Annotated in this window: 50 protein-coding genes (2 of these 50 running past the window's edge); 20 read left to right on the top strand and 30 right to left on the bottom strand. The window is 62.7% G+C overall.

Annotated features, from left to right (window positions below):
• The 10 genes in view from OEG81_RS01325 to OEG81_RS01370 are tightly spaced (at most 35 nt apart) and all read right to left on the bottom strand, a layout consistent with a single transcriptional unit that may run on beyond the window.
• Positions 1-1,066: the 5' portion of a hypothetical protein gene (locus tag OEG81_RS01325; protein ID WP_264130897.1), read on the bottom strand. Its footprint begins 140 nt before the window's first position; the window shows 1,066 of its 1,206 coding nt (coding positions 1-1,066); the start codon lies at positions 1,064-1,066; the stop codon falls past the left edge of the window.
• Between the two features lie 8 nt (positions 1,067-1,074).
• Positions 1,075-2,430 (bottom strand): phenylacetate--CoA ligase family protein, encoded by a 1,356-nt coding sequence (locus tag OEG81_RS01330; protein ID WP_264130898.1) that lies wholly within the window; start codon positions 2,428-2,430, stop codon positions 1,075-1,077.
• A gap of 35 nt (positions 2,431-2,465) precedes the next feature.
• The gene (locus tag OEG81_RS01335; protein WP_264130899.1) at positions 2,466-3,614 is read right to left on the bottom strand and encodes a glycosyltransferase family 4 protein; all 1,149 of its coding nucleotides are present in this window, start codon (positions 3,612-3,614) and stop codon (positions 2,466-2,468) included.
• Positions 3,611-5,572: an asparagine synthase (glutamine-hydrolyzing) gene (asnB, locus tag OEG81_RS01340; RefSeq protein ID WP_264130900.1), complete on the bottom strand. Its 1,962-nt coding sequence runs from the start codon at positions 5,570-5,572 to the stop codon at positions 3,611-3,613. The genes OEG81_RS01335 and asnB overlap by 4 nt, the downstream gene beginning before the upstream one ends.
• Positions 5,573-5,591: 19 nt before the next feature.
• Positions 5,592-6,776 carry a glycosyltransferase gene (locus tag OEG81_RS01345; RefSeq protein ID WP_264130901.1) on the bottom strand — a complete coding sequence of 395 codons (1,185 nt, stop codon included), beginning with the start codon at positions 6,774-6,776 and terminating at the stop codon, positions 5,592-5,594.
• Positions 6,760-7,998: a polysaccharide pyruvyl transferase family protein gene (locus tag OEG81_RS01350; protein ID WP_264130902.1), complete on the bottom strand. Its 1,239-nt coding sequence runs from the start codon at positions 7,996-7,998 to the stop codon at positions 6,760-6,762. The genes OEG81_RS01345 and OEG81_RS01350 overlap by 17 nt, the downstream gene beginning before the upstream one ends.
• Positions 7,995-9,467 carry a lipopolysaccharide biosynthesis protein gene (locus tag OEG81_RS01355; RefSeq protein WP_264130903.1) on the bottom strand — a complete coding sequence of 491 codons (1,473 nt, stop codon included), beginning with the start codon at positions 9,465-9,467 and terminating at the stop codon, positions 7,995-7,997. Before OEG81_RS01355 ends, OEG81_RS01350 begins: the two co-directional genes overlap by 4 nt.
• A gap of 3 nt (positions 9,468-9,470) precedes the next feature.
• Positions 9,471-11,702 carry a polysaccharide biosynthesis tyrosine autokinase gene (locus OEG81_RS01360; protein ID WP_264130904.1) on the bottom strand — a complete coding sequence of 744 codons (2,232 nt, stop codon included), beginning with the start codon at positions 11,700-11,702 and terminating at the stop codon, positions 9,471-9,473.
• A 15-nt stretch (positions 11,703-11,717) separates the two neighbouring features.
• A complete protein-coding gene (locus OEG81_RS01365; RefSeq protein ID WP_264132667.1) occupies positions 11,718-12,161 on the bottom strand; it encodes a low molecular weight protein-tyrosine-phosphatase in 444 nt (147 codons plus the stop codon).
• 13 nt (positions 12,162-12,174) lie between these two features.
• Entirely contained in the window at positions 12,175-13,347 is a 1,173-nt protein-coding gene (locus tag OEG81_RS01370) for a polysaccharide biosynthesis/export family protein (RefSeq protein WP_264130905.1), read from the bottom strand.
• 841 nt (positions 13,348-14,188) lie between these two features.
• Here OEG81_RS01370 and OEG81_RS01375 point away from each other — a divergent pair.
• Entirely contained in the window at positions 14,189-14,461 is a 273-nt protein-coding gene (locus tag OEG81_RS01375) for a hypothetical protein (protein ID WP_264130906.1), read from the top strand.
• Here the strand turns inward: OEG81_RS01375 and OEG81_RS01380 are convergent.
• The 3 genes from OEG81_RS01380 to OEG81_RS01390 all read right to left on the bottom strand — a co-directional run bounded on the left by OEG81_RS01380 (position 14,458) and on the right by OEG81_RS01390 (position 17,148).
• Positions 14,458-15,243 (bottom strand): SDR family oxidoreductase, encoded by a 786-nt coding sequence (locus tag OEG81_RS01380; protein ID WP_264130907.1) that lies wholly within the window; start codon positions 15,241-15,243, stop codon positions 14,458-14,460. The two genes, OEG81_RS01375 and OEG81_RS01380, sit on opposite strands and share 4 nt — an antisense overlap.
• 30 nt (positions 15,244-15,273) lie before the next feature.
• A complete protein-coding gene (locus OEG81_RS01385) occupies positions 15,274-16,077 on the bottom strand; it encodes an aspartate dehydrogenase (protein WP_264130908.1) in 804 nt (267 codons plus the stop codon).
• Between the two features lie 111 nt (positions 16,078-16,188).
• Positions 16,189-17,148, bottom strand: a complete 960-nt coding sequence (locus OEG81_RS01390) for a LysR substrate-binding domain-containing protein (protein ID WP_264130909.1) — start codon at positions 17,146-17,148, stop codon at positions 16,189-16,191.
• 166 nt (positions 17,149-17,314) lie between these two features.
• Between OEG81_RS01390 and OEG81_RS01395 the strand changes: the two genes are divergently transcribed.
• The 3 genes from OEG81_RS01395 to OEG81_RS01405 all read left to right on the top strand — a co-directional run bounded on the left by OEG81_RS01395 (position 17,315) and on the right by OEG81_RS01405 (position 19,533).
• Positions 17,315-17,989: an RraA family protein gene (locus tag OEG81_RS01395; RefSeq protein ID WP_264130910.1), complete on the top strand. Its 675-nt coding sequence runs from the start codon at positions 17,315-17,317 to the stop codon at positions 17,987-17,989.
• Between the two features lie 91 nt (positions 17,990-18,080).
• Positions 18,081-19,073 (top strand): Bug family tripartite tricarboxylate transporter substrate binding protein, encoded by a 993-nt coding sequence (locus OEG81_RS01400; RefSeq protein ID WP_264130911.1) that lies wholly within the window; start codon positions 18,081-18,083, stop codon positions 19,071-19,073.
• A 163-nt stretch (positions 19,074-19,236) separates the two neighbouring features.
• Positions 19,237-19,533 (top strand): HigA family addiction module antitoxin, encoded by a 297-nt coding sequence (locus tag OEG81_RS01405; protein WP_264130912.1) that lies wholly within the window; start codon positions 19,237-19,239, stop codon positions 19,531-19,533.
• Positions 19,534-19,544: 11 nt separating this feature from the next.
• Here OEG81_RS01405 and OEG81_RS01410 read toward each other — a convergent pair whose 3' ends face one another.
• Positions 19,545-20,249 (bottom strand): GntR family transcriptional regulator, encoded by a 705-nt coding sequence (locus OEG81_RS01410; protein WP_264130913.1) that lies wholly within the window; start codon positions 20,247-20,249, stop codon positions 19,545-19,547.
• A 207-nt stretch (positions 20,250-20,456) separates the two neighbouring features.
• Between OEG81_RS01410 and OEG81_RS01415 the strand changes: the two genes are divergently transcribed.
• From OEG81_RS01415 to OEG81_RS01430, 4 genes are read left to right on the top strand one after another with little or no spacing between them, the layout of a single operon-like run.
• Complete coding sequence (locus OEG81_RS01415) at positions 20,457-21,863, top strand: NAD(P)H-dependent oxidoreductase (protein WP_264130914.1); 1,407 nt, start codon at positions 20,457-20,459, stop codon at positions 21,861-21,863.
• A 22-nt stretch (positions 21,864-21,885) separates the two neighbouring features.
• Entirely contained in the window at positions 21,886-22,884 is a 999-nt protein-coding gene (locus OEG81_RS01420) for a Bug family tripartite tricarboxylate transporter substrate binding protein (RefSeq protein WP_264130915.1), read from the top strand.
• A 51-nt stretch (positions 22,885-22,935) separates the two neighbouring features.
• Entirely contained in the window at positions 22,936-23,415 is a 480-nt protein-coding gene (locus OEG81_RS01425; protein ID WP_264130916.1) for a tripartite tricarboxylate transporter TctB family protein, read from the top strand.
• Positions 23,416-23,424: 9 nt separating this feature from the next.
• Positions 23,425-24,918, top strand: a complete 1,494-nt coding sequence (locus OEG81_RS01430; protein WP_264130917.1) for a tripartite tricarboxylate transporter permease — start codon at positions 23,425-23,427, stop codon at positions 24,916-24,918.
• A 94-nt stretch (positions 24,919-25,012) separates the two neighbouring features.
• On the opposite strand, the gene OEG81_RS01435 is transcribed toward OEG81_RS01430, so the two are convergent.
• The 4 genes from OEG81_RS01435 to OEG81_RS01450 form a co-directional block, all read right to left on the bottom strand.
• Positions 25,013-25,762 (bottom strand): SDR family oxidoreductase, encoded by a 750-nt coding sequence (locus OEG81_RS01435; protein WP_264130918.1) that lies wholly within the window; start codon positions 25,760-25,762, stop codon positions 25,013-25,015.
• 9 nt (positions 25,763-25,771) lie between these two features.
• Positions 25,772-27,502 carry an IlvD/Edd family dehydratase gene (locus OEG81_RS01440; protein ID WP_264130920.1) on the bottom strand — a complete coding sequence of 577 codons (1,731 nt, stop codon included), beginning with the start codon at positions 27,500-27,502 and terminating at the stop codon, positions 25,772-25,774.
• Positions 27,503-27,536: 34 nt separating this feature from the next.
• Positions 27,537-28,559, bottom strand: coding sequence for a 4-hydroxythreonine-4-phosphate dehydrogenase PdxA (locus tag OEG81_RS01445; RefSeq protein ID WP_264130922.1), 1,023 nt, complete (start codon positions 28,557-28,559; stop codon positions 27,537-27,539).
• 66 nt (positions 28,560-28,625) lie between these two features.
• The gene (locus OEG81_RS01450; protein ID WP_264130923.1) at positions 28,626-29,609 is read right to left on the bottom strand and encodes a Bug family tripartite tricarboxylate transporter substrate binding protein; all 984 of its coding nucleotides are present in this window, start codon (positions 29,607-29,609) and stop codon (positions 28,626-28,628) included.
• 134 nt (positions 29,610-29,743) lie between these two features.
• Here OEG81_RS01450 and OEG81_RS01455 point away from each other — a divergent pair, with 134 nt between their 5' ends.
• On the top strand, positions 29,744-30,685 hold the full coding sequence (locus OEG81_RS01455) for a LysR family transcriptional regulator (RefSeq protein WP_264130924.1): 942 nt from the start codon (positions 29,744-29,746) through the stop codon (positions 30,683-30,685).
• A gap of 512 nt (positions 30,686-31,197) precedes the next feature.
• Here OEG81_RS01455 and OEG81_RS01460 read toward each other — a convergent pair.
• Complete coding sequence (locus OEG81_RS01460; protein WP_264130925.1) at positions 31,198-32,634, bottom strand: aldehyde dehydrogenase family protein; 1,437 nt, start codon at positions 32,632-32,634, stop codon at positions 31,198-31,200.
• 38 nt (positions 32,635-32,672) lie between these two features.
• The gene (locus tag OEG81_RS01465) at positions 32,673-33,812 is read right to left on the bottom strand and encodes an iron-containing alcohol dehydrogenase (protein ID WP_264130926.1); all 1,140 of its coding nucleotides are present in this window, start codon (positions 33,810-33,812) and stop codon (positions 32,673-32,675) included.
• A 152-nt stretch (positions 33,813-33,964) separates the two neighbouring features.
• On the opposite strand from OEG81_RS01465, the gene OEG81_RS01470 reads away from it, so the two are divergent.
• The 5 genes from OEG81_RS01470 (at position 33,965) to OEG81_RS01490 (ending at position 39,106) form a co-directional block, all read left to right on the top strand.
• On the top strand, positions 33,965-34,906 hold the full coding sequence (locus OEG81_RS01470; RefSeq protein WP_264130927.1) for a LysR family transcriptional regulator: 942 nt from the start codon (positions 33,965-33,967) through the stop codon (positions 34,904-34,906).
• A gap of 217 nt (positions 34,907-35,123) precedes the next feature.
• Entirely contained in the window at positions 35,124-36,134 is a 1,011-nt protein-coding gene (locus tag OEG81_RS01475) for a glycosyltransferase family 2 protein (protein WP_264130928.1), read from the top strand.
• On the top strand, positions 36,124-36,834 hold the full coding sequence (locus tag OEG81_RS01480) for a class I SAM-dependent methyltransferase (protein ID WP_264130929.1): 711 nt from the start codon (positions 36,124-36,126) through the stop codon (positions 36,832-36,834). Before OEG81_RS01475 ends, OEG81_RS01480 begins: the two co-directional genes overlap by 11 nt.
• On the top strand, positions 36,831-37,172 hold the full coding sequence (locus OEG81_RS01485) for an EamA family transporter (RefSeq protein WP_264130930.1): 342 nt from the start codon (positions 36,831-36,833) through the stop codon (positions 37,170-37,172). The genes OEG81_RS01480 and OEG81_RS01485 overlap by 4 nt, the downstream gene beginning before the upstream one ends.
• Complete coding sequence (locus OEG81_RS01490) at positions 37,169-39,106, top strand: hypothetical protein (protein ID WP_264130931.1); 1,938 nt, start codon at positions 37,169-37,171, stop codon at positions 39,104-39,106. The genes OEG81_RS01485 and OEG81_RS01490 overlap by 4 nt, the downstream gene beginning before the upstream one ends.
• Here OEG81_RS01490 and OEG81_RS01495 read toward each other — a convergent pair.
• From OEG81_RS01495 to OEG81_RS01525, 7 genes are all read right to left on the bottom strand, one after another.
• A complete protein-coding gene (locus OEG81_RS01495; RefSeq protein WP_264130932.1) occupies positions 39,072-42,971 on the bottom strand; it encodes a glycosyltransferase in 3,900 nt (1,299 codons plus the stop codon). The two genes, OEG81_RS01490 and OEG81_RS01495, sit on opposite strands and share 35 nt — an antisense overlap.
• A complete protein-coding gene (locus OEG81_RS01500) occupies positions 42,968-44,350 on the bottom strand; it encodes an ABC transporter ATP-binding protein (protein ID WP_264130933.1) in 1,383 nt (460 codons plus the stop codon). The genes OEG81_RS01495 and OEG81_RS01500 overlap by 4 nt, the downstream gene beginning before the upstream one ends.
• Positions 44,340-45,158 (bottom strand): ABC transporter permease, encoded by an 819-nt coding sequence (locus OEG81_RS01505; protein ID WP_264130934.1) that lies wholly within the window; start codon positions 45,156-45,158, stop codon positions 44,340-44,342. The genes OEG81_RS01500 and OEG81_RS01505 overlap by 11 nt, the downstream gene beginning before the upstream one ends.
• Positions 45,155-45,703, bottom strand: a complete 549-nt coding sequence (gene rfbC / locus OEG81_RS01510) for a dTDP-4-dehydrorhamnose 3,5-epimerase (protein WP_264130935.1) — start codon at positions 45,701-45,703, stop codon at positions 45,155-45,157. Before rfbC ends, OEG81_RS01505 begins: the two co-directional genes overlap by 4 nt.
• Positions 45,703-46,584, bottom strand: coding sequence for a glucose-1-phosphate thymidylyltransferase RfbA (rfbA, locus tag OEG81_RS01515; RefSeq protein ID WP_264130936.1), 882 nt, complete (start codon positions 46,582-46,584; stop codon positions 45,703-45,705). Before rfbA ends, rfbC begins: the two co-directional genes overlap by 1 nt.
• On the bottom strand, positions 46,581-47,474 hold the full coding sequence (gene rfbD / locus OEG81_RS01520) for a dTDP-4-dehydrorhamnose reductase (RefSeq protein WP_264130938.1): 894 nt from the start codon (positions 47,472-47,474) through the stop codon (positions 46,581-46,583). Before rfbD ends, rfbA begins: the two co-directional genes overlap by 4 nt.
• Positions 47,475-47,661: 187 nt before the next feature.
• The gene (locus tag OEG81_RS01525; protein WP_264130939.1) at positions 47,662-48,633 is read right to left on the bottom strand and encodes a glycosyltransferase family 2 protein; all 972 of its coding nucleotides are present in this window, start codon (positions 48,631-48,633) and stop codon (positions 47,662-47,664) included.
• A gap of 260 nt (positions 48,634-48,893) precedes the next feature.
• Here OEG81_RS01525 and OEG81_RS01530 point away from each other — a divergent pair, with 260 nt between their 5' ends.
• Both OEG81_RS01530 and OEG81_RS01535 read left to right on the top strand, forming a co-directional pair.
• Complete coding sequence (locus tag OEG81_RS01530) at positions 48,894-50,012, top strand: MraY family glycosyltransferase (RefSeq protein ID WP_264132668.1); 1,119 nt, start codon at positions 48,894-48,896, stop codon at positions 50,010-50,012.
• A gap of 30 nt (positions 50,013-50,042) precedes the next feature.
• Entirely contained in the window at positions 50,043-50,825 is a 783-nt protein-coding gene (locus OEG81_RS01535; RefSeq protein ID WP_264130940.1) for a glycosyltransferase family 25 protein, read from the top strand.
• On the opposite strand, the gene OEG81_RS01540 is transcribed toward OEG81_RS01535, so the two are convergent.
• Positions 50,826-53,168, bottom strand: coding sequence for an autotransporter domain-containing protein (locus OEG81_RS01540; protein ID WP_264130941.1), 2,343 nt, complete (start codon positions 53,166-53,168; stop codon positions 50,826-50,828).
• A gap of 183 nt (positions 53,169-53,351) precedes the next feature.
• Positions 53,352-53,783 (bottom strand): acyl-CoA thioesterase, encoded by a 432-nt coding sequence (locus OEG81_RS01545; protein ID WP_264130942.1) that lies wholly within the window; start codon positions 53,781-53,783, stop codon positions 53,352-53,354.
• Between the two features lie 81 nt (positions 53,784-53,864).
• On the opposite strand from OEG81_RS01545, the gene OEG81_RS01550 reads away from it, so the two are divergent.
• Positions 53,865-54,386 carry a gamma carbonic anhydrase family protein gene (locus OEG81_RS01550; RefSeq protein WP_264130943.1) on the top strand — a complete coding sequence of 174 codons (522 nt, stop codon included), beginning with the start codon at positions 53,865-53,867 and terminating at the stop codon, positions 54,384-54,386.
• Positions 54,387-54,401: 15 nt separating this feature from the next.
• Here OEG81_RS01550 and OEG81_RS01555 read toward each other — a convergent pair whose 3' ends face one another.
• Positions 54,402-54,614, bottom strand: a complete 213-nt coding sequence (locus tag OEG81_RS01555) for a hypothetical protein (protein WP_264130944.1) — start codon at positions 54,612-54,614, stop codon at positions 54,402-54,404.
• A 77-nt stretch (positions 54,615-54,691) separates the two neighbouring features.
• Between OEG81_RS01555 and OEG81_RS01560 the strand changes: the two genes are divergently transcribed.
• From OEG81_RS01560 to OEG81_RS01570, 3 genes are all read left to right on the top strand, one after another.
• The gene (locus OEG81_RS01560; RefSeq protein ID WP_264132669.1) at positions 54,692-55,618 is read left to right on the top strand and encodes a DMT family transporter; all 927 of its coding nucleotides are present in this window, start codon (positions 54,692-54,694) and stop codon (positions 55,616-55,618) included.
• A 7-nt stretch (positions 55,619-55,625) separates the two neighbouring features.
• Positions 55,626-56,621 carry a lipopolysaccharide heptosyltransferase I gene (gene waaC / locus OEG81_RS01565; protein ID WP_264130945.1) on the top strand — a complete coding sequence of 332 codons (996 nt, stop codon included), beginning with the start codon at positions 55,626-55,628 and terminating at the stop codon, positions 56,619-56,621.
• Between the two features lie 79 nt (positions 56,622-56,700).
• Positions 56,701-56,929: the beginning of a 3-deoxy-D-manno-octulosonic acid transferase gene (locus OEG81_RS01570; protein WP_264130946.1), read on the top strand. The gene runs 1,094 nt beyond the window's last position; the window shows 229 of its 1,323 coding nt (coding positions 1-229); the start codon lies at positions 56,701-56,703; its stop codon lies beyond the right edge, outside the window.

The raw sequence follows: 56,929 nt of genomic DNA on the forward strand, positions 1-56,929 counted from the left end.
TTTGCCTGACGGCGATGCCCAGGTTGGCCGTGGTAATGGCCAGGATCAGCCAGGTCAGCAGGCAGTAAAGCCACATGAAGGCCCGGTTGCCCATCAGCTTGTGGCGACGGCGCTTGATGATCTGGCTGCAGCCGGCCACTGCCAGGAAGATCAGCACCACATTGTCCATCGAGGCCGCCAGGCCGAAGACGCTGCCCGCTTCGTAGGGCAGCGGCCGGAACAGATAGCTGAACAGCTGCAGGGGCAGGCTCATCGATGCGATGTCCACGCTGCTTCCGCCCTGGGTGTTGAGGGACTGGCGCTGCTCGACATAGCTCATGATGTCGTCGGCGCCGCTGGCGTCGCCCAGGCCGGCGTAGGTCAGGGCAAAGGGCACCATGGCGGCGGTGGCGGCCAGGGCCGCCGTGCCCAGGAAAATACGCTGGCCCAGCGGCAGGCGCCGCTGCAGCACCAGGGATCCGGCCAGGGCAATGACCATGATGCCGGCGATATGGGGCCGGACCAGCGCCATGATGAAGATGGACGCCGCCAGCAGGACGACCCGGCGGCCCATGTTCAGCGTGGCGTAAAGCGCCAGCGCGGCGGCCATGAAGGCCAGCGCGTCCTTGCCCAGGGCCGATGACCAGAAGCTGATGGAGGGCAGCAGCACGATCAGGGTGGCGAAGCGGCGCAGCAGCCTGGCCTTGTTTGCCGTAGCGGCCTGCAGGCAGGCGTCGAAGGCGATCAGGCCGATGGCGCCGAAGATGTTGAACAACAGGCAGGCGCCCAGAAACGAGAGATTCAGGCCCGTGACGAACAGCGTGGCGATGTTGACGACGGCACCGGTGCCGAAGGGGGCCATGAATTCGCCCTGCTGCGCCTTCAGGTAATAGACCAGGGCGTCGGCGCCGTTCTGAATGGCATAGATGGAATAAGCCAGGCAGAACAGAGAATGCCAGGCATACAGCAGCATGGCGCGGCCTCTGCCAACGCCGAGCATGCGGCCGGCCTTGAAGGCCAGCAGAAGGCCCAGCATGTTGACCAGTACGGCGCTGGCCAGTTGCAGGGGGGAGCCGATCAATTCCATGACGGGCCCTAGCCTTGGACGAGGGGACGCATGGCGTCGGGGGACAGGCGGTTCTTGACGATGCGGAACTTGCCGCTGGCCTCGCGCGGAATGTGGTCCACCACATTCAGCTCGATGCGCATGCCCTGGCCCAGCCTTAGGGATAATGCATGCAGGAAGTTCTGGCGCTGCTCCGGCGTGAAGCGCGGGTTCGCCATCACGGCCACGTTGACGGCGTCGGGCGCTTCCTGGACGATCTGGAAGCAGATGATGCCTTCGGCGTCCTTGGTGCTGTTGCTGATGTTGCCCAGGTTGACCTTGCCGTTTTGGGGCGACCAGATGAAATCGGCGGTACGCCCCTCGATGTGCTTGACCACCGGAAAGCAGGATCCGCAGGGGCAGCGGTAATCGTCCGGTGCCAGGCTGATGCGGTCGCCGATGCGGTAGCGGATCAGGGGCGTGCCGCGCGTGGTGAACGAGGTCACCAGGATCTCGCCTTCGCGCGCGGGTTGCATGGCCTCGTCCACCACTTCGAAGACGCCTGTCAACGGGTGGATGTGCAAAGACCCTTCAGGGCATTCCAGAATGAAGGGAGCGCCTTCCGAGGCGGCGTACTGGTCCACCACGCGGCAGCCCAGCACGGCCGGGATCAGTTCCCGATGCACGGGCAGGACGGTTTCGGCGGTGGGGAAAAAGGTGTCGACCTTGCCGTTGTAGCGCAGGCCGCGCTCCTCCGCCATGGCGCACAGGTCCAGCACGCTGGATGGAAAGCCCACGATGTAGTCCGGCTGGAAATCCTGCAGTGCCCGCCAATAGGCATCGAAATATTGCGAGCCGATATGGAAGGTCGAGAAAAAGCGGATCTTGTTGATGTGGTCGTCACGCCAGATGCGTCCGGATGCCAGGTCGGCGGGCCGCAGCAGGCTTTTGCCGCTGAACCACGCCACCCTGCAGCCCAGTTTGTAGCCGTAGCGTGAACGGAAGTGATCCTTCAGGGCGAAGCGCTCCTGCATGTCCTCCGGGTGATAGATCACTTTCATGGAGGCGCCTGTTGTGCCTCCGGTCAGGCTGACGATGCCTTCGTGTTCCTCGATCGTGCGGATCTGGTCCATATGGGCCAGCAATTGCTCTTTCTCCAGGATGGGAAACTCATGCAGCGCCTTGCCGCGATATGGCGCATACCAGGGCGATTTTTCGGTGGCCCATTGCAGGAACAGGGCTTGCCGCCTGGCAGCCTCCCTGGCGATTTCATCGGCTCCGGCCTGTTCGAAATCGCGGTAGTAGCGTTGATAGGCCTTGTACTTGCCTTGATGCCGCTGCCGGTACAAATGCGTGTTGTATACGCTGATGCCGGCATCCTGTATGGCGACCGGCGCGTATTTCAAGATAAATTCTTTAAGTGCCATCGTTCACCTTTGGATCAATAGGGCAGCGCCATGGCTGTCTGGTAAAGGGATTCGTACTGGTCGACCGCATGGTCCAGCGTGTAGTGGTCGGCAATGCGTCGCCGGGCGCGGGCGCCCATGGCGTGCAGTTGGGCGGCGTCCAGGTCGGCCATGTCTATCATGGCCTGCGCCAGGGCCGGCACGTCGCCCGCGGGAACGACCCGGCCGCCCTGGCCCAGCAGAAGCCGGGCATCGCCGACGTCCGTGGTGATGCAAGGCAGCCCCACGCTCATGGCCTCGCCCAGCGCGTTGGGGAAACCTTCGGTGCGCGAGTGCAGACAGAAGACGTCCATGGCGCTGAGGCAGTCGGCCACGTCGCCGCGCTGGCCCAGCAGCAGGAAGCGCTCTGGGTGCATGGTGGCGGCGATCTGGCTGGCCAGGGCCGGGTTGTCCCGCGTCAGGTCGCGCCCCACCAGCATGAAGTACAGCCCGCGCCGTTGCCGCATGGCGGCGTTGGCCGCCTGCACGAAGCTGTGATGGTCCTTGGCCGCGCTGTAGCGGCCAAGCGAACCGATGACCAGGCTGTCCGGAGGGATGCCCAGTTCGCGCCGCAGCCTGCGGCGGCCGGTGTCTGAATAGGTGAAGGCATCCGGGTCGTAGCCGTTGTGGATGACTTCCATGCGCGTTCGGTCATAGCCGGCACGGGCATGGACTTCCAGGGCGGAATCCGCCACGCAGACGATGCGCCAGGGCAGATGGCGGGACGCGATGGCGCAGCTTCGCCTGACGGCCCGCTTCAGGCGCGTCCCGCCGGATTCGAAGTGGGAGTTCCGGATGCCCCACAGGATGCGCCTGATGCCCAGCCGGCGGCCCGCGAGGCCGCCCAGCAGGTCGGCGTAGTACATCCAGCACTGCAGTACGTCGGGCCGGTTGGTCCGCAGCGCCCGCTTCAATCTTGCATAGGTGCGCGGCGCATCCCAGAGCGACTTCATTCCCAGGGCGGTGACCGGAATGCCCTGTTCTTCCAGCCGGGCGCCCAGCGTGCCTTTGCTGGTCAAGGAGATTACCCGGTGCGCATACTGCGGATCGTCCCGGTGGGCTTCGATCAGGCGCAGCAGGAAGCGTTCGGCGCCGCCCACGTCCAGGCCGACGATGACATGAGTGATGTGGATGGGCGTCTTCATGCGTGTTGCCCTTGCAGCCAGGATTGAAAGGCAAGAATGCACCACAGCCGCTGCGAGTGATCTTGATGGCCGGCCTGGTGCTGGCGCCAGGCGCGCTGGACGGGTTCGGCATTCAGGTAGCCTTCGCGCGCCAGCCGTGCCGGGTCCAGCAGCGCCTGCGCCCAGTCGCGCAAGGGGCCGCGCAGCCAGTCGGCCAGGGGCACCGAAAAACCTTTCTTGGGGCGGTCCATCAGCGTCTGCGGCACGTGCCGGTACAGCAGCTGGCGCAAGGGCCATTTCCCTTCGCCGGCGCGGATCTTCCACTCCAGCGGCATGCGCCAGGCCAGTTCGACAACGTGGTGATCCAGCATGGGCACGCGCACTTCCAGGCTGTATGCCATGGCGGCCCGGTCCACTTTCACCAGAATGTCGTCGGGCATGTACATGGCGGCGTTGGCAGCCATCATGTCATGCTCGAAGCTGTCCGTGCGGGGCACGGCGCCGGGCGCCGTCAGCGGTGTGGGCGCTTCGGACGCATCTCGCACCAGCGCGCCCGGATCGGACCAGTGGCTGCTGAGCTGGCGAAAGAAATCGCCTTGATCGGGTGATGACAGCAGGGTCGACAGCTTGTGCAGCTTGTCGGCGTTCATCCCCCGCGCCAGGCGCCCCGACGATGCCCGCCGCAGTCCATTGAGCACCGAGTCCCAATGCGCGGGCGCCACGCCGTTCAGCAGCGATGCCGCCAGCCGGCGCAGCGGTTTGGGCACGCCTTGTATGCGGCGCCACAGCTTGGGCGCGAAGCGGAAGGTGTTGTAGCCCCCGAAGAGCTCGTCGCCGCCGTCGCCGCTTAACGCAACGGTGACATGCTTGCGGGTCAGCTGGCTGACCAGCAGCGTGGGGATTTGCGAACTGTCGGCGAAGGGCTCGTCGTAGATATGAGGCAGCGCTGGAATAAGGGCCAGCGCATCGTTGGGCCGCAGGACCACGTCCGTGTGTTCGGTGCCCAGGTGTCGGGCGATGGCGGCCGCATGCGGCGCCTCGTTGTAGCGCTCATCGTCGAAGCCGATGGTGAAGGTGCGCACGGGCGTGGTGCTCTGCGCCTGCATCAACGCCACGATGGTGCTGCTGTCGATGCCGCCGCTCAGGAAGGCGCCCAGTGGGACGTCGGACAGCATCTGGCTGCGCACGCTCAGCGACAGTTGCCGTTCCAGTGCGTCCACGGCTTCGTCGGGCGTGCCTTCGAAAGGACGGCGCAGGCCCGAGGCAACGGTTTCAGCAATGGTCCAGTAGGGAATGGGCTGGGCGGCGCGCGCTTTGTCGGGATTGGCCAGGTCCAGCGCCAGCCAGTGGCCGGCCGGCAGCTTGTGCATGCCCTGGTAGATGCTGTGCGGGGCGCAGATGTAGCCGTGCCGCATGAACGAGGCCAGCGCCTGCCTGTCCACGTCGGCCTGGAAGGCTGGGTGCCGTCGCAGCGCCTTGAGCTCGGAGCCGAACAGCAGTACGCCGTTCTGCCAGCCCCAGTACAGGGGCTTCTCGCCGAGGCGGTCGCGCGCCAGGAAGAGCCGCCTGGTTTGCCTATCCCATACGGCCAGGGCGAACATGCCGGTGGTTGACGTCAGCGTTCTCTGTACGCCCCAGGCACTGATGCAGGCCAGCAGGGTTTCCGTGTCGGAGTGGCCGCGCCAATGGGGGGCGCGGCCTTCCGCGTCCAGTTGTCGGCGCAGATTCAGGTGGTTGTAGATCTCGCCGTTGAAGGCAATGACATGGCGCTGCTCGGACGACAGCATGGGCTGGTGCCCGGCTGAAGACAGCTCCAGCACGGATAGCCGGCGATGCGCCAGGGCCAGGCCGCAGGACTCATCCGCCCAGACGCCCGCGTCGTCCGGCCCGCGATGCGTCAGCGCATCGGCCATATGGCGGGCGGTGCTGTGCAGTGATCCGCTTGCGGTCGGCGTATGGAAGCCGGTCAGGCCGCACATGGTAGTCCTTGGGTATGTGTCATGGGGATAGGCCCGCGATGGCGCGGGGAAGCAAAAGCGGCAAATAGGTTTCCACCACCCGGTCGGCGCTGAAATCGTCCGCGCGCCGCCGGACGTCGGGCGGATGCGGATCCGTCAGGGTCGCATCAATGGCCTGCGCCAGGGCGGCGGGATCGCCTACGGGAACAAGCCTGCCCCAGCGGCCATTGCCCAGGATTTCCTCCGGGCCGCTGGGGCAGGCGGTGCTGACGACGGGCGCGCCGCAGGCCATGGCTTCGACCAGCACATTGCCGAAGCCTTCCCAGCGCGAGCTCAGCACGAAGGCGCCGGCGCGTCCCATCCAGGTGTAGGGATTGGCCTGGAAACCCGCCAGCAGGATGTCGTCTTTGCACGGCAATGCGCCGATCTGCGCTTCCAGCGCCTGGCGCTGTCCGCCTTCTCCCAGTATGGCCAGCCGCAGCGGGCGCCGCGCGCGCAGCAGGGCGAAGGCGCGGATCAGGGTCGGAAAATCCTTCTCGGGGCTGAGCCGGCCCGCTGCGACGATCACGGGTGGCGCCTCCGGGACGAACCAGGGATGCTCCAGCGGTTCCAGGCTCTTGGCGGCCAACGCCGCGGTGTCGATGGGGTTGTGGCGCGTATGGATGCGCTGGGGGGCGCAGCCCAGCCTGCGTGCCAGATCCTGGGCGACGCCGTCGGAGACGGCGATGATGGCATCGGCGCGCGCATAAGCGGGGCGCATCAGCCAGGGCAGGCACCATGCCATGCCCCGGTGCGAGTCCGACAGCAGCTGGCTCAGATTGGCGTGTTCGGTCAGGACCAGGCGCGTCGGCACCTTGGCGATCCGGCAGGCCCAGCTGGCGATGACATTGACGTAGTTCATGGCCGACACCAGGGTGGCGGGGCGCTCCTGGCGCAGGTAGCGCGCCAGCGGCTGCAGGGTTTGACGCGTGCGGGGCGCATTCAGGTTGACGATGCGCACCCTGGGCGATACATCGTCCAGATAGACGCCGGCCTTGCGGGCGAGCACCAGGTCTACGTCCAGCCCCTTGGCCGCCAGGCCGTTGGCCAGCGACACCATGACGCGTTCCGCGCCGCCGCCGTGCAGCGAGGGGATGAACAGGGCCAGCTTGCCGCTGATCACGGGGTGGGCCGTGGCGCCCTGCGCGCTCATCATTGCCGCGGTGGACTCAGACATGGATTGCATGGCGAAAGTCTCTATCCAGCGCCTGGCGCACAGGCGCCAGTTGCGCGGGAGTCTGGCGCAGCATGGCGGCGATGATGTCCCGCACCGGGTGCTGCGTGAACTCGGCGAGGGGAATGCAGGCCTCCCGCTTGCCGCAGTAAGTGAACAACTGCAGGACCTTGGGATCCCACTCGAAGCCGATGACGGGCACGTCCTGGGCCATGGCCGCCACCGTGGCATGCATGCGGTAGGCGGCCAGCGCCTTGTAGCTGCCTATGCGCTGCATCAGGTCGCCGGGCGAGTCGATGGCCGTGCATACCGACAAGCCCGGATACTTGGGCGACAGCGCTTGCCAGACGGCGTGCGCAAAATCGTTGTCGACGCCTGAGCCGTTGGAGATCAGCTCTATGTGTTCGGCGCCGATTTGCCCGGCCAGCGTGCCGATCAGGGCGTCCCACCATTTCAGGGCATACTGCATGTCGGCCATGGGATGCTCGGGGATCACCGCTTGCAGGACCGAGGGCGCGATGACGCCCAGGCCTACCGTATTGGTTTGCGCCGCCAGGGTGTCGCTGCGCGTCAGGTACAGTCCGGTGTCGACGCCGCACATGATCTTTGGATGGACGGCTTCTCCGCCGATGTCCTTGATCAGTTCGTAGGTGTTGCCGTCGCGGCAGACCACGCAGGCCACGGCCGCGGATTGCAGGATACGCGCCGTTATCTTGCGGCCCAGCCGGCTGTAGCGCCTGCCCGCGCCGACCGAGAACAGCTTGACGGGCACGCCATGGCGCTCGCACTGCTGGACGATGCGCAGGATGAGCAGCGGAAAGTTCAGGTAGTTGTCCATCAGCAGGTTGCCGCCGCCGATCACCACCTGCCGGTAGCGCGCCACCTGGTAGCCGGCCGCGATGCGCCGATAGCGGGTGAAGTAGAACAGCAGCGCGATGGCGTAATTGACCAAGGCGATGCGCAGCAGGGAATGCCATATGCGCTGCGGCCAGGACGGCGCACGCGGCGCTGTGCCGGTGGCGGGCGGATTGCCTGGATTGGACGGGGCCGCGGCTGGAGCCGGCGTCCCCCCGTAGAAGTCCCGAAACGCCGCCGCAACGCCATGCTCGGCGCACAGCTTTTCAATGGCCAGCTTGATGATGCCGTCGCCGACATTCCTGGATGCGTATTCGCCGATGAACAGAGTCTGCTTCATGGCGTCATTCCCCCGCGGTGTGCCTGCGGAACGGCTCATGTCTCGGTCTCCTGGATTTTTCCTGTATTGCGCTGGAACCAGGCTTGCAGTTTTTCCTTCAGGAACATGTGGCCTGCGACGCCGGCCAGATGGCTAAGCAATAGGTAAAGGGCGCCAAAGCAGAATCCGCCCGCCAGCGCATGCCAGCTTGGGGTCAATGCGGCGGTGTGCATCAGCCAGGCGGTGGCGCCGGCGCAGACGGCGGCCACTGCGATGGGTTCGAACAAGTCCAGCAACTGGGCGCGCCAGCTGTAGCCTATCTGGGTGGCGGAGCAGTGCATGTAGTAAAGGCTGGACAGCGCGACGGCGATGATCTGGCCCGTCACGATGCCGATGAGTCCGAAGGGGATCGAGGCGGCCAGAAGCACCAGGTGTATGGCCTTCTTGCTCATGCCGGTGTACAGCACCAGATCGGTCCTGCCCAGCACTTTCAGCATGTTGAAATTGACCGTATGGATGGGCAGCAGCATGCCGGCGATGCACAGCAGCTGCAGATACGGCACGGCCGGCGCCCAGCGGGCATCGAAGGCAATCCTGAACAGGGGCTCGGCCAGGACGGTGATCAGCAGCAGGGCGGGCGCCATGATGTAGAACAACAGCTGCAGCACGATGCGGTACATGCGGCGCAGGCCCTCCAGGTCGTCCTGAAGTTGCGCCATGGCCGGGTACGTGGCCTGCTGCACGGCGCTGTTCAGCTGATCCACGATCAGGTCGCGTATGCGCTTGGCAAAGTAATACAGGCCCGTCGCCTCGGCGCTGAACACGCGGCCGATGACCAGTACGTAGGAATTTTCATAGAGCACGTTCAAGGTGCTTTCCAGCGTCAGTTTCGAACCGAAGCTGAACATCTGACGGAAAGACCGGGCGCTGAAAGCCAGGCTGGGCCGCCAGCTGCCGCCCAGCCAGAGCAGGGCGGTGGATACGGCGGCGGCGATCATGAACTGTGCCACCAGGCTCCATACACCCAGGCCGGCATAGGCCATGAGCACGGCAACGGCGCCCGCGGCAATGGTGGCGGTGGAATTGATGCGCATCAGCGACTTGAAATCCATGGCCCGGTTCAGCAGCGCCAGTTGCACCACCTTGAATGCATTGATGAACAGCACGAGTCCGATGACGCGAATCAGCGGAATCAGTTCCGCCTGCTCGTAAAAGCGGGCCACCCAGGGCGCCGCCAGGTAAAGCGCCGCATAGATCAGCACGCTGAAGACAAGATTGGTGACAAACGCCGTCGATAGGTCGATGTCCTGGAGCTGCTTTTGACGAATGATGGCTTGTCCGAAGCCCGAGACCATCAGGACATCGGCCAGTGCATAGCAGATGGCGATCATGGCCATCAGGCCGAAGGCATCGGGCGTCAGGAAGCGCGCCAGGAACAGGGTGAAGACCACCGAGGCGCCGCGGCTGACCACCATATTGGCCAGGTTCCATGCGATGCCGTGGCCGACTTGTTTGCCCAGGGTGCTCACCGTTCAGCCATCCTTCGAACCGTACTCATAGTGGGTATACCGATAGCTGCCGTACTTGCCGCCATAGCGGCGGCTGGAAGCGGCAAGATCGTTGAAGATCACGCCGTTGATTCTTGCGCCCGACTGGCGCAGGCGTTTTGCCGATTCCTCCAATTCGCCCAAGGTGGTGACCTCGGCGCGGGCCAGCAGGAAGACGGCTCCGGCATGCGAGGCCAGCGCCATCGCGTCGGACACGGCCAATATCGGCGTCGTGTCCAGCAGCACGAAGTCGTAGCGGCTGGACAAGGCCTCGAGCGCCTTGGGCGCGGCCGGTGAAAGCAATAGTTCGGCCGGATTCGGCGGCAGCACGCCTGTCGTGATCAGGTCTACATTGGGCAGGACGCTGGGCCGTATGGCCTCTTCCGGGGAAATCGCGCCGCTGATCAGTTCGCTGACGCCCTTGGCGCGTTGCAGCCCGAAGTATTGATGGATATAGCCCTTGCGCAGATCGGCGTCCACGAGCAGCACGCGTTTTCCGGCGGCGCCCAGCACGGCGGCGAAATTGACGCTGGTGAACGACTTGCCGATGCCTGGCGTGGGTCCGCTGAACAGCACGATGTTGTTGGGCGCATCCAGCATGCCGAACTGCAACGCTGTTCTCAGGCTGCGCAGGCTTTCGATGGCGGGGTCGCCCGGCGCGGTGCTGGCCAGCACGTGATTGCCGGGGCGCCGTTCCATGATCAGGCGGTGTAGCGTCGTCTGGCCGGCGGTGTGCGGCACCGTGGCGAATACATTCAATCCCAGTACCGATTCGATGTCGGCGGGATCTTTGACGCCGGGGCGCATCATATTGCGCAGGAACGCCGTGCCCACGCCCAGCATCAGCCCCAGCAGCAAGGCCACCGACAGCACCAGGGGCTTGTTCGGCTGTATGGGCCGGGTCGGGACGACGGCGGTGTCGACGACACGCACGTTGCCGATCTTGCCTTCCTTGACTAGCCGCAGCTGCTGCGCGCTGTTGAGCAGGTTGACGTAGAGCTCGCCGTTGACTTTCACATCCTGCATCAGCGTCAGCAATTGCTGCTCCATGTCGGGCAGGGTGCTGATTTTCTTGGACAGCTCGGCGATTTCCTTCTTGACCGCCGCAATCTGCCTGTCCAGGACCTGCATGGTCGGATGGGCTGCGGTATACAGGGCCGCCTGCTCGCGGCGCTTCTGTTCCAGGGTGAAAAGCTGCGCCTTCAACTGGACCGAGGTATTCAGCGACAAGGAGCCTTCCGTGCCCAGGTCGAAGGTGCCGTGCTTGTCGCGGAATGCCGTATAGCGGTCGGCGGCCTCGTCCATCTTGGTTTTCAGCTCGGGCAGGAAATCGTCCAGGAAGGTCAGCGATTTCTCCGCTTCGGCGGCCTTGCGCTGGATATTCTGGTTGACGTAGGCTTGGCCGATGGCGTTCAGGATATTCGTGATGCGCCGCGGGTCGGTTCCGGCCATGACGGCGGACAATACGCCTGACTGTTTGCCTTTTTCGGATACGTCCAGCGCGTTCTGCAGATTTTTTATCATCGAGATGCGCGATTGCCGGACCACAATGAAGCGGGCTCCCGGTTTTGCGCTCAAGGCGGCGATCCGGATCTGGGCGGGGGCGCCCTGCAATTCAAAACTCACCAGTTCGCCCGTTGCGCCTTGCGCCAGTTCCGACCCATCGGGCCCGTGCAGGGTGTAGCCGTTTTCGGTGGCGATCAGCGTCAATTGGGTGCCTTCCAGCTCGGCGGGCATGTCCAGCCGGTCGAGCCGGATGGACTCCGTGCCCCACACATAGCCGTCCAGGCCCAGGAAGCCGGGCTCCGACAGTTCCGTTGCGCGCGAGGACAGCCATCGCCCCACGAAGGGCAGGTAATCGGGACGGGCGCTCAGGTGCAGCCTGAGGTTGTCCACGGCTTGGCCGACCACCAGCCGCGACCGGAGAATCTCGATCTCGGCCGAGGCGGGCGACTGCACATTGAATAAAGCGGCCATCTCGCCGAGCGCGTCGCTGGTCGGGCCGTCGTTCTGCTCCACCTGTATCAGGCTGTCGGCCTGGTACACCGGCTGCTTCAGGAAGGCGTACAGGGCTCCGAAGAAAAGGACGATGGCGGTAATGCCCGCGATCAGCCAACGGGCTTCGATCACGATGTCGAGCAGGCCGAGCAGGTTGACGTCGTCCCTGTCCTGGTGATCTGCGAGGCTGGGCTGCATGTCGTTGTCAGATATGGTCATCTTGTTTTTGAGTCTTCACCCGATTTGGCGGATACGCTGTACCCAGTGGTCGACGCCGCGCTCGATGGCGGCATGGGCTTGTTCGAACGCCTCGCGCGGCTTCCGATAGGGGTCGGCAACATCGAAACGCTGGCCTTCCGCCAACTCGCCCAGGCAGCGTATCTTGCCGCGCGCCAAGGGATAGCGGGTCGCCAGTTCGCGCTGCTGATCGCTTTCCATCACGAGGATCAGGTCGGCGCCTATGCACATGGCCCGCGTGATCTGCTGCGCGCGATGCGTCGACAGGTCCAGGCCGTGCTGTTGGGCGACGTCTTGCGCCGTGCTGTCGGCGGGGTGGCCGACCAGCGCGGCCAGGCCTGCGGAATGCACGGCCTTGTCCGGGAAGTGCCGCTTGAGCAGCGCTTCGGCCAGAGGGCTTCGGCAGATATTGCCGACGCATACGAGCAGGATGCTGTGCATGGTCATGATCGTCTTACTTCGTCGTGTTGCGGGTATTGATGAACAGCGTGTTGTAGCTGGGGAGCAGGTTGTTGATGAAGCGGCTCCATCGCACCACCGGCGCCGGGTCTATGTAGACCACGTCCCTGGGCTGCAGCTGGAAGTCATTGGCCAGGACGAAAGAGGCCGGCGAACTGGCATCCAGGTGATAGATTTCGGGCAGCGCATCTTCGCCGCCCATCTCGACCGGCAGTTTACGCACCACATAGATCTGGCTGGGGTCGGAGGTCCAGGGATCGGGGCCGGCGGCTTCGCCCAAGGCCTCGGTCAAAGACAGGCGTCCGTCATGCAGCGGCAGCGCACGGGGCAGCCGCACTTCGCCCATCAGGAATACCTGCGACTCGACCCGGTTGCGAACGCGCAGCAGATCGCCGTTGGCCAGCAGGATGCGATTGGGATTGACCCCCTGGCGGGTCAGCCTGGGCAGGTTGATCTGTATGGTTTTATCGTTGCGGGTCAGTGCGATGGACGAGCGGTCCGCTTCCTCGCTGAAGCCGCCCGCGCGGTTGATGGCTTCCGGCAGGGTCATGGGAATGTCATCCAGCGTTTGCAATCCGGGCGCACGTACTTCGCCGTCCACGTAGATGCGGCCGTTGCGGTAGGCCTGTATCCGCACGGTGATCTGGGGATCTTGCACGTACTTGGAAAGGCGCCGCGTCAGCAGTTCGCGCGCTTCGTTTTCGGTCAGCCCGGCAATCTTGATCGGACCGATGAAGGGAAACTGTATGGTGCCGTCGGGATTGACGTTGTAGCCATTACCGACATCGGCCTGGCTGGTGGAACCCATGCTTCGATTGGAGGTGGCGGGTGTCATGCCCAGTTCCGGATGGCCCCAGACGACGATGTTGACGACATCGCTGCGTCCGATCCGGTAGGCCTTGCGTGTTCCGAACAACCGCTTCACTTCCTTGCTGATGCCCTTGCCCGACGCCTTGCGTTGCTGGGCGATCAGCGCGGGTGTGATGGGGGTCAGCGTGCCGGTGGGAGCGGCATCCTCTGTGGTGTTGCCGTACTGGGTTTTTGCGCCCATGCGCATGCCCGGCGCCATGGAGCAGGCCGAAAGCAGGCAAGCGATGGCCAGGATAGCAATCGTCGGCCGCATTCTGCCGAAAACGGTCAGGGAATGTGGCGGAATCAAAGTCGTCATCAAGTTCTTTTTCTTAAAATCTTCAAAAGGAAAAACGGGGCCAAGCAAAGGGAAGGCAATAGCTACCGCAGTGGATGTACCATGTAGCGACATCCCGAGTTCATGGGCGTAACCCGGGTGGCGACCGGGTCGCAGGCGCCGGCTTCACATTTGCCGACGCAAAGAAAATCAGGCCAGCGTCGAGGGTCGAGCCTGAATTTGGTGCATTGCTGCCGACCTAGCAGCGCCACTGCTTGTATTCCCGAACGACGCTCACCTTTGTTTCGGGTGGAGCAGCGAGCTCATTGCTCTGTTGTTCCGCATCCGTATTGTCTGGACGGGTCCGGTACTGGGTAGAGGTGGGCCAGCTTCATACAGGACACCAACCAGGTAAGCGGATTATTGTGCGTTGGCAGCTGCGCTTGACACCTAGGGCCTGGATTTTCACTGGACATTTCGACTCTCCTCATTGTTGCCACTCCGCCAAAAGCCGGAGGACAAAAGCCAATTTATCACCGGCCTTCGACCCACCCGTAACAAACAGCATGCATTTACAACGAGAAATCCCACCGGTCAGGTGGGATCGAATAAATACACTTGTGACGGTATTTTTTGGGTATGTGACAGGTCGATGAACGACCCAGGCGAGTTTGTTACTTAAATCAGGGTTACACCGTCTTCATGTGACACTAACTGTATGGTATTCTGGTAAAAAGAAACCATATGTCACGCTTTGAAGAAAACGTGTCATATAGCTTTCAAGTATGCGCCCGTTCCAGACGGCCCGGACGTTGCGTATTGTTGCGCAAGCTATGCTTTGGTAGTTGCACGCGCATTTTTGCTTTTTCCCAGGAGGCCAGCCATGCTGATTGCCTACAAGACGCACCTCGGTTCCGTTTACTCAGAACTCAAGGAAGCCATGCGCGCGCAACTTTTGCGTTTATCGCTCCATTTCCTGGCTGGTATCCTGCTGAGCCTGTTCCTGCTTCCGGAAGGCGCCGCCATTGTCTTTGCAGCGACCGTTGCGGTCGCGGTCGCCAAGGGCTTCTACGATTACCTGAATCGTGGCGTCAATGTTCTCGCCTGTATTTGCATGGTGCTGGGCGCCATGTCTGTCTTACTGGCAACTGCTTAGACGCTCGCGATCAATCCTCCGTCCACTCTGACGACCGAACCCGTAATATAAGAGGCCTGCCGGCTGGCCAGGAATGCCGCCGCCGCGCCGTACTCCGACGGCTTTCCGTAGCGCTTCACGGGTATCGTTCCCACGCTTTCCTCTCTTACGCTTTCCACGCTGCGATTCTCGCGGGCGGCCTTGGCTTCGTCCAGGGCAACGATGCGGCCGGTGGCGATGCGGCCTGGAACCAGCACATTGCTGGTGACGCCTTTCGGTCCGACTTCGCGCGCCAGCGTTTTCGACCAGCCCACCAGCGCGCTGCGCAATGAATTGGACAGGCCCAGGTTGGCGATGGGCGCGATGACGCCGGACGATGCGCTGGTGATGACGCGTCCCCAGCCTGTTTCCAGCATATGCGGCAGCACCAGGTCGGTCATGCCGATTACGGACAGCACCATCTCGCGGAAGTGCTTGTCCCACACGGCCAGGTCCACATTCCGCAGCAGGCTGGGCGGTGGGCCGCCGGTGTTGTTGCACAGGATGTCGACGGGGCCGGCGGCCTTGACCACGTCGGCATGCCATTGCTGAAACTGGTCGACGCGGCCCAGATCCCATTGTTTGCCGATGGCCTGGCCGCCCGCCGCCTCGATGGCCTTGCAGGTTTTCTGCAGCAGCTCCTCGTTGAGGTCGCACACCACCACGGTGGCGCCTTCGGCGGCCAGTGCCAGCGCGATGGCGCCGCCCAGGCCGCCGCCCGCGCCGTGTACCAGGGCGGTCTTATTGTTCAATCCGAAATCCATGTTTGCTTGCCTTGTTCCTTTGCTCTTGTTTCAGGTGCCCACGCACAGGGGCGCCCGCATTTTGCGCAGCAGGGCCACGGCGCTTTGCGCGGTGATGCGGCCGGTTTTGGGGTTTTCCGATGGAATGTTCTGGATTTCCATGGAGAGCAGCGCGGAATCGGAGACCACTTCGATGCGATGGGTGTTTCGCTCCAGGCTGGGGTCGGCCCATACCTCGAGTACGGTCTTGTCGGGGCCGACACCCGCCAGCGATACGCTGACGGCAACATTCAGGTTGGCGGGGAAGCCGGCCGCGGCCTCGCGGGCGGTGCCCGAGAAGATCAGCGTGGGTTCGGTCAGTTTCATGACGTCGATGCCTTTCTGCTCAAGAAACGGGGCGCCGACGAAGCCGCGCGTAGGCTTGCGCGAGGTCATCTTGACCGATTGTATGTTCCCTTCGGCGGCGCCCAGCAGGGCATCCAGGCCCAGAATGGCGCCCGACGGCACCAGTATCTGGCCTTTGTGCCGCTTGGCCAGGTCCACCAGTTCCGCATGCGCCAGCAGGGCGCCGCTGCTTAGCGTGATGACTTTCTTTCCGGCCTTCAGGACCGGGGTGGCGATGCCGGGCAGCAGATGTGCGGGAGCGCATTCGATCACCACATCGCAATGAGGCTCCAGGTCCTCCAGCAGCGTGAACGCCGGCGCTTGCCCGCCCCAGTCGAATTCGGGCGGTTGTTGCGGGTTGCGAACGCCGACGGCGGCAAGTCGTATGCCCTCGATACCCTGAGCGATATGGCGCGCCACCGATCGGCCTATGGCGCCGAAGCCCGCTATCCCTACGCGTATGTCATCCATTGCTGTTTCCTTGTTTCATGGTTGCAGTCGGCTTCAAGCCGATGACCATGATTCTAGGAAACGGATATGGGGCGGGCAAACGATTTGTTATCGCGCCGGCGATTAGCCAGGCTAATGGCTGGGCGTGTTCTGCGCTTCGGCCAGGACCCAGTCCCTGAACTTCTGCATGGCGTCGCGCTTGCGGGACGACGTGCGCTGCAATAGGTAGTAGTCGCCCGCGCTGCGGATGGGCTCGATGTTGGGCAGCAGCACTTCAAGCTCGTTCCGGCCCGGGTAGCCTTGCAGCAGCACGCCCGGAATCAGCGCTATTCCCTTGTGGTCCTGGGCGGCGCGCAGGGAAATATAGAAGTGTCCGTACTCGGGTTCCTGCCCGGTGGGCGTGTAGTCGACTCCGTAGGCCTTCAGCCATTCGGGCCACGCGTTCGGCCTGCTGGCGGTGTGCACCAGCGCGGCCGCGCTGAAATCCCTGGCATGGTGTATGGGAGGTTGCGAGGCATACCATTCTTTGGAGGCGACGGGCACCATGACGTCGTGGAACAGCAGGTCGGCCTCGATGTCGGTCCATTTTTCCAGCATGACCAGATCGACGGAGGGACAGTTGGCCGGGTAGCGCTGGCCGGGCAGCTTGCCGGCGCGCAGGGCGATGTCGATGTTGTCGGAATGCATGTCGGCGGGCCGTATGTCGGACACCACGCGAACCTCGATGTCCGGATGCATCGAGGTAAACGACGCAAGCCTGGGCATGAGCCACAAGGTGCCGATGGTCGGTATGGTGCTGACGGTCAGCGTCTGCTGGTGATCCGGGCGCGTCATGTCGCGCATGGCCTTTTCCAGTCCGTCCAGCAGCGTGTGGCAGGCTTCGTAGAACTGCACACCGGGGCCGGTAAGTTCTATGCCGCGGGCATGGCGGATGAACAGCGGCGCGCCCAGGAATTCCTCGAGCTTGCGTATCTGCAGGCTGATGGCGCCCTGGGTAACGAACAGCTCTTCCGCGGCCAGCGTGAACGAAAGGTGCCGGGCGGCGGCTTCAAAGTAGCGCGTAGCAAGTAATGGGGGAAGACGTCTGCTCATAAGCTGGCCAAGTGATTCAACCGCGTTGGTTCATGGCATTAGCCAGGCTAATAGCATCGCATACTTTAAATCGTTTGTCCTGCCGCATGCTCCTCTCTAAGATGAAGCCACGCTGGCAATGCCGTATCGGGCGTGCGCCGCAAGAATGCAAACAAGGAGTTCAGTGATGCTAGACAAGGAAGTCAGGAAATCGATCCGCGAACGGTTTCTGAAGGTCGATACGTCCAACGTGGCCGATGTGCTGGATGAAATGGGTTACCCGGACCAGGGGCTGCAGGCCGGCTTTCAGCGCCAGACCGGCACGGACCGTCTGGCTGGCTGGGCCTACACCATACGTGGGCAGATGACGCCCTACGGCTTTGGCGGCGATGCCGAAAAGATGAAGGCCTGCGCGGGCCTGTCCGAAGGGGATGTGTCGGTCTGGTCGGGCGATGGCGATGGCATCTGCTATTTCGGCGAGCTCATCTCCATAGGCATGAAGGAAAAGGGCAGCGTGGGCGCGCTGGTGGATGGCGGCCTGCGCGATACCAGCTGGATCAACGCCCTGGGCTTCACGGTGTTCGGGCGGTTCCGCACGCCGGTGCAGTCCATCAGCCGCTGGAAGGTCAATGCCTGGAATGTGCCGGTTTTCCTGACAGGCGCGACCGGCAGGCGCGTTGCGGTGGAGCCGGGCGATTTCATCCTGGGCGATGACGACGGCGCCCTGGTCATTCCGCAGGCCATTGTGCAGGAAGTGCTGGAAAAATCCGAAGTACTGACCCGGCAGGAAATCGCGATCCGTGACAGCCTGAGCAAAGGGATGTCGCTGGCCGAGGCGCTGCAGAAATACGGTCATGTCTGAATACTACTAAGCAGTATCGACGGGGCGGGCTCCGCAGCGGCAAGCATATGCCGGTAGGGCCTGCGCCGGATCAACCACAACGGAGGAGACTATGGGCAACACGACACGCTCGAGGACGCGCTTGCACGCCTTGCTTAAAGGCAGTTTGATCGCATTGACGCTGTGCGCGGCGGGCGCGGCGCAGGCCTGGCCCGATCGGGCCATAAGAATGATCGTGCCGTTTCCCGCCGGCGGCATCAACGATACCGTGGCGCGCCTGACGGCCAGTTACCTGGGCAAAGAGCTGGGCGTCGGCATCGTGGTCGAGAATCGCGCCGGCGCGGGCGGAACCATAGGCACCATGGCGGCCGCGACCAGCGAGCCGGATGGCTACACGGTGCTGCTGGGCGCCAGCAGCACGATCGCCGTGGCGCCCAATCTGTACAAGAACCTGGGCTATTCGTCCACAAAAGATTTTGTCGCCCTAGGCGGTATCGGTTCGGCCGCCAGCCTGGCCGTGGTGGCGGCCAATTCCAAATGGGGCAGCCTGGGCCAGTTGGTCGAGGTCGACAAGAAAGAACCCGGCTCCATCAATTACGGCTCGGCCGGCGCGGGCACCAGCCATCACATCAAGACCGAAATGCTGAAGCTGCGCACAGGCGCCAAGTGGATGCACATACCCTATAAAGGCGGCGCCCCGGCGATGACCGACCTGATGGGCGGGCAAATCGATTTCCTGCTCGAGCCCCTTCCCACCGCATTGCCCTATGTGGAGTCGGGCAAGATCAAGGCCCTGGGCGTAACGACCATGAAGCGCGCGGCGGTGCTGCCAGATGTAAAGACCTTTGACGAGCAGGGCATCAAGGGCTTCGACGCCACGCTATGGTTCGGCCTGTTCGCGCCCAAGGGCGTGGATGGCGAGATCACCAGGAAGCTGGGCGATGCCATGCAGCGCGTCTTCGCCAGCGCCGAGGTCAAGCAGGATTTCCAGAAGCGCGGCCTGGACGCCTACGAAGGAAGCAGCAAGCAGTTCGACGACTTCGTGGTGTCGGAAATCCAGGTATGGGGCGACGTCATCAAGAAGGCGGGGATAAAGGTGGAGTGATCGGCAGGTCACAGTCGATTCCGGATTCGAGTATTAACGCTTGATGTTAATAACGTATGGCGTTAATACTTGATCTATGATCGAATGGCGAATCTGCTTCGTATGGCGCGATGGGCATGCTTGCGATTTAGAAATTGTGGACTATCACTGATAGGAGCGGATTATGGTTCGTGAAATTGCTCCGGTAACTCCGGGTGAGCTATTACAGGAAGAGTTCCTGGTTCCGATGGGTATCAGTCAGTATCGCCTGGCCAAAGAAATCGGCGTTTCGGCGCGGCGCATCAACGAGATAGTAAAAGGCATGCGCGCCATTACGGCCGATACAGACCTGCGTTTATGCCGATTCTTCGGTTTGTCGGACGGCTATTGGCTGCGCGTCCAGGTAGCGCATGACACCGAAGTTGCCAAAGACGCACTGGCGGACGTGCTGGCGAAGATCACGCCGCTTGAGCACGTATAGGGCAGCGCGAATCAGCTCAACTCGGACCGCAGCAGTTCGCGCGTTACCGCCCACCCATTCGTATGATGGGCGCGCAGCAGTTCGCGCAATAGCAGCCCGTCCCGATTCGTCAGCGCCGCCAGGATCTGTTCGTGTTCCCGGGTGGCGCTGTGCCATCTTGCATGTTCCAGATTCCCCGCATAGCGATAGCGCCTGATCTGCAGGCATTCGGCCTTGTATATACGTGACAGCGCGGGGTTGTGGGCGCCATCCACGATAAGCTGGTGGATTCTTTGATTCGTTTCAAAGTACAGCATCAGGTCCTGGTTCTCGAACGAGCCGATCATTTCTTGATGCAGACGCGTTATCTCGGCAAGCTCCGTGTCGGTGATGCGGCTGCAGCTGAGCATGGCGGCGATGCCTTCCAGGCCGATCAGAAGCTCAATTTCGGCATCGATATGATCCATGGTCAGCTTGGTGACGAAGGCCCCGCGATTGGGCTTGAGCTGGACCAGCCCTTCGGACTCCAGTATTTTCAACGCCTCGCGCACGGGAGTGCGCGACAGATCCTTTTGTCCTTCCAGGATCGACCTTTCCGAAATTCTCTGCCCCGGCTTCAGTTCGCCGGTCACGATCAGGTCGCGCAGGCGGTTGACGGCCATCGTGGTCAGCGAGCCGCGGGATCGGGCCGGCGATTCCGCCGGCAGGTCGGCTAGGGCTTCCATATCAAGTTGCATGCAATCTCCGGGGTGGAACGCAAATTAAGGGAAAACCATAGTGGGGTTTATAAATTATTGCATGCAATAATTTATAAAAATAGGCCTTCGCTGCGGTTTTCCGGGTGCCATGGCCGTTTGCATGGCTTCTTTGCATGCACGGCATTCTTCATCGCCCGAGCATATTAACCGCCCTATCGATTCAGATTCTTAATAAGTCCGTAATTCATGAACTTTCATAATTATTTTTCCGGTGTGACGCAGCCCGTGCAAAGCTGCGTAGTGGGCAGCGGGGGCTTCGGCCGCAGTTTTCTGGCGCAAAGCCTGCGGGTGCCCTTGATGCAATGCCGGGTGGCGGTGGACCTGGATGCGGCCATCGTCGTGCAGGCAATGCGCGACGTGGGCATCCCGGCGGACCGGATCCGGATCTGCGAAACGCCCGAATCCGCGCGGTCGGCCTGGGAAGAAGGGTGTTACATCGCCTCGTCCAACCTGGCTCATGTGGCGGGCTTGCCCTTGGATATTGTCCTTGAAGCCACCGGCAGCCCTGAAGCGGGCGCCCGGCATGCCAAGATCGCGCTGGATGCGGGGCTGCATCTTGCCATGGTGTCCAAAGAGGCCGACAGCGTGATCGGGCCTGGGCTGGCCCATCTTGGGCGCGCTCGCGACCGCGTCGTGACGCCGGTCGACGGCGATCAGCCCAGCTTGCTGATCGGCCTGATTACCTGGGCCGAAAGCCTGGGCTTCGAGATCATCTGCGCGGGCAAGGCCAGCGAGTACGATTTTGTGTTCGATCCGGCCTCCGGCAGCCTGACCAGCAATGGCGTGACGATCGCCGCGCCCGAGCTCGAGGCATACTGGACGATGGAGCCGGGGCGCGCCCAGGCTGTGGTTGCGGCGCGTTCCAGGGTCGCCGACCAACTTCCGCAGCGCACCGTGCCCGATTTTTGCGAAATGCTGGTGGCGGCCAATTCGACCGGGTTCGGCCCGGACCTGCCCGACATGCACGCGCCGATACTGCGCACGGCGGAAATACCCGAGACGCTGCGCCCGCGCGCCGAAGGCGGATTGCTGCATCGGGATGGCGTGCTGGAAGTGTTCCACTGCCTCAGGAAGCCCGACGAAATAAGCTTTGCCGGCGGGGTGTTCGTAGTGGTTCGATGCCACGACCAGCCCAGTTGGGAACTGCTGGCGGGCAAGGGCCACGTGGTCAGCGCGGACCGCAAGACAGCCCTGATTTTCCTGTCGCGGCACTTGCTGGGGCTGGAAGCAGCCACCAGCATCATCGAAGCGGCGGGGCTGGGCGTATCCAGCGGCGCGGTCCAGCCCAGGCCCGTGCTGGACCTGGTTGCCCGCACGACCCGGGATTTTCCGGCCGGAACGGTGCTGACCATGGGCGGGCATCATCATTCCATCGACGATGTGACGCCCATGCTGGTCAAGGCGGCGCCCCTGGGCGATCGCACGCCGGTGCCGTTCTATTTGATGGCCAATCAGCGGCTGCGCCGGGACGTGAAATGCGGGGAAGTCATTTGCTATGGCGACGTGGAGATCGAAAGCGCAGCCACACTGCTCGAAATGCGCAAATACCAGGATTCGGTGTTTTTTGACCAGTCCGAAGACAGCAGTTCTTAATCTACGCAAGGAGACAAAGATCATGAATCACAAGAAAATCGCCGTGGCCATTGCCGTGGCAGCCAGCTTGACCAGCTCCGCGGCCTTTGCCGCCTGGGAGCCCACCAAGCCGCTGGAGTTCATCGCCACCGCCGGTCCCGGCGGCGGCACCGACCAGTTCGCGCGCGTGGTCCAGGCCGTGGTGCAAAAGTACAAGCTGACTTCGTCCAGCGTGATTGTTTCGAACAAGGGCGGTGGCGGCGGGACCGAGGCGTTTGTGTTCGCCGAGGGCCATAAAGGGGACGCCAACAAGCTCATCTTTTCGACCAACCTGGCATGGCTGATGCCCATGATCACCAATGTGGGCTACAAGATCGAGGACATGACCCCGGTGGCCACGATGGCGGCCGACGAGTTCGTCTTGTGGACGGGCGCCTCGTCGCCATACAAGACCGCGCAGGATCTGATTGCGGCCGCGAAAGAAAAGAACGGCGCCCTCAAGATGGGCGGCGGCCAGTCCAAGGACACCGATCACATCCTTACCCGCAAGATCGAAAAGGCCATGGACGTCAACATGACCTACGTGCCCTTCAAGTCGGGCGGCCAGGCGGCGGTGCAATTGGCCGGCGGCCACCTGGACGGCAATACCAACAACCCGGGCGAAAACATTTCGTACTGGAAGGCCGGCAAGGTGCGCCCGCTGTGCATCTTCTCGGCCCAGCGCTTCGCGGCCACGGACAAGGTGACGGCCGACATGGCCTGGTCCGACATCCCCACCTGCAAGGAAAGCGGCATTCCCATCGACCAGTTCAATATGCCGCGCACCGTATGGCTGCCGGGCGGCGTCACACCCGAGCAGGTCGAGTTCTACGTGAACCTGCTCAAGCAGGTCTCGGAGAAGCCCGAGTGGAAGGCGTGGGTGGCGCGCGGCGTGCAATCGGAATTCTTCCTGACCGGCCCCAAGTTGGATGCCTACATCAAGAAGGATGCGGACGATCATTACAAGCTGTTTGACGAGGACGGCTGGCTGGCCAAGAAGTAATTTTTGAATCAGGCCGGCGCCGATGGGGCCGGCCCGTTAGCTTGGGAAACTATGTCACTTATCGACCGACGTACGATGGAGCTGGCCACGGCCGCCGCAATCGGAGTTTTCGGCGGCCTTGTCGTCGCGGGAAGCCTGCAATTGCAGATAGGCTGGTCCCCCGAAACAGGGCCGCAGTCCGGCTATATGCCTTTGCGGCTGGGAATCATGCTGTGCATCGTCAGTGTGCTGCTTTTCCTGGGGACTTTGCGCAGCGCCGGCCAAGCCAGCTTCGTAAGCAGGCAGCAGTTGAAGCTTACCCTGGCCATATTCATTCCCACGGTCCTGCTGGTGGCTTCCATGCCTTTCCTGGGCTGCTATGCCGGCTCTTTGCTTTACCTGGTTTATATGCTGAAGGTGCATGGCCACGCCAGTTGGCCAAGGTCGTTGCTTATTCCAGCCATTGTCGTCGTCGTTTTCTACCTTGTCTTCGAACTCTGGTTCCAGGTCGAGTTGGTCAAAGGGCCCATCGAGTCCTTCTTGGGCATATAGGAGATTCAGATGACCGACCTTAGTTTATTGTGGTCCGGGTTCGAGACCGTTCTGACCGTCCACCATATCGCCATCATGGTGGGCGGCGTATTGCTGGGCATCCTGGTGGGTGTGCTGCCGGGGCTGGGAGCGCCCAACGGGGTGACCCTGCTGCTGCCGCTGACCTTTGCCATGGATCCGGTCAGCGCCATCATCCTGCTGTCCTCCCTGTATTGGGGCGCCTTGTTCGGTGGCTCGACCACGTCCATCTTGTTCAATATTCCCGGCGAGCCGTCGTCGGTGGCCACGACATTCGACGGCCATCCCATGGCCAAGAGCGGGCGCGCTGAACAGGCGCTGGCAACGGCCTTTTTATCGGCGGGCTTCGGCGCATTCGCCGGGGTGGTCGTGGTCACGCTTATCGCCAATCTGGTGGCCGACTTCGCGCTTCAGTTCAGCCCGGCCGAGTTCTTCGGCGTCTTCATGCTGACTTTCTGCAGCTTTGTGGGCATGAGCGGCGGCAATCCCCTTAAAACCGTCGCCTCGCTCCTGATCGGCCTGATCCTGACGGCCATAGGCATGGATACAGTTTCGGGCGAGATGCGTCTTACCTATGGCAGCGATTCGCTGGCCAACGGCGTGTCCTACCTGGCGGCGGTCATCGGGCTGTTCGGCATCGGCGAGCTGCTGGTTACCGTCGAGGAAGGGCTGGAGTTCAATGGCCTGAAAGCCAAGATGAATTTCCGGGTGATCTGGCGAACGTTTGTGTCCATGCCGCGTCACGCGGTCGTGCTGCTCCGGTCCACCTTGATCGGATGCTGGATGGGGATCACGCCCGGCGGGCCAACCGCCGCATCCTTCATGTCATACGGGATAGCCCGGCGCTTTTCCCGCCACCCCGAGCGCTTCGGCAAGGGTGAACCGGACGGCGTGGTCGCACCGGAAGCGGCCGACCATTCCGCCGGGGTGTCGGCCCTGCTGCCCATGCTGGCATTGGGCATACCGGGGTCGGCCACCGCGGCGGTGATGATGGGCGGGCTGATGATATGGGGGCTGCAGCCCGGGCCGATGCTGTTCATCGAGCAATCCGACTTCGTCTGGGGCCTGATCGCCTCCATGTACGTGGCCAACGTGGTGGCGGTCGTGCTGGTCCTGACCACCATTCCGCTTTTCTCATCGATATTGAAGGCGCCGTTTTCCATCATCGGACCGATCATCATCGTGGTGTGCCTGATCGGAGCCTACACCATCAGCAACCGGATGTTCGACGTTTATCTTGCAATGATCTTCGGCGTCGTGGGCTATGTGTTCAAGAAACTGGACTACCCGATCGCGCCGCTGATTCTGGCCATGGTGCTGGGCGACAAGACCGAAGACGCCTTCCGGCAGTCCTTGCTGATGTCGCAGGGGTCGTTCTCGATTTTCTTCGACAACTGGCTGGTCACGACGCTGATGGCCCTGTCCGCCATGCTGGCATGCTGGGGGCTGCTGCCGCGTATACGCCTGCGCCGCAAGAGGGCTTGATATCGGGGTCGACGCGGGCCCGGATGCTTCTCCACAAAAAAACACCAGCGCTTTACGGCGCTGGTGTTTTTTGTGGCTTTTCGCCGGCCTGGCCTCAGCCGCGGCCGATGTACGGCATCTTGGTGGCCATCACGGTCATGAATTGCACGTTGGCGTCCAGCGGAAGGCTGGCCATGTACACCACGGCGCGCGCGACGTGGTCCGCGTCCATGACGGGCTCCGGCCGGATGGAGCCGTCGGCCTGCAGCACACCCTTGGAAATCGCATCCGTCATGTCGCTGGCGGCATTGCCGATGTCGATCTGGCCGCAGGCGATGTCGTAGGCGCGGCCGTCCAGCGAGGTGGCTTTGGTCAGGCCCGTGATGGCATGCTTGGTGACGGTGTACGACACGGCATGGGGACGCGGGGCATGGGCGGAGACCGATCCGTTGTTGATGATGCGGCCGCCGCGCGGCTGCTGTTCCTTCATCAGGCGGAAGGCGCCCTGCGTGCACAGGAAGGCGCCCGTCAGATTGATGTCGACGGCGGATTGCCATTGGTCGTGGCCCAGTTCTTCCAGCGACATGGCCGGCGCGAAGATGCCGGCGTTGTTGAACAGAAGGTCCAGGCGGCCGAAGTGTTCCTTGATCTGGGCGAACAGGCGGTCGACGGCGGCCGGGTCGCTGATGTCGGTGGGCACGACCAGCGTGCGCGCGCCGCTGGCCCGTCCTTCTTGGGCCGTGGCTTCAAGGGGTTCCGGGCGGCGCCCAGCCAGGGCTACGGAATAGCCTTCGCGCATCAGCGCCAGCGCGATGCGTTTTCCCACCCCCGATCCGGCGCCGGTAACAAGAGCAAATTTTTCCATGTTCAAAACCTAGTGATTGTCGCGCGGGACTTTGGCGCCGCTTTTGCCGACCAGGAAATCGAAGTCGACCCCTTCGTGGGCTTGCAGGACATGATCCACGTACAGCTTCACATAGCCGCGATCAGTGTGGATGGCGGGAGGCTGCCACGTCTGGCGCCGCGCTTCGAGCTCGGCGTCGTCCACGTGCAACTGCAGATTCCTGCCGGGGACGTCCAGCGTGATCAGGTCGCCGTTCTGGACCAGGGCCAGGGGGCCGCCTATGGCGGCTTCGGGCGACGTGTGCAGGACGACGGTGCCGTAGGCGGTGCCCGACATGCGCGCATCGGAGATGCGGATGATGTCGTTGATGCCTTTCTTGAGCAGCTTGGGCGGCAGCGGCATGTTGCCGACCTCGGCCATGCCGGGGTAGCCCTTGGGACCGCAATACTTCAGGACCATGACGCAGTTTTCGTCGATGTCCAGGTCGTCGTCGTTGATGCGGGCGTGCAGGTCTTCGATGGACTCGAACACCACGGCCCGGCCGGTATGCTTGAGCAGATGCGGCGAGGCGGCCGACGGCTTGATGATGGCGCCGTTGGGCGCCAGGTTGCCGCGCAGCACGGCGATGCCGGCGTCCGCCTTGAACGGCTCATCGAAGGAATGGATGACCTCGGGCCGCCAACAGGGCGCCTGGGCAATGTTCTCGCCCAGCGTGCGGCCGTTGACAGTCAGTGCGGACAGGTGCAGCAGGCCCTTCTCTCCCAATTGGCTGAGAATGGCCGGGAGGCCGCCCGCTTCGAAGAAGTCTTCCATCAGATAGCGGCCGGAGGGCATCAGGTCCAGCAGGCAATGCACGTTGCGGCCCAGCTTGTCCCAGTCGTCCAGGCTGAGTTCGACGCCGATGCGGCGCGCCAGGGCGATGAGGTGCACGACGGCATTGGTGGATCCGCCGATGGCGGCATTGGTCCGGATGGCATTCTCGAACGCTTCGCGGGTCAGTATCTGCGACATGCGCACGTCGTCGCTCACCAGCTGGACGATGCGGCGGCCGGCTTCGCGCGCCATCAGGTGGCGCCGGGCGTCGACGGCGGGGATTGCCGCATTGCCCGGCATGCCCATGCCCAGCGCCTCGACCATGCAGGCCATGGTGGAAGCGGTGCCCATGGTCATGCAATGGCCGTGTGAACGGTGCATCGACGCTTCCGCTTCGTGGAACTGCTTCAGCGTGATGGCGCCGGCGCGCAGCTGTTCGCTCATCGATATGGTGTTGGTGCCCGATCCGACCGCCTTGCCTTCATAGTAGCCGCGCAGCATGGGGCCGCCCGATATGCCGACGGTGGGCAGGTCGACGCTGGCCGCGCCCATCAGCAGGGAAGGCGTGGTCTTGTCGCAGCCCATCAGCAGGACGACGCCGTCCAGCGGATTGGCGCGCACGGCTTCTTCGACGTCCATGGACGCCAGGTTGCGGTACAGCATGGCGGTGGGGCGCATCATGGTTTCGCCCAGCGACAGCACGGGGAACTCCAGCGGGAATCCGCCCGCGTCCAGCACGCCGCGGCGCACGTGCTCGGCCAGCTCGCGGAAGTGCGAGTTGCACGGGGTCAGTTCTGACCAGGTATTGCAGATGCCGATGACGGGGCGGCCATCGAACTGATCCTGGGGAATGCCGCTGTTCTTCAGCCACGATCGGTAGTAGAAGCCCATCTTGTCCTGGCGGTCGAACCAGGCCTGGCTGCGTAGTTTCTTGCGATTGGTCGTCATGTATTGAGGTCCGTGCTGATCGGATGTGGATGTTCTATGCCGTTGCGGCTTGCGCTTCGCGGCTGCTTGCCATGCGCACGCACAAGTCGTAGGCCTGCTGCAGGCCTTCGATGTTGGCGACGCCCTTGCCGGCGATGTCGAAGGCGCTGCCGCTGGCCGAGGTGACCACCGGTACGGGCAGGCCGCCATGCAGGGTCACGCCATGGTCGAAGCCGATGAGCTTCATGGCGATCTGCCCCTGGTCGTGATACATGGAGACGATGGCGTCGAAATCGCCGCGGCGGGCGGCAATGAATATGGTGTCCGGCGAATAGGGGCCGCGCGCGTCCATGCCCATGGACTGCGCCTTCTTCACGGCCGGCTCGATGATTTCGATTTCTTCCATGCCGATGGAACCGCCGTCGCCCGCATGCGGGTTCAGGCCCGACACGGCGATGCGGGGCTTTGCGATGCCCGACTGGCGCAGTGCCGCGTCGATGATCTTTACCGCGTCGCAGATGCCGTCCTGGGTGATCAGGTCGGCCACTTCGCGGATGGGCACGTGCGAGGTCACCCGGGACGTCCATAGGTGTCCGGTGATGTTGAACTCGCAGACGAAGCCCGGTACCTGCAGGCTTTGCTGTATGTGGCGCAGTTCGTCTTCTTCGGTAAGCCCGCCCAGGCGCAGCGAGTGCTTGTTGAGCGGCGCAAAAACGATGCCGTCGCACAGGCCGCGCTTGACGGCGTCCAGCGCGGTTTCCAGCGCCACGAAGGAGGCCCGGCCGGCTTCCAGCGTGCATTCGCCCAGCGGGGGCGATTGGCCGTCCAGCCAGTTGGCTTCCAGCACCGTCACCCGGCCCGGCTCGTAGCGTATGTCGTCCAGGCTCTTGATGGCCAGGGTGGGCAGTTCGATTCCGGTCAGGCGCTGCGCATCGGCCAGCACGACGGGGTCGGCGATCAGCAGCAGGTTGGCGGCGTTGCGATTCTGCTCGCGCCCCAGCAGCTTGACAGCCATTTCGGGGCCGACTCCGGCCGGGTCGCCAAGCAGGACTGCAAGACGGGGACGCTTGGTGCTCATATCTATTCCTTTGACTTTGTCGGGTAATGCGCAAGGCCGATGACGGCCTTGACTTGATGGGGAGGTTTATTCCGGTCGGATGTTGGCCGCTTTCAGCAGCTTGCCGTAGCGTTCGTATTCGTCTTTGTTCATGGCGGCGAATTGCTCGGCTGTCATGGGCTCGATTTCACCGCCCAGGCCTTTGATGCGTTCTACGACGTCGGGCAGTTTCAGCGTGGCGTCCAGCTCTTTGTTCAGGCGGGCCACGATGTCGGACGAGGTGCCGCCGGTGGTCAGCAGGCCGTACCAGGTAGTGACGTTGGCGTCTTTGATGCCCAGTTCAGCCAAGGTGGGGACGTCGGGCAGAGCGGACGAGCGCTTGGTTGTGGTCACGGCCAGCGGGCGCAATGCGCCGGACTTGATCTGCGACATGGCCGAAGAGGTGGAGTCGAACATCATGTCGGTTTGTCCGGCGATCAGGTCAATATGCGCCTGCGAACTGCCCTTGTAGGGGACGTGTATGGCTTCGGTGCCGGTGGCCAGGTTGAAGGCGGCGCCCGCGACGTGCTGGGTGCTGCCAACGCCCGATGACGCATACTTGAAGATACCCGGCTTGGCCTTCATGGCTTCGATCAGGTCTTTGATGTTTTTATACGGCGACGAACTGGGCACCACCAGCACGTTGGGCATGATCGCCACCAGGCCGACTGGCTGTAGGTCGGACAGGGGGTCGTAGTTCAGTTTCAGCATATGCGGCGCGATGGCCTGCCCGGTATTGGTGGCCACCAGCAACGTCAGCCCATTGGGTTCGGCGCGCGCCGTCAGGCCGGCGGCAATGGTGTTGGAGGCGCCAGGGCGGTTTTCGACCACGACGGTCTGCTTCAGGCCGGTCGTGAACTTGTCGGCCAGCGTGCGCGCCAGGATGTCGGTGCCGCCGCCCGGCGACGCGCCCACCATGATGTGCACCGGCTGGTCGGGATAGGTTTGCGCGAATGCGGAAGCCGGCAGGGCCAGCGAGGCCAGTGCCAGGGCACACGGCAGGGCGCGGCGTAGGAAGGAACTGTATTTCATGATGTGTCTCCTGTCTTTCTCTGTTTTTGGTAAATCCCTCTATGGCGGGACCGATATACAGCTTACGAGGTATATTCATTCCATTCCAATAGAATATAGTCAGCTATTCATATACTTTTGTGTATGATGTGGACATGCCTCTTTCCGCCGAGTACCCCTCTTTGCTGCTGCGCTTGCGCACCCGCCAGCTGGCACTGCTAAGCCTGCTGGACGCCGAGCGCAACCTGGGCCGTGCGGCGGCGGCGCTGCATATCAGCCAGCCGGCCGCCAGCAAGCTGTTGCAGCAGGCCGAGGACACCTTCGGCGTGGCTTTGTTCGAGCGCCATGCCCGGGGCATGACGCCGACTCCTTACGGCGAGATCCTGATCCGCTATGCGCGCCGCATGCTGACCGATTTCGGTTTCGTGCGTGAAGAAATGGTGGCGCTCAGTTCCGGTCTGCGCGGCACGCTGCGCGTGGGCAGTGTGCCGGGGGCGGTGCCCGAATTGCTGGCGCCTACCCTGAGCGCCTACAAGCAGCTTCATCCGCGGGTGGCGGTTTCCGTCATTGTCGACACCAGCAATGTGATGATCAGGCAGCTGGCGCGCGGCGAGGTCGACCTGGTGCTGGGGCGCCAGACGGACATGCATGGGGAAGGCGACTATGTCAGCGTGCCTTTGCTGGAAGAAGCGCTGGTGGTGGTGGCCCGGGCCCAGCATCCGCTGGCCGCGCGCGCCAGCGTGACGCTTTCCGATCTGGTCGGCATGCCCTGGATACTTCAGCCCCCCGGCTCGCCCCAGCGCAGCCGCTTCGATGCCGTCCTGCACGAAAAGGGCGTGAAGACGCGGCTGAACATTACCGAGTCGGCCTCCACCCTGGTCACCACGGCGATGCTGGAAATTTCGGACATGGTGGCGATCATGCCGGCCTCGCTGGCCGAGCATTATGGGCGGCAGGGAGTCTTGCGCGTGCTGCCCTTCGACCTGTCGGTGCGGTTGCCGCCCATCTACCTGATTACCCGGCACGACCATAGCCTGTCGCCGGCAGCCGCCCGTTTTGTGGCGCAGCTGCGCAGCGATGCCGGATCGCCCGGCTAACCAAGTATCGGTATGGTCACGGAGGCGAGGTTGCTTGGAAGATCCAAGTACACACGGCGCAAGTAGAGCAATTTTTTTATTTTTCTGACGGAAGGTAAGCCCGAACGCCGTTGAAAATCGCGGCTAAGTCTTCAACTGATACCTTTTCGGTCAGGTATATGCTGGCTCTTGAAATGACCACCACCGGCCTGATCTTGACCATCTCGGGTGGTATGAAACCCCGATCAAAGTCACATATCAGGACATTGCCGGTCTTGATGTTGTATAGATTGTTTGCCATGCAATATTATGGGCAAGCAAAAGCCCCCGTGAGGGGGCCTTTATCTGACGCCCATCAAAGCTTGCTAATCGCCTTGGATGGGCCGCTGAGGCGACTTAACACCCCAGACTCCAGCCGGACACCAAAGTGCCGGAAAACATTTATATTTTAAGTGCTGGCCCATTTTTGGGCAAGCATGTCATACCTGTCTGATCTAACAGGTATGACATGTAGGAGCGACGGCACCTAGCCATTACCCCGCATTCACATACGCCGTCTTCACGGTGGTGTAGAACTCTTTGGCATAGCTGCCTTGTTCGCGCGGGCCGTGGCTGGAGCCTTTGCGGCCGCCGAAGGGAACGTGGTAGTCGACGCCTGCCGTGGGCACATTGACCATGACCATGCCGGCCTGGGCGTGGCGCTTGAAGTGCTGCACATACTTTAACGAGGTGGAGCAGATGCCTGCCGCCAGGCCGAATTCCGTGTCGTTGGCCAGTTTCAGCGCTTCGTCGTAGTCCTTGACCTTGATCACGCTGGCGAAGGGGCCGAAGACTTCTTCGCGGTTGATGCGCATGTCGTTGTGGGTGTCGACGGCCAGGGCGGGCTGCAGGAAGTGGCCCTTGGTGCCCAGTTCGACCAGTTCGCCGCCATGCACGGTGGCGCCTTCGGAACGGGCAATGTCGATATAGTCCAGGTCCTGCTTCAGTTGCTTGTCGTCCACCACCGGGCCGATGTGCGTTTCGCTGTCCAGCGGATTGCCCACGCGCAGCTGCTTCATGCGGGCCACCATGGCTTCCACGAAGCGGTCGTGTATGCCTTCGGTCACGATCAGGCGGGACGAGGCGGTGCAGCGCTGGCCGGTCGAATAGAAGGCGCCATTGATGCAGGCTTCGACGGCGGTCGGCAGGTCGGCGTCGTCCAGCACGACCATGGGATTCTTGCCGCCCATCTCCAACTGCACCTTCTTGCCGGTGGCCATGCATTTCTGGGCAATGGCGCGGCCGGTGCCGACCGAGCCGGTAAAGCTGATGGCATCCACGTCGGGCGAATTGACCAGCGCTTCGCCGACCACCGACCCGCGACCCATGACCAGGTTCAGCACACCGGCGGACAGGCCGGCATCAACCAGGATTTTCACCAGTTCCCAGGTGCAGGCGGGAACCAGGTCGGCGGGCTTGATGACGACGCAGTTGCCGAATGCAAGGGCGGGGGCGATCTTCCAGGCGGGAATGGCAATGGGGAAATTCCACGGCGTGATCAGGCCGACGACGCCGACGGGCTCGCGGGTTATTTCCACTGTCAGGCCGGGCCGTACGGACGGCACCAGTTCGCCAGTCTGGCGCAAGGCTTCACCGGCGAAGAACTTGAAGATCTGGCCTGCGCGTCCGGCTTCGCCGATGGCTTCGGCCAATGTCTTGCCTTCTTCGCGCGCCAGCAGTTTGCCCAGCTCTTCCTTGCGGGCCAGGATGGCGCTGCCGGCCCGGTCCAGGATGTCGAAGCGCTGCTGGGGGGTCGACAGGCCCCAGGCGGGGGCGGCGTCGCGCGCGGCGGCGATGGCGGCCTGGGTGTCCTGCTCACTGGCCTGGGCGAATTCGCCGATGACGTCGGACAGGTCCGCCGGGTTGAGGTTGCGCGTGGTCTTGCTGCTGTCGACCCATTGTCCATTGATGTAGTTGGCGTAATTTGACATATCGATTCCTGAGAAAAAGGTTCTGGTTAAGAATTGAATTACATGGATTGTTCCAACATCCAAAGGTAGTCCGCTTCCGATGCTTCGCGCGGGTTGGTTTTATGGCTGTGGTCGGCCAATGCGCCCTGGACGATCCGTGGAAACAATTCGCGGGTGACGCCCAGCTGCTCCAGTCCGCCGGGCAAGCCCAGGCGTCGCGTCATCGCGCCAAGCTCGTCGCCGATGTCGCCCGGATTGGCCAGCGCCATGGCCTGTGCGATGCGTTCCAGCTTTCTTTCCTTGCGCATGGAATCCGCCTGGCTGTTGAATTCGACGACGGCCGGCAGGAAAATGGCATTCAGCGTCCCGTGATGCAGCTTGGGGTTGATGCCGCCCAGCGAATGGCTAAGGCTGTGGACGCAGCCCAGCCCCTTCTGGAATGCCATCGCGCCCTGCATGGAGGCGCTCATCATGTTCAGCCGCGCATCGCGGTCGTCCGGATTCTGCGTGGCGCGCTCTATGTGCGCCCAGCCCCGCATCAGGCCGTCCAGCGCGATGCCGTCGGCCGGCGGATTGAAGGCGGGCGACATGAAGGTTTCCAGGCAGTGGGCGATGGCGTCCATGCCGGTGGCCGCCGTCAGCGCCGGCGGCAGGCCCATCGTCAGCCCGGGATCGCAAATCGCCGATTTCGGAACCAGGTGGGGGGAAATTATGCCGACCTTGCGTCCGTCGTCCAGGATCAGGATGGCGCCCCGGCCGACTTCGCTGCCCGTGCCGGCCGTGGTGGGAATGGCGATGATGGGCGCCGTCGCGGAGCTGACCCGGCCGGCGCCGCCTTCGATGAGGGCGAAGCTTTTCAGGGCGCCCGTATGCGTGGCGCAAACTGCCGTGCCTTTGGCCAGGTCTATGGACGAGCCGCCGCCGATGGCAATGATGCCGTCGTGCCGGCCGTCGCGGTACATCCCGGCCGCGGCGCGCACGGCCTGCTCGTTCGGGTTCGGCGGGGTCCCGTCGTATATGCCGACTTTCGAGCGGTCGGTCAGCTTGTCCAGCACCTGGTCGCACAAGCCGGCGGCCCGTACGCCGGTGTCGGTCACCACCAAGGGATGCCGTATGCCCAGGCGGTCGCATTCCTGCTGTACAAGGTCTATGGCGTCGAAGCCGAACTGGACCTGGGTTATATAGTTTATTAGGCTCATCTGTCTCTTCCCTGGATTGTTGGCCGTGCACGCGCGCTGCACCGCATGATTTACGGCACGGAGCGCGGCGGCCGATCCCTGGGACTTTAAGAAATAATGCCTACCCTGCATAATGATAGGTTCTGATACGGCCATAACTAATCCTTATATCCATGCTGCCCTCGCTGAGTTCGATCATTTCCAGGCTGCGCCTGAAACATTTCCGCTTGCTCGTGGCATTGGACGATTGCGGGTCCCTGGTCAAGGCGGCCGAGCAGGTCGCGTTGAGCCAGCCCGGCGCCACGAAGGCGCTGCAGGAAATCGAAGCCGCGCTGGGGGCCGAACTGTTCAACCGCAACAACCGCGGACTGGAGCCCACCGACCTGGGCCGCTGCGCCATACGCTATGCGCGCCTCATTACCACCGACATGATCCATTTGCGCGAGGAAATGGCCGGCATCCTGCACGGCTACGGCGGCCGCCTGTCGATAGGCGTCATCATGGGGGCCGTGCCCATGCTGACCGACCTGCTGTCGCCGTGGCTGGAGCAAAGGCCCGGCCTGTCGGTGCAGATTGTCGAGGACACCAGCGCCAGGCTGCTGCGCCTGCTGGACGAGGGCAGGCTGGATGTCGCCATATGCCGGACCAGCATCAGCGAGCACCCCGAACTGTACGAGGCGGTCAATATACGGGAAGAGCAATTGGCCATCGTCGCCAATATCCAGCACCCCCTGGCCGAGGCCAAGAGCCTGCAATTGTCGGACCTGGCCAGTTGCCGCTGGGTGGTTTATTCCGCCAATATGCCCATGCGGCTGTTGCTGGAGCGCGAGTTCCACGAGGCGGGCCTGCTGTTTCCGCTGAACCTGTTTGAAACGACCTCGGCCTTTACGACGCTGTCCATGCTGCAGCGCAACCCCTCGATGGTGGCGCTGCTGTCCATCGATGCGGCGCGGTTTTGCACGCGATTCGGCATGACGCGCATCTTGCCCCTGCAGCTGCATTCGCGCAGCGAGCCCTATTACCTGATCACCCGCCGCGACCGCACTCCATCCCCGAATGCCGCCCTGTTCGTGCGCGAGATGCTGGCCGCGACAGCCGGCCAGACGCCGGCGTAGCAGCCGGTGACGCGCGGCTTTTTCACGACGCAAATACTTGCCTGTCGTTACCGCATTGAACGCCTTCTGACGCTATTGTGATTTTCAGGCTTCCCCGCCGGGCATGCGTTTTGCGTTGATGGCCATACGGCGTTCGGCCGACTTGCCGGTGCGTGCCGTCCAACCCAATAATCCTAGTTGTTCAGGAAGTTCCTTACGGCCCACTACAGGGATATCAGTGACGAACAAGCACCCCAAAATTGCAGTAGTCATCCCCAGCTACAAGGTGCGCGCGCATATCCTGGACGTTGTGGCGGGATTGGGCGCGGCGATCTGCAGGATTTATGTGGTGGACGATGCTTGCCCTGAACACAGCGGCGATTTTGCCGAAAGCAATTGTAACGATGAGCGATTGACCGTTATCAGGCTGGAGAAGAATCAGGGTGTGGGCGGAGCTGTCATGGCCGGTTATCTGGCGGCGATTGCGGATGGCATGGACGTCATCGTCAAGGTCGACGGCGACGGGCAGATGGACCCCGCCCTTGTTCCCGACTTCGTCGCGCCCATACTGGCCGGCGAAGCCGACTATGTCAAAGGGAACCGCTTCTTCTATCTGGAGCAGGTGCGCGCCATGCCGGGCCTGCGCCTGTTCGGCAATTCGGTCCTGTCGCTCATGACCAAGCTGTCCTCGGGTTACTGGGACATCGTGGATCCGACAAACGGCTATACCGCCATCCATTCGGCGGTGGCGCGCCATCTGCCCTTCGGCAAGATCAGCCGGCGCTATTTCTTCGAAACCGACATGCTCTTCCGCCTGAATACTCTGCGGGCCGTCGTGGTCGACGTCCCGATGGAGGCCCGGTACGGCGACGAAGTCAGCAATCTGAAAATCCACAAGATCGTCGGCGAGTTCCTGTACAAGCATTTCAGGAATTTCTGCAAGCGGGTCTTCTATAACTATTATCTGCGCGACATGTCGCTGGCATCGATCGAGCTGCCTCTTGGACTGGCCCTGTTCGCGTTCGGCGTGGGGTTCGGAGGCTATCAATGGCTGCTGTCGATCAGCAGGGGACTGTCCTCGTCGGCGGGCACGGTGATGTTGTCGGCCTTGCCGGTCATCATCGGCCTGCAGTTCATTCTGGCCTTCCTGGGCCACGATATCAGTTCGGTGCCGAAGCGGCCGTTTCATCGCCTCAAGCGCAGGCGGGATGCAAGGAAGAACGAAGTGGAGCTCAAATATGGTAAATGAGGACAAGGCCTGGGTCGAATACCGGCAACGATTTGCACAGGTGTACGACGAATCCAATTACGCCAGCCCTCTTCAGTCCTTCGTCATGCGGGCCAGCCATAAACTGACCGAAAAGCCCTTTGGGCCGGCCGATCATTTTCAAAAGGTGGTCGAAATCGGCGCCGGCACCGGCGAGCACCTGCCTTTCGTGCGCCATGGTTTCGATGAGTACGTATTGACGGACCTGGACGAAAAAACGCTGGAAGTGGCTCAGCGGAAGCTGGGCGGCGTCCACCTTGGCAAGCTGCGCTTCGAGACGCAGGCCGCGGGGGGGCTGGATTATCCGGATCATTCATTCGACAGGCTGGTGGCCACGCATGTTCTGGAACACATCTACCAGCCGCACCTGGCCCTGAAGGAATGGGCCCGGGTGCTGAAGCCGGGAGGCGTGCTGTCCATACTCATCCCCACCGATCCGGGCATGGCCTGGCGCCTGGGCAGGCACATAGGGCCGCGCAGGAATGCCCTGGCGCAGGGCATTGCCTATGACTACGTGATGGCGCGCGAACACGTGAATTCCTGCAACAACCTGATCGCCATCCTGCGGCATTACTTTCAGCCGCTGGAGGAGGCATGGTGGCCGCTGCCGCTGGCCTCGATCGATCTGAACCTGTTTTTCGCCTTCCATGCGAGAGTGAAGAGGCAGGAAGGCGCGGGATGATCACCTACCTGGCCGCTTTGCTTTGTGTGCTGGGCCTGGCCGTCGGCCAGATCCTGTTCAAGATCAGCGCCACGGCCCTGGCCCAGACCGGCACGTTTCTTTCCCCGAAAGTCGCGGGCGCCTTGCTGGCGGCGATGATGCTGTACGGCATCACTTCCGTGGGATGGGTCTGGGTGCTGCAAAGGATAGAGCTTGGCAGGGTGTATCCATTGATGGCGCTGGCCTTCGTCCTGGTGCCTGTCGCCAGCCATTTTGTCTTTGGCGAGCGCTTCCAGACCCAATACTTCATAGGAGTGGCGCTGATCATGGCGGGAATCATCCTGGCGGTGAAGGCATGAGAATGACGGGGTGTGCGCGGGCGGCGGCCCTTGTGCTGCTGGTGTTCGCCGTTCTGGTCGGGACGGGGCTTACGGGCTCATCGCTGGGAATAGGCCTGGACCAGCAGTCCAGCCTGGTCAGCGCGGATCAGAAGCGCCTGCTGGGCCAGGAGAGGCCGATACGGTCCGATGAGTGGGTGGTGTTCACGCCCATGGCCATTGCCCAGTACAACCACGAGCCGCGTTTCCCCGTCGTCAACACCAACCTGGGACCCGACGGGCAGAACATGCTGGTGGCGGGCATGGCCGGCGTGCCGGTCAAGCACGTATCGCAACTGGCCAAGCCGTCCACCTGGGGGTTCTATGTATTCGACTTGCGCAGGGCGCTGGCCTGGTATTGGTGGCTGCCCCTGTTCGGCTCGCTGTTCGCGGTGTGGGGCGTAATGGGGGTGCTGGTGCCCGGAAGATGGGCCGTGGGCCTGGGGACGGCGGCAACCTTCGTTACCTCGGCCTATGTGGCGGCCTGGTCGAACTGGCCAGCCTACACTGTCATGTTTCCCGCCTTGGGATTCTGCCTGTTCATCGGGATATTCCGCAGCGCTTCCTGGCCCCGCCTTTTGCTGCTGGGCCTTGGGCTGGGGCTGGCGCTGGCGGGCTTCGTGTTCGTGCTGTACCCGCCGTGGCAGGTCTCGGTGGGCTATATGTTTCTCTTCCTGGCAGCGGGCGTGGCCGTGCGCGACCGTTTGTGGCGCCGCGCCACGGCGCCCCGGATGGTGGCGCTGGCGGTGGCGGGGGGCGTGGCCGCCTACCTATGCTGGGCCTGGTGGAGCGACGCCCGGCCCGCGATCGAAGCCATGCAGGCCACGGTGTATCCCGGCCAGCGCACGGCGGCGCCGGGCGGAGGCCTGTCGGTATGGGAGACGTTTCGCGGCTTCGTGAACAATCACTCGCTGTATTACGAATTTGCCACCTTGACCAATCAAAGCGAAACGTCGTCGTTCATTTTGCTGTTTCCCGTGGCGATTGCCGCCGCCTTGCTGGGCTTTGTGCGTAAACGCCGGCCGGCCTGGCCCGAAGCGGCATTGATGCTGTTCTGCCTGTTTGTATTGTGGTTCCAGTATGTGGGCATCGGGCCCACCCTGGCGGAATGGACGCTGTGGGGCAGGGTGCAGCCCAAGCGCACGGATGTGGCGATAGGGCTGGCTTCCATCCTGCTTTGCGGGACGACCGTGGCATCGGCGCGGACGGCGGCGGATCCCAGGCCTTGGGAAGCGCTGGCAATCAGTGCGCTTGTCGCGGTCGCAGCGATGGTGGTTGTGGCCAAGACTCCCGAAGGCGCCATCGGCACGGTGCCGTTCTCGATGTGCCTGCTGGTCCTGCCCTTTGTCTTCTTCCTTTCGTACTGGCTTCTCAAGAAGGACGCAAAGTCATTCGTTCTGGGCAGCCTGTTCCTGACCTGCTCGATGTCGCTGCCTTTCAATCCCCTGGTACGGGCACCGTCGGAAATAGTTCCAGCCGACGACATGCTGCGGGCCGCGCGCGACGACAGGCAGCGCGTGCTCGTCGTCGGCACGCAGATCGAAGCCATGGAGCTGTTCGCGGCCGGCGTGCCGGTGGCCAGCGGCGTGTTCTATTATCCGCAGAAGTCGATATGGAAGGCGCTGGATCCCGACGGTAAAAGCGAATCGCTGACCAACCGTTATCAGCATATGCTGTACAACAGCGATCCGACCGGGAAGGTGGACGACTACGCGATAGAAGCTCCTTTCCCGGATGTCGTTAGGGTGTTCATCAATCCCGAGCGCTTCGATTTCTCCGCCGTGGGGGCGCAGATCGTGCTGGCTCCCACGGGCCTGAACCTGTCGGGGAATCCCCATGTGGAATTGGCGGGCAAGGATTCAGTGCACAGCTTCTACCGGGTCATTCCCAGACCCGCGGCGGCCAGGCCAGGCTGAAGTCTTCGCTGCATATCGTCAGGTTGGGGTTGTAGGCCGGGTCGCCAAGCAGGCTTTCCCCCCAGCGCTGCTTCATATAGTCCACTTCCTTGGTGAAGCGCGCCTGCTTTTGCGGCGTGTCCTCATAGCCCCGGCTGGCCGATTCGTGATGGTACATTTCGGCGTAAGGCGTCCATACATTGCGGTATCCGGCCTTGGCGACGCGCAGGCAGAAATCCACGTCGTTGAATGCAATGGGCAGATTGGCGTCGTCCAGCCCGCCGACCTCCTGGTAGATGGATTTCCTGATGAGCAGGCAGGCCGCCGTCACGGCGGAAAGCGTCTGGATGAGGCGTGCGCGCCCGAAGTAGCCTGGATGGTTCCGGGGCAGATGCTTGTGGGAATGGCCCGCCACACCGCCCAGCCCGATGATGATCCCGCTATGCTGGGCGGTGTCGTCCGGGTACCATAGCTGTGCGCCCACCGCGCCCACGCCTGGCTGCCCGGCAAGGCTGATCATTTCTTCCAGCCAGTCGGGGCTGATGATTTCGATATCGTTGTTCATCAGGCACAGGTAGTCGCCTTGCGCCTGCCTCGCCGCCGAATTGTTCAGGGCCGAGAAGTTGAAAGGACGTTCGTCGCGAAGGACGCGTATGCGCGGGTCCTCCCGCAGGGCGGCGAAGTAATCCAGCGTGGCGGGATCGTCCGAATCGTTGTCGACGACGAGTATTTCGTAATTTCCGTAGCGCGTGCGTTCGGTGATGCTGTCTATGCACTGCCTGATCAGCTCGAGCCCGTTGCGCGTGGGAATGATAAGGCTTACCAGCGGCAACGGCTGGGGCAGGGCATAGCGCACGCGGTACATCCCCATGTCCAGCAATTCCGCCTGCGCATCGATTGCGCAGCGCCGGAAGTGGTCGTCGATGGCGCGCTTGCCGGCTTGCAGGGCATAGTTCTTGGCCTGCCCCGAAAGCGCGGTGCTGCCCGGAACCGCTCTCCAGTGATACAGGACACGCGGAATGTGCACGATCTGGTAGTCGGCCAGCGTCTCGATGCAGCGCAGCGCCAGGTCGTAGTCCTGCGACCCTTCATAACCCGGGCGAAAGCCCTGCAGCTCTTTGACCAGCCCGGTCCGGTAGCAGCCCAGGTGATTGATCATATTGTGCGACAGGAACAGGTCGGGGTTCCAGTCCGGCTTGAAGTAGGGCGCCGTCCGATTGCCCGCGATGTCGATCTTGTCTTCGTCCGAATAGATCAGTCCGGCGGCGGGATTGTCCAGGATGGCCTGGGCGACATGGAACAGCGCATGTTCGGAAAGCAGGTCGTCGTTGTCCAGCAAGGCGACGAACTCGCCCGTGGCCAGGCTCAGCGCCGAATTCGAGGCTTTCGATATATGGCCGTTCTGCTTGCGATAGGCGACTTTTATACGCGCATCTTCGCGGGCATGCCGCGCAAGCAGCTGGCGGACGGAATCGTCCTTCGAGGCGTCGTCGGCCATGCACAGTTCCCATTCCTGATAAAGCTGCGTACGGACCGACTGTATGGCCTGGTCCAGCAGATCCAGCGGCGGGTCGTATACCGGCATCAGGATGCTGATCAGGGGTTTGCGGGGCATGCCCTTGATGCGTTTGCGGATATCGTGGCGCAAGGCGTCGTCGATATTGCCGTAGCGGCGCAGCCATTCGGCGTAATCATTGGGATTGGCGGGTGGCTGGTCGCCAAGCGGACTATGGACGGCGCGGCGGGTCAGCCGCTTCAGCCGGTAGCGCATGCCGCGCAGTCCCTCGCGGTGCGCGATGGCGCGCGCTTTATGGAAAGCCATGTACCAGCCGCCGGCGCCCCGCGCCGACGCCGCCAGCGCGCCGGCCAGCCGGATGCCGCGCCTGGCCTGGTCGGCGGGCCACCGCAGGGGGGCGGTCAGCTTCCAGCTTGTCGACGCGCGCAATGCCTTGAGTTCGCCGGCCAGCATGTTGTTCTGGATGTTCCGTTCATTCAAGGCGTGTTGATAATCGAGTGCCGATTTTTCCAGGTTCCGGATGTGCGTTTCCTTGTCCAGCACCGCCAGGTTCAGCCGGGCCGATTCGCTGCGGGCCTGCTCCAGCGATGATGTGAGTTCGGCGATGGACGCATCCAGGCTGCCGACATGGGCGGCCATGTCCTGGGCTGCTCCGTCTTGTTCCGCACTGGAGGCCGGCCGGATCGCCAGCGGCTGGTCGGGGTGCCAGTCCAGGAACCGCTCGATCGGCAGGCCGGTGACGTGCTGCTGGATTTGCGCTTCCTGCTTTACGAATCGGGAAAGATCGCTTTCCGTCAGCGGGTACCCGGCTCGTTCCAGAACCGACTGGACGAATTCCTTTCTCGATCCAGGATAAGGCGCGGCCGGAGCGCCTAGGTTCCTTATCGAGGCAAGCATCAGCAGCAGGGACCTGAAAAGCAGGCGGCCCAATGGGATCCCATTATCCAGCTCCCATTCTTCATCGATGGCCGCGGGTGTCCCATCGGCCTGGATGACGATGTTCTGTGGAACCAGGTCGAAGGCCCTGCCCGGCAGAACGGTATCCGGATCGTTCCATTCCGCCGATGGCGCGGCGTCGGCAAGCACTGTCCGCAACGCCTGGACATGGCGTTCGACCAGGCGTGCGACATCGTCGATTGACCAGCCGTCGCGCGTGATGGCCTGGACGAACTCCCACGACAGGGTGTGTCCGCGCACATAGGGCGCTGTGGAAGGGTGAGCGTAGCGGATGGGTGGTTCGGTGTCCGCCGTTTGGCCCGCTTTCAGCGGCGCCCGTATCGGCTCGTAATGCAATAAGACGTGGCCTTGATCGGGAGCCCGGACAAACAGCGTTTCCTTGCAGTATTGGGGCACGCGCCCTGTGCTGTAGTGGTAGGCCAGGGTTCGGGCGGCGCATTTTTCCGGCGGCTTGCCGCCGGCCCGGATCAGGAATGAATTCGCCAATTCCAGGCCCAGCCCGTTCTTGAAGATTTCCGGCCAGGCCAATTCCAGCGCGAAATTCATGCGGGCAGGCAGCTGCGGATCGGCATTCACGCTCTGCCAGGCCAGCGCGCCGGCATCGAACTCCGCGTCGTCCAGGCCGGCCTGGGTCACGATGGATGCGGGCAGCTTGTAGTCGGGAAGCGGCGCCATGAACCGCGTATCGGAGAATCCCGCCGCCTCGATCAGTCCATGGAGTGCTTGCCGGCCGAAAGTCTGCGGCTGGTCGCTGCGATAGCGGCCTTCGATCCCATACATGGCCACGCCCAGGTGATCTTCCGGGGCGCCGGCGAAATACTTCAGCCCCATCTGGTTTTCTATGGCAAGCAACAGAAGGCCGTCGGGCTTCAGCAGCATCCGTACCCGCTTCAGCAGCGCAAGCGGCGGCGAGGACGCCTGCGTGAACAGGTTGGCGTATTCCAGCACGCCGATCAGCGTGATGACGTCGAATTGCTGTGACGGTTCGAAGCGGTCGAAGGACTCGGCCAGCACCGTCACCTGGGACAGGTCCCGCGTCCTGGACCGCGTCATGGCGGCCCGGCGCATGCTGCCTTCCAGGGCCAGCACGGTCGCCCCGCATTCGCCCAGATAGCGGGTAATGGCGCCGCAGCCCGATCCGATTTCCAGTATGTCGCCTTTCAGTTCGCCCTGGAAAGGGCGCAGGAGGTTGGCGCGGGCGGCCGACAGGTGGTAGGTGGAGGGCCAATCGGTGCATTGCCGCCGCAGCTCGGGGGACAGCACCGACAGGTCGCGCGCCTGGCCGATGACCTCGGCCAGCCGGTTTTCGCTTTCATCGCCGTCGCTGTAGCCGATGCTGACATGGCCGGGGCGCGCCCACACGCCCGTCCGCGCATCCAATACATAGCCGTTGGCGGTCAACAGGTCCTTCATGCCTTTTCCTGGATGGCGTTGATGCGCAAGCCCATGTCGGCAAGGCCGAAGAACGCGTCCTTGCCGCCCGGCTGCACGTGCAGGTGGATGGCGTCGTAGCGGCGATCCAGTGGAATGACGTCTTCGCCATGGCGCTTGGCCACGCCGACGGAAACGAAATAATCGCCTCCCGCCAGCCGGCAGTCGAACTCGAATTCGGCGCAAACGCTGCTGTGCTGGCGGCCGGCGTTCCGGAACCGGCGATCACCCAGGATTTCAGTGTTGGTGCCGTACACCGTTACGCCTTCCTTGGTCTTGATGGTGATGCCCAGAATGGGGCGCACGACGGTGGCCAGGAACTTTACGGAAACGGCCAGCACGATGCGTCTGGAAGGGGCGATGGACGATGGGTAGTCCCGTCCGTTGACCCCCAGGTAGTAGTCGAGAATCGAAACGCTGCCGTCCCCCCATCGGTATTCGTGGGGGTTGTAGCCGGGCCGCGTGGCGAACAGGTCGTCGTGCCCGCTAAGCCGGTAGGCGGGCTCCGCATCGCCCGGGGGCGCCGCGCCGGCCTGGCCGGTTTCCTGGCGGGCCTGCCGGCTTTCTTCCGCAACGGCGGCGGGCGGCGCGGCCTTGTCCTGGCCGAAAAGCAGATCCAGATAGCGGTTGACCACGGCGCGCGGTTCGCCCATCAGCACTTGTTCGCCGTGATCCAGCAAGAGGGCCCGCGAGCAATGCGCCACGATCTGTTCGCTGGAGTGCGTGACCAGCAGGATGCTGGTGCCGTTGTCTTTCAACTGGCGCAGCCGTTCGAAGCATTTGGCCTGGAACTTGGCGTCGCCGACCGACAAGGCCTCGTCCACGATCAGGATGTCGGGACGGATCTGCGCCTGCACGGCGAATGCCAGGCGTATGGTCATTCCGCTGGAATAGGTCTTGACCGGCTGGTCGATGAAGTCGCCGATGTCGGCAAAGCCGACGATGTCGTCGTAGCAGGCATCGGTTTCCGCTGTGCTCAAGCCCAGCAACATCGCGTTCATATAGATGTTTTCACGTCCGGTGAACTCGGGGTTGAAGCCCGAGCCGAGCTCCAGCAGGGCGGCGATGCGGCCCCTGGTCTGTATGCTGCCGCTGCTGGGATTGAGCGTGCCGCAAATGAGATGCAGCAAAGTGGACTTGCCGCTGCCGTTGCGCCCTATTACGCCAACGGTTTCGCCCCGGTCCACTTCGAACGAAATGTCGCGCAGCGCCCAGAATTCGCGGAAATACTGCCTGACGGGACGGTGCAGCGCCCGTTGTATGCGGGGGTAAATGGATTGCTTCAGCCTGTCCTGCGGCCTGCCATAGGTGTGATAGCTTTTGCCCAGGCCTTGCACCTTGATGGAGGGGTCAGACGACATCGGCGAACCCCTTGCGTGTTTTCTGGAACCACGCGAAGCCCAGCCCCGCAATCAGCAATGCGCCGGCCAGATACAGGAAAAAGACAGTCCAGTCGGGCGCCTGGCCCCAGAACAGGACCTCGCGCGCCTGTTCGATGGTGGGCGTCAGCGGATTGAGCAGCATCAGGTGGCGGTACTGCGGCGGCAGCGCGGTGGCGGGATAGAAAATGGGCGACAGAAACATCATGACCGTGGTCAATATGCCTATGAACTGCGCGATGTCCCGTAGATAGACGCCCAGCGAGGCCAGCCCCCAGCTGATGCCCATGGTGAAGAACACCAAAGGCAGAATCACCAGCGGCAGCAGCAGGACGGTTAGGTGGGGCGGGCCGAAGAAAACCCCATAGGCGACCAGCCAGACGACCAGGCTGACCAGGGCGTGAAACAGGGTGGCGCCCAATGCAACCCAAGGCAGCACCTCCAGCGGGAACACCACCTTCTTTATGAAATTGGCGTTCGACAGCATCAGGCCCGGCGCCCGGTTGACGCATTCGGAAAAGATATTGAACACGATCAGGCCCGCGAAAAGAATCAGGGCGAATTCGGTCCTGGAGCCGCTGCCCGTATTCCAGCGCGCCTTGAAGACGAAACTGAACACAAAGGTATATACCGCCAGCATCAGCAGGGGATTGAAGAAGGACCAGAGTATTCCCATGAACGAACCGCGATAGCGGCCGACCACCTCGCGCTTGACCAGCGCATGGACCAGGTGGCGGTTGCGCCACAGGCTGGCGATCATCTCCCGCGGGGAGGCGGAAAACTGCCTCATCGGGCGAACACCTCGGCGTCCGCCAGCAGGAAGCCGTTCCTGTCTTTCTCCGAAAGCACCGGCCGGATGCCGGCGGGCCACTGTATGCCTATGGCGGGATCGTCCCACCGTATGCTGCGTTCGAACTCGGGAAAGTAGTAATCGGTGGTCTTGTACAGGAACTCCGCTTCGTCGGACAGCACCACGAAACCGTGCGCATAGCCCTCGGGCACCCACAATTGTTTCTTGTTTTCGGCGCTGAGCAACTCGCCGACCCATTGGCCGAAGGTGGTGGAGCTTTTGCGCACGTCGACGGCCACGTCGAAGACCTCCCCGCTGACGACGCGCACCAGCTTGCCTTGCGGGTGCTGTATCTGATAATGCAGGCCGCGCAGAACGTTGCGGGCCGAGCGCGAATGGTTGTCCTGCACGAACTCCACGTGCCGGCCTATGGCTTCTTCGAACTGCGCATGGTTGTAGCTTTCGAAGAAGCTGCCCCGGCGGTCGCCGAATACCTTGGGCTCCAGCAGGACGACGTCGGGAAGGGCGAGAGGCTTGGCTTTCATCAGAACACCTTGTTGTCCAGCATGCTGCGCAGGTACTGCCCATAGCCGTTCTTGGTCAGCGCCTGCGCCAGCTTTTCCAACTGCTCGGCGGTAATCCACTTGTTGCGGTAGGCGATTTCCTCGGGGCAGGAAACGCGCAGCCCTTGCCGGTTCTCCAGGGTGGAAATGAATTGGCCGGCTTCCAGCAGCGACTCATGGGTTCCCGCGTCGAACCAGGCGTAGCCGCGGCCCATGATCTCCACGTTCAGCCTGCCTTGTTCCAGGTACAGGCGGTTGATGTCCGTGATTTCCAGTTCGCCCCGCAGCGAGGGTTTCAGGTCCCTGGCCATGGCCACGACTTGCTTGTCGTAGAAATAGAGCCCGGTGACGGCATAGTTGGACTTGGGTTTCTTCGGTTTTTCTTCCAGTGAAAGCGCTTTGCCCGCGCCGTCGAACGCCACCACGCCGTAGCGCTGGGGGTCGTTGACGTGATAGGCGAACACGCTGGCGCCCTCGCTGCGCCGCGTGGCGCTGCGCAGTTGCTGGTGCAGATCATGGCCATAGAATATGTTGTCGCCCAGTACCAGTGCGGAGTGGTCGTTGCCGATGAAGTCCTGGCCGATTATGAAGGCCTGGGCCAGGCCCTCGGGCTTGGCTTGGGCGGCATAGCGCAGGTGTATGCCCCATTGGGCGCCGTCGCCCAGCAGTTGTTCGAAGCGGGGGGTGTCCTGCGGCGTCGAGATCAGCAAAAGATCGCGTATGCCGGCCAGCATCAGGGTGCACAGGGGGTAATACACCATGGGCTTGTCGTATACGGGCACCAGCTGTTTGCTGATGGCCAGTGTGGCGGGATGAAGCCGAGTGCCCGATCCCCCTGCCAGGATGATGCCTTTTCGTTTCATTGGTTTTCCGTTCGAATAAGTTGCTGCATGGCGCGATCCAGATGGATGCGCCAGTCCGGCAGTTGCAATCCCAGCGCAGCGCTCAGTTTGCCGGTATGCAGGCGGGAATTCTTCGGCCGTTTGGCCGGCAGGGGGTATTCTTCCGTCGTAATGGGCCGTATCCGTTCGGCGGAGAGGCGCAGGTTCGCTCCCATCCCGGACAACCGCCGTACGATATAAACGGCCAATTCGTGCCAGCTTGTTTCGCCCGAGGCGGCAAGGTGGTAAATGCCGGAAGGCAGAATGCCCTGCCGCTTGGCGGCAATCGCCAGGGCGGTCACATCGGCCAGCAATTCCGCCGAGGTGGGGGCGCCGATCTGATCCGCCACGATATTCAGCGAATCGCGTTCGCGCGCCAGGCGGAATACCGTTTTGACGAAATTGCCGCCCTGGGCGGAATACACCCAGCTGGTTCGTAGGATCAGCGCCTTGCAGCCGCTATTCATGATGGCCTCCTCTCCCAGCCGCTTGCTGCGCCCATAGACTGAAAGCGGGTTGGCGGCATCGGTCTCGGTATAGGGGCCGGCCTTGCCCCCGTCGAATACATAGTCGCTGGAATAATGCACCAGCAGGCCGCGGGTGCTGTGCGCATAATCGGCCAGAAGGGCTACCGCGCTGGCGTTTACCTGCAGCGCGGCGGCCTCGTCGGTTTCCGCCTTGTCGACGGCGGTGTATGCCGCGGCATTGACGATGATGTCCGGCGCTTGATCGCGAACCGCCCGTCGCAGTGCCGCAAGGTCCTGCATATCGGCCTCTTTCCGGCCAAGGCACGCCAGTTCGCCAAAGGGCAGCAAGCTGCGCCGCAGTTCGGTGCCCAACTGGCCGTTCTTTCCTGTAAGCAGTATTTTCATGCTGAAGACTGCATTTTCTACTTCACTCGCTGTCTGACTGAATGTATAGAGTTGATAGGCCGGGTGATGTAAGCGTTAACTATTTTTTGCGATTTTTTGCGCGGGCTGCGCCTGTGGCGTTGAAATGGCTTCCCACTTGCAACCCGATGCCCTGGAAGCCGGAAGCCGCCTGGCGCGACGACTATCGTTACAATTTTCCAAAGATGCCCGCCACCACGATGCCCAGATTTCCAAGCAGTGTCTGTCGATAGACGCCGGCCTGGAACAGGCCTGCCAGGCGTGGCACCAGCCAGCGCCTGCGGGCGCGGATGAACGTTTCCAGGATCATGCGGTTGCGGTGGGTCAGCCAGGGTTCCAGCAATATCAGGGCCTGTGTGTTCCGGTCGTTCCAGGACTTGAACTGGCCTCGAAAAAGCTTGCGTATGCGCAACATGCGTGCCGGCCAGTTCGCATTCATGCCTATGATGTTTCCGCTGTGCTGGCGGTATCGCACCGAAGGGTAGCTGTCGTACAGGACACTGCCGCCGCAACCGCTGACGACCAGGTAGGTCCACCAATCGTGAATCACGATGTCGGTGTGGCGGTCGACGCTGCGCAACCGCCGGCATGCAGCCGCATTGAATACCATGGTGTTCCCCCCCGCGATATTCTGCATCAGCGCGTTGGCGAAGCTGGGCGGGCGCATAAAGCGCTGCGAATAGCCAAGGTCCATATTGTTCTCGTCGACGTAGCGGGTGCGGGAGCAATACAGGGCCAGCGCGTTGCGCGGCGAATGCTCCAGCTCGGCTTGCAGCATGCCTATGGCTCGCTCCAGCTTGTCGGCTTCCCATATATCGTCCTGATCCGAATAGGCATAGAAGTCGGCCGATATGTTCTCGTCCTGCACCAGCGACATGAAGTTCTGTGTAGGACCGTCTGCCGAGCTATGGACGATGTGCATGCGGTTCCGGCCCCATTTTTGCTGGTAGCGTTCGAGTATGGCCAGCGTGCCGTCCGCGGATCCATTGTCCGACGCCCAGACCGTCCAGTTGGCATGCGTTTGCGCTTCGAACGATTCCATTTGGGCGCTCAGGAAACGGGCGCCGTTGTATGTTCCAAGAAGAATCGCTACGCTGGGTCCGGGGATCTGGCTTGAGTCGTTGTGCGCGGAAACAGTCATTGAAGTCTTGCAAGTGCTGTAAGAGAAGTTACCGGTTGCACTCAGGATGGCCGCCTTGAGCCTCTTTTCATTCAAGATATATGTCTGAGCGCAATGCACGGAAACGCGTTGTATCGATTCTTGGCTGGATGTCCTGTTGTTTGCCGCTACCCTTGCTCTGGTGCGCGCGGTAGTACGGAAAAGTGCCGTAACGCTTGAATTTCACGGTTTCAATTCCAGCCGGCATCCTTTCAATGTGTATTCCTTACTGGTTTCTTTTCATGGTGTATTTGCTGACGGCTTTTCTGGTTTCGCTTGCCCTGACGGCTATGCTAGTGCGCTACAAAAATTTGCATAGCCGCTATACGGCCGATAGCGATTTGACGGGGGCGCAGAAGTACCATGTACGCCCGGTGCCCAGGGTGGGCGGCATTGCCGTTGCATTGGGCATGCTGGCCGCAAGCCTGCCGCTGGCTTTGCGCGAACCTACTGTGCTGGGGCCCATGCTGCTGATCTGGGCCTGTTTATTGCCGGCATTGCTGGCCGGGCTGATCGAAGACTTCACGAAGAAGGCCTCGGCCGGGTTGCGCCTGGCGCTCATGGCGGGCTCCGGCGTTCTTGTTTATTTTTTCCTGGATGCGCGGTTGACGCACCTGGATATCCCGGGCGTCGATTGGCTGCTGGGTTTCGCGGCGCTGTCCTTCGTCGGCACCCTTGTTGCGATTTGCGGCGCCGCCAACGCCGTCAATATCATCGATGGCTATAACGGCCTGGCGGCCGTGGTGTCGGCGCTGATCTTTGCGGGGTTTGCCTATGTCGCCTATTACCTGGACGACAGGCTTCTGCTGGTGGCGTCGGTGGCGATGATAGGCGCGATTTGCGGGTTTCTCGTCTGGAATTATCCCAATGGCTTGATCTTCCTGGGCGATGGCGGGGCATACTTTATCGGCTGCATGATGGGCATGGTTTCCATCCTGTTGTTGGCCAGGCATCCGCAGGTTTCCGCCTGGTTTCCCCTGCTGCTTTGCTTCTATCCCGTCTTCGAGACCCTGTTCTCCATCTATCGCAAGGCCTTCGTGCGCCGGCTTTCGCCGGCGGTGCCGGACCGGGTCCATTTGCACATGCTGATCTACAAGCGCGTCGTGCGCTGGGTGGACGCCGATTTCTACAACGACAAGCGCTGCAAGGCGCGCCGCAATGCAATGACCTCGCCTTTCTTGTGGGTGTTCTCATCGCTGGCCGGCGTGCCGGCGCTGTTGTTCTGGCAGAACCAGCCGGTTCTGATCGGGTTCACGCTGCTGTTTGCGGTGGTCTATGTGTGGATGTATCGCGCCCTGGTGCATTTCCGCATACCGAAATGGATGGTGATCAGGCATCGTGTGAAATCAATGAGGGTGTAAGATAAAGGCCCTTTTGCAAGCACGGTCTGCATGGTGGCCCCTCTCGGCATTTACGTTATAAGTCTTGTGTCCGCGCAGGACAGGCGCTCCTTCATGGATGCACAGCTTGGCCGGCTGGGCCTGTCTTACGAGCTTTTCGATGCCATCCATGGCACGCAAAATCCCGATCATCCGCTGTTCAGCAAGTACGACGACAGGAAGCGCGCCCGCCTGCGCGGTTCGGGCGCTTCGCTCCGGCTGTCGCAACTGGGCTGCTTTGCCAGCCACTACCTGCTCTGGGAAAAATGCGTGCAAGGGCAAGCGCCGATCATTGTGCTGGAAGACGACGCCATCCTGCTGCCGGAATTCATGGCGTTCTACAAAAGCGCCGCGGAATTCGCCAGCCGCTACGGCCTGGTGTGGCTGCAGCCCAATCGGAAGATCCCCGGGCAGGCCGGACTGGCCCTGGGAAGAATCGGCCCGTTCACCGTCAAGAAGTTCGTCAAGGGCTTTGCCGGGACCACCGGCTATCTGATTACCCCGGAGACGGCGCGGGTGCTGCTGGACTATTGTTCCGAATGGGTCTACCCGGTGGACAACACCATGGACCGTTTCTATGACCACAAGGTGGAATCCATAGGCCTGGATCCGGTGTGCGTGACGCAGGACGACGATTTCGAGTCGTCGATCAATGTGCCTGACGCGGGCGGCCGGCACAGCCTGGCAGACACCGTCCGGCGCGAGTATGCCAACCTGAAGGATGCGCTGGCCCGCAGCGCGCATAACCTGGCCTTTCTGTTAAGGGCGAAGCGGGCCGCCAGGCGCTCGGGCTAGTCAGAAAGCCCAGGATACATCCAGGCGGGCGCCGTGCTCTTGCCGGCGCCGCGCAAACTGGCCGGCATAGGCGATGCCCACGTTCATATTCCTGGCCGGCGCGGCGTCCATGCCCAGGCGTAATGACCAGGCCTGGCGGGAGACTGGCTGGCCTTCGGATTCGAACATCCATGGCCGGTTGCCGCCGCGAAAGCTCTGGCGCGAGAACGTGCGCACGTCGCCTCGCGCGTGGCGCCATGCCGCCATGGCGTACAGGCGCGCCGTGCCCTGGAAGGTTTCCATGGCATGGGTGGCCTTGATTCCTACCATGGCGAGCCCCAAGGCATGGCCGGCCGGCGCGATGTCCAGCGCCGCCGTTCCGCCGTTTTCCGCGTGACCCTGGGCGTGGGTCCCGATCCAGGCGAGGCGCAGGAAGGGCTCGATCCGCGTTCTGGCGGGCTCTTGCCGCGCGGCGCCGGCCAGCCGGCGCAGGGGCGCGGCGATTTCCGCGAATAGCTGCAGTGTGCGCGCGCGGTAGTTGCCCGACAGGGCGTCGCGCAGGTCGGCGACCGCGATCTTTCGGTGGCTGCTTATTGCATGCCAACTGTGCGCGGCGCCTAAAACCAGGTCCGCGCTGCGCCAGCGCCCCGCCAGGCTGACGCCGGCGAGTACGCTGTCGATGCGCGCGTGGGCCATGCCTGCCGCCCGCCGCGCCTGGCTTTGCTGTGCGCCGGCGAACGCGCCGATGTGCCAGCGGTTTGCGACGGGCCGCGCGACGCCGGCCACGACGCCGATCAGGTCGCGGGTGTCGCCGGGCGTGCCGTCCTGCGCCCCGCGATCGGCCGAGGCGTGGAAACTGTGCTGCCAAAACCGGCTTTGCGACCCTGCGGGCTCGAACGGCCCCGGCATGGCATGCAGCAACGCGGCCTCGCGCACGTGGCGGCTGTCTTCGGCCAGGCCTGACAGCACCGATGCATGCCAACTGCCCGATAGCTGGCGAAAAGCCTCCCGGGCCTGATCACGGTCCATGACGATGATCCGGTCACGCAGGTCGGGGTTGTCGTTATCGATGGCGTCGGCGACGTCCTCTTCGGTGGGGGTGTCGGCCACATCGTCCAGCGGCCTGTCGTTGCGGCTGAGGGTCAGGTATACGTTTTGCGCATCGTAGCTGAGCGCGGGGTCGAGAAAGGGCAGATTGGTATGGACCGACTCGAAGCGGGTGTCCTCCAGGCCCAGCCCCGATTGCAGCACGGTGTACCGTGTGCCGGGTTGCCAGTCGCCGGCCTGGGCCAGGGCGACGACCTGGCCGGCCAGCAAGGCACGCCCCATGACCTGCAGGGTGTCGGACCCGCCCGCCGCATCCGTTCTAAGCTCCAGCCTGGCGCCAGGCTGGAATTGCAGGTCGCCCAGCACCGACAGGGTCCCCATTCCGCCCTCGCTCCGGGGCGCCAGGGTGGCGCCGTCCAGCACTGTGGCCGAGCCGAGGGTTCCGTGGCCTTCCAGGCGCGCGCCGCGGTTGACCTGTATTGCGCCGCCGAAGAAGTCCTCGATGGCCAGCGTGCCCTGGTTGACGGTGGCCGTGGCGGGATTGGTGACGAAGCCCAGCAGCCGCAGGGTGCCCGATCCTTGCTTGACGATGGGCACCGAGCCGTTGACGATGCCGGCCTGGGTTGCGCTGCCTTGGTCCACGCGCCACTGCACGCTGCCGGCATGCCCGGCCGGCGCTTCCGCCGCATGGCCTTCGGTGTCATGCCGCAGCTGCATGGCGTTGTATACGACGGCGCCGTCTCCGTAATCCAGCGTTGTTCCCTGGTACATGTCCAGCGTTCGATAGGTCTGGCCCAGCGCGCTGCTGCCTTCCACCCGTAGCGTGCCCTGCTGCAGCAAGGTGTTGCCTTGATAGTTGTTGGATCCGGACAGCACCAGCGTGCCGGCGCCGCGCTTGACCAGGCCCTCGCGTGATGCGCCCGGATTGGACAGGGTGCCATCCAGCCGAAGGATGGTGCCGCCGCTGGTGTGCACCCAGGCTTGCCTGTCGATCAGGAAGGGACGGCTCGATGCAAAGGATGCGTCGGTATAGAGCGTGTCGCCCGAAAAAACAAAAGGCGCATCGGGGGGACCCAATTGCGCCTCGTCATGTATCCAGCGGATGTCGCCCGGTGGCGGCGACCACAGCGCCAGCGACAAGGGATGGTCTTTGCGTTTGGCCGATGCCCGGCCTATGGCCTCGGCCAGGGCGGCCTGGCTGGCGCTTAAAAACGAAACCGCGGCCATGGCGGCCAGTGCGTATCTATATCTGCGGGGGATGCCCCGCTTCAGGAAACAGGTCTTACACGGCAACTGCGATGCGTCTTGAGTCATCATAGTATTTCTCCGCTAGATAAATACGTCACACTTGGGACGTCCGGATTATGATACGTTTTGACTTATATTGATATAAATATCTAAAAATAATAGAAAATATCGCTCGGGCGCAGACCGTTTCATCGGGTTTTAGGGAAGCAATCGGAAAAAGCCGACCGGCGCGGCGCGCGCCGGGGCGCATGTTCAGGCGATCTTTTCCAGCGCCCGCCGCAATTCGCCGGGCAGCGGCACAGGGCGCCTTGAAGCCTGGTCCACATAGACATGCACGAAATGGCCGTGGGCGGCGGTCAGTTCCGCGCCCTTCTTGAAGATGCCGACTTCATAGCGCACGCTGGTGTTGCCCATGCGCGCCAGGCGGATGCCCGCCTCGATATCGTCGGGAAAGGCCAGGGACGCAAAATAATGGCAGCCGGTCTCCACGACGAGCCCGATGACCTGGCTGCGCGCAATATCGAGCACGCCGCTGTCCATCAGATACCGGTTCACCGCGGTGTCGAAAAACGAGTAATAGGTCACATTATTGATGTGGCCATACACGTCGTTGTCCATCCAGCGCGTGCCGATGGGCAGGAAAAGCCTGAAGTCGCCGCGTGGCCGCGGCTGGGGTCTGTCCATGGCGGGGTTCTCCTGTCGTAGTGCGCAATTTTCTCGTATGCTACGATCTTTTCACTTTCTGGACCAAGCCGGACGCTAGCCATGACCTGTTATAAACTGGGCGACCTTGCCCCCCATATCGACGACAGCGCCTTTATCGCCGCCGAGGCCACCATCATTGGCCAGGCCACCCTGTCGGCCAACACCAGCGTATGGCCGGGCGCCGTCATCCGTGCCGACAATGAGCCCATTGTCGTCGGACAGGGCTCCAATATCCAGGAATCCGCCGTGCTGCACGTCGATCCGGGCTGCCCGCTGACCATAGGGCAGGGGGTGACGATAGGGCACCAGGCCATGCTGCATGGCTGCACCGTGCACGACGGGGCGCTCATCGGCATCCAGGCGGTGATCCTGAACAACGCGGTCATCGGCAAGAATTGCCTGGTGGGCGCCGGCGCGGTGGTTACCGAAGGCAAGTCCTTTCCCGAGCGCTCGCTGATACTGGGGGCGCCCGCCAAAGTGGTGCGCGAACTCAGCGACGATGAAGTCGCGAATCTGAAGAAAAACGCCCAGGGCTATGCCGATCGCGCCACGCAATATAAAACCGGCTTGCAGCCGCTGTAGCCCCTTCGCTACGCCTTAGCTCAGATTCTCTTGCACCCAGGCTTCGCATTCGATGGCAAGGTCCATCATGGCCTTGATGATCAGCGCGTCGGGCTTGCCCTGCGCGCGCAGGGCATGGGTGAAGGCTTCCATGCTTTGTTCCGTTGGAAGCCAGTCTTTTTCGGGCTGCAGTTCCAGCCCGTTCATGTGTTTGATGTTGCCGTTGGGCAGAATATACCAATCGTTCATCGCGCCATCATAAAGCAAGCGGGCCGCCTTGTTCGCGTATCGTCCGCCGGTGGCGGCGACTTTGCTGGAGCGTCATGATGGGCCGGGCCAATCCCGTATCTGCGTCCTCGCACGCCTGGGGCGCTACGCGTCCGATCGCGGGCATTGTTGTGCTGGTGCTGTCCTCGTGGGCGCTGTCGACGCTGGATGCCAGCGGCAAATGGGTCATGGGCGCCGGCGTGCCCTTGCTGGTGCTGTGCTGGGTGCGCTATGTGGTTCATTTGCTGCTGGTGCTGGGCCTGGTGCTGCCGGTGCGCGGCACGAAAGTCTTGCGCAGCGTGCGTCCCTCGGCGCAGATTGCGCGGGGCTCGGTCATGCTGCTGGCGACCTTGTCCTTTTTCACGACCTTGCACTACCTGCCGCAGGCCGAGGCCACCGCCATCAACTTCCTTGCGCCCCTGATCATGCTGGCGCTTGCGCCCTGGGTGCTGAAGGAACCGGCCCGTCTTTCGCGCTGGGTTGCGGCCGGCGTGGGTTTCGTCGGCGTGCTGATCATCATCCGCCCCGACGCCGGGCTGGATCCCGTGGGGACCTTGTTCGGATTGCTGACGGCTCTGCTCTTCGCGGGCCAGTACATTGCCACGCGGCGGGTGGCGGCCGACGACCCCTTCACGACGCTGGTCTGGAGCGGCGCGGTGGGCAGCCTGTGCCTGACGGCGATCCTGCCTTTCACTCTGCCTTCCGTCTGGCCGTTGCTGGCCGGGCTGGACGGCGTGCAATGGCTGGTATTGGTTTCCACCGGTTTCTGGGGGGCGCTGGGACACCTGCTGCAGATACAGGCCTACCGCTACGCGCCCGCGTCGGTGCTGGCGCCTTTCATCTACTTGCAGATCATCAGCGCGGCCGCTCTGGGCTGGCTGATATGGGGACAGTTTCCCGATGCCTTCAGCTGGCTGGGCATCGCTGTCATTTGCGCCAGCGGTATGACGATTGCCGTATTGGAATGGCGAAGCCGTAAATTATAATGGCCGCATGAGCAAGAAGATCCTGATCGTTCGCACGTCCTCGCTGGGCGACCTGGTGCATATGCTGCCGGCTATCTCCGACATTGCAATGCATGTGCCGGATGCGCAAATCGATTGGATTGTCGAAGAAAGCTTTGCCGAGATTCCCGCCTGGCATTCGGCGGTGAACGAGGTCATCCCCGTTGCGCATCGGCGCTGGCGCAAGCATTGGTGGTCGGCGGAGACGCGCGCGGCGCGCGCCGCGCTGCGCCGGAACCTGGATGCGCGCCAGTACGATGTGGTGCTGGACATGCAGGCGCTGATGAAATCGGTGTGGCTGTTGAGGCAAACGCATGGGCTGCGCCACGGCCTGGACAGGAAGTCGGCGCGCGAGCCGCTTGCATCGTTCTTCTACGACGTAAAGCACAGGGTCGAGTTCTGGCAGCCCGCCGTGACCCGGCAGCGCGAACTGGCCGCCGCCGCCTTTGGCTATACCTATGGCGGCGAGCCCGATTTCGGCCTGGATCGCATCACCGATGGCGTCAGCATCCAGCCCTATGCCGTGATCATGCCGTCGGCCAGCCGGGACGACAAGCTCTGGCCTGAATCCGATTGGCAGAAGGTGTTCGACCATCTGTGCGCGCATGGCCTGGATCTGAAGCTGCTGTCGGGCAGTCCGGCCGAAACCGAAAGGGCGCGGCAGCTGGTTGAGGGTAATCCGCGCGCCCAGGTATTGCCTCGCATGAGCCTTACCGACGTGGCCGGGGTGCTGGCCGGCGCACGCATCATGGTGGGCCTGGACAGCGGCCTGACTCACTTGTCGGCTGGCCTGGGGCGTCCGACCATAGGCATCTACAAGGCATCCACGCCGGTGCGCACGCCCCTGGAAGGGCCTGGCTACACGGCCAGCCTGGGCGAACGCGGCAATGCGCCTTCGGCCGAGACCGTGCTGAGCGCGGTGGAGCAGGCATTGGCGTCCAACGAACCCGCCCATGTCGGGCTGGCCGGCGGCGCGCCGGACTGAGACCGGGCATTTGCCCGACATACGTCCGATTGCTTCGGGCTTAAAATACTTATCCATTTGGCGGCCACTGGCAAAGTTCTTGAATCGTTTTTTCTATACAGCGCTTATCCGGCTATTGTCCCCGGCCCTTTTGGGCTGGATGGCCTTGCGCGCGCGGCGCGCCGGCGGCGACTGGGAGGTCTGCTCGGGCCCGCGCTTTGGCCATTACCCGCAGTACAGCCCATTGGGCAAGCCCGTATGGGTGCATGCGGTCAGCCTGGGCGAAACCCGCGCCGCCCAGCCTTTGATCCAGGCCTTGCTGGATCAGG

This window comes from Pollutimonas sp. M17 (genome assembly GCF_025836975.1).
In the GTDB taxonomy this organism is placed as follows: domain Bacteria; phylum Pseudomonadota; class Gammaproteobacteria; order Burkholderiales; family Burkholderiaceae_B.

Excerpts from the sequence above, each read along its gene's own strand:
- OEG81_RS01335 (WP_264130899.1), bottom strand. The coding sequence starts at position 3,614 with ATGAAGACGCCCATCCACATCACTCATGTCATCGTCGGCCTGGACGTG.
- asnB (WP_264130900.1), bottom strand. The coding sequence starts at position 5,572 with ATGTGCGGCCTGACCGGCTTCCATACGCCGACCGCAAGCGGATCACTG.
- OEG81_RS01345 (WP_264130901.1), bottom strand. The coding sequence starts at position 6,776 with ATGCAATCCATGTCTGAGTCCACCGCGGCAATGATGAGCGCGCAGGGC.
- OEG81_RS01350 (WP_264130902.1), bottom strand. The coding sequence starts at position 7,998 with ATGAGCCGTTCCGCAGGCACACCGCGGGGGAATGACGCCATGAAGCAG.
- OEG81_RS01360 (WP_264130904.1), bottom strand. The coding sequence starts at position 11,702 with ATGACCATATCTGACAACGACATGCAGCCCAGCCTCGCAGATCACCAG.
- OEG81_RS01365 (WP_264132667.1), bottom strand. The coding sequence starts at position 12,161 with ATGCACAGCATCCTGCTCGTATGCGTCGGCAATATCTGCCGAAGCCCT.
- OEG81_RS01370 (WP_264130905.1), bottom strand. The coding sequence starts at position 13,347 with ATGACGACTTTGATTCCGCCACATTCCCTGACCGTTTTCGGCAGAATG.
- OEG81_RS01375 (WP_264130906.1), top strand. The coding sequence starts at position 14,189 with ATGCTGATTGCCTACAAGACGCACCTCGGTTCCGTTTACTCAGAACTC.
- OEG81_RS01380 (WP_264130907.1), bottom strand. The coding sequence starts at position 15,243 with ATGGATTTCGGATTGAACAATAAGACCGCCCTGGTACACGGCGCGGGC.
- OEG81_RS01385 (WP_264130908.1), bottom strand. The coding sequence starts at position 16,077 with ATGGATGACATACGCGTAGGGATAGCGGGCTTCGGCGCCATAGGCCGA.
- OEG81_RS01390 (WP_264130909.1), bottom strand. The coding sequence starts at position 17,148 with ATGAGCAGACGTCTTCCCCCATTACTTGCTACGCGCTACTTTGAAGCC.
- OEG81_RS01395 (WP_264130910.1), top strand. The coding sequence starts at position 17,315 with ATGCTAGACAAGGAAGTCAGGAAATCGATCCGCGAACGGTTTCTGAAG.
- OEG81_RS01400 (WP_264130911.1), top strand. The coding sequence starts at position 18,081 with ATGGGCAACACGACACGCTCGAGGACGCGCTTGCACGCCTTGCTTAAA.
- OEG81_RS01405 (WP_264130912.1), top strand. The coding sequence starts at position 19,237 with ATGGTTCGTGAAATTGCTCCGGTAACTCCGGGTGAGCTATTACAGGAA.
- OEG81_RS01410 (WP_264130913.1), bottom strand. The coding sequence starts at position 20,249 with ATGCAACTTGATATGGAAGCCCTAGCCGACCTGCCGGCGGAATCGCCG.
- OEG81_RS01415 (WP_264130914.1), top strand. The coding sequence starts at position 20,457 with ATGAACTTTCATAATTATTTTTCCGGTGTGACGCAGCCCGTGCAAAGC.
- OEG81_RS01420 (WP_264130915.1), top strand. The coding sequence starts at position 21,886 with ATGAATCACAAGAAAATCGCCGTGGCCATTGCCGTGGCAGCCAGCTTG.
- OEG81_RS01425 (WP_264130916.1), top strand. The coding sequence starts at position 22,936 with ATGTCACTTATCGACCGACGTACGATGGAGCTGGCCACGGCCGCCGCA.
- OEG81_RS01430 (WP_264130917.1), top strand. The coding sequence starts at position 23,425 with ATGACCGACCTTAGTTTATTGTGGTCCGGGTTCGAGACCGTTCTGACC.
- OEG81_RS01435 (WP_264130918.1), bottom strand. The coding sequence starts at position 25,762 with ATGGAAAAATTTGCTCTTGTTACCGGCGCCGGATCGGGGGTGGGAAAA.
- OEG81_RS01440 (WP_264130920.1), bottom strand. The coding sequence starts at position 27,502 with ATGACGACCAATCGCAAGAAACTACGCAGCCAGGCCTGGTTCGACCGC.
- OEG81_RS01445 (WP_264130922.1), bottom strand. The coding sequence starts at position 28,559 with ATGAGCACCAAGCGTCCCCGTCTTGCAGTCCTGCTTGGCGACCCGGCC.
- OEG81_RS01450 (WP_264130923.1), bottom strand. The coding sequence starts at position 29,609 with ATGAAATACAGTTCCTTCCTACGCCGCGCCCTGCCGTGTGCCCTGGCA.
- OEG81_RS01455 (WP_264130924.1), top strand. The coding sequence starts at position 29,744 with ATGCCTCTTTCCGCCGAGTACCCCTCTTTGCTGCTGCGCTTGCGCACC.
- OEG81_RS01460 (WP_264130925.1), bottom strand. The coding sequence starts at position 32,634 with ATGTCAAATTACGCCAACTACATCAATGGACAATGGGTCGACAGCAGC.
- OEG81_RS01465 (WP_264130926.1), bottom strand. The coding sequence starts at position 33,812 with ATGAGCCTAATAAACTATATAACCCAGGTCCAGTTCGGCTTCGACGCC.
- OEG81_RS01470 (WP_264130927.1), top strand. The coding sequence starts at position 33,965 with ATGCTGCCCTCGCTGAGTTCGATCATTTCCAGGCTGCGCCTGAAACAT.
- OEG81_RS01480 (WP_264130929.1), top strand. The coding sequence starts at position 36,124 with ATGGTAAATGAGGACAAGGCCTGGGTCGAATACCGGCAACGATTTGCA.
- OEG81_RS01485 (WP_264130930.1), top strand. The coding sequence starts at position 36,831 with ATGATCACCTACCTGGCCGCTTTGCTTTGTGTGCTGGGCCTGGCCGTC.
- OEG81_RS01490 (WP_264130931.1), top strand. The coding sequence starts at position 37,169 with ATGAGAATGACGGGGTGTGCGCGGGCGGCGGCCCTTGTGCTGCTGGTG.
- OEG81_RS01495 (WP_264130932.1), bottom strand. The coding sequence starts at position 42,971 with ATGAAGGACCTGTTGACCGCCAACGGCTATGTATTGGATGCGCGGACG.
- OEG81_RS01500 (WP_264130933.1), bottom strand. The coding sequence starts at position 44,350 with ATGTCGTCTGACCCCTCCATCAAGGTGCAAGGCCTGGGCAAAAGCTAT.
- OEG81_RS01505 (WP_264130934.1), bottom strand. The coding sequence starts at position 45,158 with ATGAGGCAGTTTTCCGCCTCCCCGCGGGAGATGATCGCCAGCCTGTGG.
- rfbC (WP_264130935.1), bottom strand. The coding sequence starts at position 45,703 with ATGAAAGCCAAGCCTCTCGCCCTTCCCGACGTCGTCCTGCTGGAGCCC.
- rfbA (WP_264130936.1), bottom strand. The coding sequence starts at position 46,584 with ATGAAACGAAAAGGCATCATCCTGGCAGGGGGATCGGGCACTCGGCTT.
- rfbD (WP_264130938.1), bottom strand. The coding sequence starts at position 47,474 with ATGAAAATACTGCTTACAGGAAAGAACGGCCAGTTGGGCACCGAACTG.
- OEG81_RS01525 (WP_264130939.1), bottom strand. The coding sequence starts at position 48,633 with ATGACTGTTTCCGCGCACAACGACTCAAGCCAGATCCCCGGACCCAGC.
- OEG81_RS01530 (WP_264132668.1), top strand. The coding sequence starts at position 48,894 with ATGGTGTATTTGCTGACGGCTTTTCTGGTTTCGCTTGCCCTGACGGCT.
- OEG81_RS01535 (WP_264130940.1), top strand. The coding sequence starts at position 50,043 with ATGGTGGCCCCTCTCGGCATTTACGTTATAAGTCTTGTGTCCGCGCAG.
- OEG81_RS01540 (WP_264130941.1), bottom strand. The coding sequence starts at position 53,168 with ATGATGACTCAAGACGCATCGCAGTTGCCGTGTAAGACCTGTTTCCTG.
- OEG81_RS01545 (WP_264130942.1), bottom strand. The coding sequence starts at position 53,783 with ATGGACAGACCCCAGCCGCGGCCACGCGGCGACTTCAGGCTTTTCCTG.
- OEG81_RS01550 (WP_264130943.1), top strand. The coding sequence starts at position 53,865 with ATGACCTGTTATAAACTGGGCGACCTTGCCCCCCATATCGACGACAGC.
- OEG81_RS01555 (WP_264130944.1), bottom strand. The coding sequence starts at position 54,614 with ATGAACGATTGGTATATTCTGCCCAACGGCAACATCAAACACATGAAC.
- OEG81_RS01560 (WP_264132669.1), top strand. The coding sequence starts at position 54,692 with ATGGGCCGGGCCAATCCCGTATCTGCGTCCTCGCACGCCTGGGGCGCT.
- waaC (WP_264130945.1), top strand. The coding sequence starts at position 55,626 with ATGAGCAAGAAGATCCTGATCGTTCGCACGTCCTCGCTGGGCGACCTG.